Raw genomic sequence first — 45,248 nt, 5'->3', positions numbered from 1 at the left:
AAGTAAAGTATAAATGTAATGGATTCATTTGTGAATCGCTCATTGCCAAGGTGGCGGAGCGGCTACGCAATCGCCTGCAGAGCGATTCCATTCCGGTTCGAATCCGGACCTTGGCTTTACTTTCATCAATATTCATTTGAGTGAGTTTGGCGGCCATAGCGGCAGGGCAATTCCTGTACCCATACCGAACACAGAAGATAAGCCTGCCAGCGTTCCTTACTGTACTGAAGTACGAGAGTCTTCGGGAACTCTGGATCGCTGCCATCTCACTCATTTAACCTTATCTATCCTTTTTCTAATTACAACTTTTAATATCAAAAGCTTTGAGTTTGTAGTTTTGTTATTATTGACATAATAAATATGATTTTTCTATACTGATTTTTATAATAATTGCTATTGTTTTTATTTATGATTATTATATTATATGATTTCTATACTCAAAAGCACCTATATATCATAACCACTTTTCAATAACTGTTTCTCTCTTGTTCAATAAAGGGCTCAACAGCCCTTGTTTATTTTTTGCATTCACATTCGCTGTGTATGTTCAAATCACTTTAAATTAGATGGTCTGTTCTTCCCACAATTATCAATTTTAAAATGCATGCATTAATTATAACAGTTTTAAGTCTCTAATAATCCTGATATATGAGAATGTGGGGAATCAAATGAAAGAATATGATCTTATCGTTATTGGCTCTGGCTCCGGGATGAACTACATAGGTGCAATACTTGATGCTGACCCTGAGATAAAAGTTGCATTGATCGACAAAGATGAACCCGGTGGCATATGTCTTACAAGAGGCTGTATCCCTTCAAAGATGCTCCTTTATCCTGCAGAACTTGTCAGGGAAATAGAAAAAGCTGGTAACTTTGGTATCAAAGCATCAATAGAGAGTATTGATTTTAAGGCAGTAATGGATAGGATGCGAACTTCAATCTCAGAGGATATTGAAGGTATCAGGCATGGATATACTCATCTTCACAGGATGGATTTCTACAATGAGGCCGCAGAGTTCGTTTCTCCTTATACTATGAAGGTCGGGGAAGAGACCATAACTGCTAAGATGATCTTCCTTTGTACAGGCTCAAAACCAGCCATACCTCCGGTAAAAGGACTGGATGAGGTGGATCATCTCACAAGTGACGATGTACTTCAACTGACTGAAATGCCGGAGAGCCTTGCTATCATAGGAGGTGGCTACATTGCTGCTGAATATGGACATTTCTTTTCATCTATGGGTTCAAAGGTCACCATCATCGGCAGAAATCCAAGGATAATTCCAGAAGAAGAACCTGAAGTATCCACTCTTGCAAAGAAGATGATGTCGGAGTACATGGATATTCTCACCAACTGTGAAGTCCTTGAAGTAAGATCCTCATCAGAGGGCAAGACCGTGGTTGCAAAGGACCGTGATACCGGTGAAGAGAAAGAGATCACTGCTTCTGCAATACTTGTTGCCACAGGAAGAAGCCCGAATTCCGATATTCTCAAACCTGAACTTGGAGGTATAGAGACCGATGAGCGTGGCTGGATAAAGGTGAACGAGCACCTTGAAACAACTTCAAAGAACGTGTGGGCTTTCGGTGATGCCAACGGGAAATACCTTTTCAAACATGTTGCTAACCATGAATCAAGTGTCGTTTATTATAATGCCATACTGAAAAAGGAGATCAAGGCCGATTATCATGCAGTCCCATATGCCGTATTCTCACATCCTGAAATAGCTGGTGTGGGAATGACGGAAAGACAGGCTGTGGAGGAATACGGTGAAGATAACATCATTATAGGCTTCTATCGTTTCCAGGAAACAGCAAAAGGTATGGTCATGTCACTTGGTGATGAGTTCGTGAAGGTTATCTTTGAGACTGAGTCACAGAAGATCCTTGGTGCTCATATAATAGGTCCGCAGGCTTCAGTACTTATGCATCAGATCATTCCTCTGATGTACACTGAAGGCCAGGATGCCAGTCCGGTAATGTATGCAATGGATATCCACCCATCACTAAGCGAGGTCATCAAAAGAGCATTCTATTCAAGGATGCCTCTAAATGAATATCATATGATAATGCAGGCGTATGGATTGGAAGAAGCAGAATGATAATTAAAAAAGAATAAAATAAAAGATGAAAAGAGAGAACTTTAGTTCTCTCCGATCCATTCACTTACTTTTTCTGGATTTGCATCTACCCATTTCTGAGCAGCTTCTTCTTCTGACATGCCAGCTGCAAGGTCTGACATAACAGACTGAATATCATCGTGGGTCCACTGGAACCTTCCGATAATTCCGTAGAGTTCAGGATCATCTTCTGCGAGTCCTACTCTTGCGAGGGTCTCAACGTGGTCTGCTTCACCGTAGATACCATTTGGATCTTCAAGATATTTCAGGTCAAAGCTGTTGAATGCCCAGTGAGGTGACCAGAGTGTCACAACTACCCATTCCTCATCTGCAATGGAACTCTTAAGTTCTGCTGTCATACCTGCACTGCTGCTTGCAACAAGATCGTAATCAAGGCTATAGTTCTCAATTGCGGTTTCAGTTGTGGACATGATACCAGCTCCTGGATCGATACCAATGATCTCTCCTTCGAACTGCTCCTTGTTGTCATTGAGCTCTTCAATTGAGTCGATGGTCACATATGTTGGAACAACAAGACCAATGCGGCAGTCTTCAAGGTTCACTGCAACGCTGTCAATATCTTCCCCATATGTCTCCCAGTAGTTCTTCTGGGTCTGTGGGAGCCATGCTGAAGTTGTAAAGTCGAACTGGCTGTCTGCAAGTCCCTGATAGAGTGCACCTGCATCTACAGCAATGATCTCAACATCATAACCTGCTTCTTCAAGTACAAGTTTCATGACATTTGTACTGGCTATCTCTCCATCCCAGAGGACATAACCAATAGTTGCTTCCTTTGTAACGGGTGCTTCTTCTTCTGTACCTGTAGCTTCTGTTGTACCCTGATCAGCACATCCACTTACCATGACCAGCATGGCAAGCATAATTAGCACTGAAAGGACTTTTAATTGCCTTTTCATTTTATCACGACATAGTATGTATTTAAATAAGACCAATTGGTCTGTAATCGTTATATTTCTCTATAATTCTGTATTCAGAAGGTCACTTCTTAGGAGTGAGGTTCTGGGTAAGTCTGTCAAGTACGATCGCAATGATCACAATTGCAAGACCCGCTTCAAATCCCTGGCCGATATCAACTCTCTGGATACCCACAAGTACCTGATATCCAAGTCCGCGTGCACCGATCATAGCTGCAATAACGACCATGGAAAGAGAGAGCATTATACACTGGTTGACTCCAGCCATGATAGTTGGCAGTGCAACCGGTAATTCCACTTTGATCAGCTTCTGCAGTGGGGTGGTACCAAACGCAGTAGCAACCTCCTCCAATTCCACTGGAACCTGTCTGATACCAAGATTTGTAAGACGGATAGCCGGTGGCATTGCAAATACAATAGTTGCAACAAGTCCCGGGACATTGCCAAGTCCAAAGAATATGACCGCTGGAATAAGATATACAAAAGAGGGCATAGTCTGCATGAAGTCAAGGATCGGCTTGGTGATGTGGAATGCTGTTTCATTCTTTGCAGCAAGGATCCCGGTGGGGATGGCTATCAACAAAGCCACTAAAGCAGATGATAATACCAGAGCTATGGTCTCCATGGAAAGTTTCCACAGGCCCATACTATCTATAAGCAAGAAACCGATCGCAGTTCCAATTGCAAGTTTTGTGTTCTTTTTTGAGATCAGATACACAAATATTGTAATAAGTGCGATGAATACAATAGGTGGCAGGAACAATAGCATATCCTTGAATCCGGATATGAGCATATCGATGATATCACTGAAGATATCCATCAAAAATCCTAAATTGTCATTAAGCCAGTAAACACCTGATTCAACTGTTTCTCCTATAGGGAGTTCAGGCAGTACCATTTTAATCCTCCTCCTTTATTGCCAGTGCACTAAGTATGCTACCTCTAACGATGACTCCAAGGAGTTTTTTGTTCTCATTGACCACAGCTATCGGTAGAGCATCTTCTGCCATTATCGGTATGATCTCCTTGATCGGTATATCGGGAGCTATTATGCTGATGTCTGTTTTCATGACATCTTTTATCTCTTTCTTCTCCTTGGATGCCGGAGCAGCTGCATCAACACATAGAATTCCTTTTACCACTTTATCGGGATCGACCACGAATATTGATGACATTCCATGTTTCTTCATCAGTTGAAGTGCCACAGTAAGTCCTGCATTTATTGATACGACAGGATCTGGCCGTTTCATGATGTTCTCAGCGGTCAGTATCTTTGTTCTGTCAACACCCGCAACAAACTCTGATACGTAATCATCAGCAGGGTTTGTCAGTATCTCTTCTGCAGTTCCTATCTGGGCGATAACTCCATCCTTCATGATCGCTATCCTGTCTCCGAGCTTCAGGGCTTCATCAAGGTCATGGGATACAAAAACAATTGTTTTCTTCAATTTGTCCTGAAGTGCGATCAATTCATCCTGCATCTCTGATCTTATAAGCGGGTCAAGTGCGCTGAAAGCTTCATCCATCAGCAATACATCAGGGTCAGTTGCAAGTGCTCTTGCAAGCCCTACTCTCTGCTGCATTCCACCGCTTAGCTGTGATGTTTTGCTGGATTCGTAACCTTTAAGTCCGACTTTGGCAATGGCCTCTTCAGCCTTCACATATCTCTCTTCCTTTGATATGCCCTGTATCTCAAGGCCAAAGGCCACGTTGTCGATCACAGTCCGGTGGGGAAGAAGCGCAAAACCCTGGAAGACCATACTCATTTTCTTTCTTCTGGCTTCCCTGAGCTCTTTATCGTCCATTGTAGCAATATCGTCTCCATCGACGAGAATATGTCCATCACTTGGGTCAATAAGTCGGTTCAAACAGCGTAAAAGAGTGGATTTTCCTGAACCTGACAGTCCCATAAGCACAAAGGTCTCACCTTCGTAAACATCAAAATTCACTTTGTAGAGACCAACAGTCTGTTTTGTTCTTTCAAAGATCTCCTGTTTTGAGACTCCCTGCTCGATCAAAGAAACTGCTTTTTGTGTATTTTTACCAAATATTTTGACAAGATTGCGTACTTCTATTTTCTTTTTTCTATGAATTGTAATACCTCAATTTGAAAGAAGATCGTTAAAATTATGTGCCTTTATTTTGACTGGATAACCCTATATTAATGTATCGTTTATTTCCAGTGGAAAAGAGCTTTATTTTGTTTTATTTTTAAAAAAGGAACTCAAATATGATCTTTCAATCTATTAATATATAATATGCGGTCAAGACCGATCGACAATATCTTCCGTCTTGTGTAACCACTTAGGAATAAATAGAGGAAGTAATGTGAGGTGGTTTAATTCTCCTTCGATATGTCCGGTATCTCAAATATAAATGTAGATCCTTCTCCCACCTTGCTTTCGACCCAGATCTTGCCACCATGGAGTTCAACGAAATTCTTTACGAGTGCAAGTCCCAATCCGGTTCCTTCATACCGGCGTTCTATCCTGTGATCGATCTGTTTGAAGGGTTCGAATAGTAGATGCATATCCTCTTCAGAAACACCAATACCAGTATCTGCAACCTCAATACGTATCAAGTCTTCATATGCCTTGATAAGCACCCTGACAGAACCACCTTCAGGTGTGAACTTGACTGCATTGCTCATCAGATTGTAGATTATCTGCTTGAACCTGAGCTTGTCAGCATTGATAATGATCATAGGGTCTGTGTTCTCAACCTTTAGCTCGACTTTCTTTTTAGTGGCGATCGGGCTCATGACCCCCAGTACTTCATTTATAACAGCATCCACTTTGAACTGGTCAGGTTCAAGTTCCATCTTTCCTGCTTCACTTTTAGAAAGGTCAAGTATATTGTTGATAAGTTCCAGAAGGTGCTTCCCGCTGACAGCTATGTTCTTCAGGTATTTTTCCTGTTGGTCACTAACATTCCCTGCCATTCCGCTGAGCATAACATCAGAAAAACCGATTATAGAGTTAAGAGGAGTTCTCAGTTCATGGCTCATGGTAGCCAGGAACTCACTTTTGGTATTGCTGGCAGTCTCTGCCTTTATCCTTGCCTTGTTCAGCTCTTCTATTTCCTTATAATTGGTGACATCTCTGCTGATCCCAACAAGTCCCAGATAGGTTCCTTCCGAATCATATAATGGAGCTTTGATGGTCTCATAGTACCTTTTGTCACCGCATGCTTCACTGGACACTTCATATTTCATGACCTTGCCGGAACTTATGACCTCTGTATCCTGCTGATACAGCTCATCTGCTTTTTCTTTTGGGAAAATATCATGTATGCTCTTGCCTACAATGTGTTCTGAAGGATAATTGATAAAATCAGAAAAAGAAGGATTACAACCAAGGTATTTTCCTTCCATATCCTTGAAGAATACCATGTCAGGGATGGAATTCAAAAGCCCGGTGAGCTTTGATGTTTTCTTGTTAAGTTCTTCCTGAGTATCACGGCGCTCCTTCACCTCATTCTCAAGAACGTTAATACTTGCTATAGTGGGCATCCATGTGATCACTCCATATGCTATCAGCACAAAACTGATGATCTCACCGAACAGGTTTTCCAGTACTTCCTCCACTATTGTACTTTCAACATATGTCTCTATGAACCATATATCATCAAGAGCATCTACTATGTGACCAATTGTCAGGAATACAAAACCTGCAAGTATCATCTGTAATCCGTTATTGGATATTTCCTTGTTCTTCCTTCCTGTGTTCCATAGGTAGAAAGTTGTGATAAGCAGTACCATTGCGACAATGGACTCTTTGATAAGGTCTCCCATAGACTTTCACTGATAGAGGGATGTTTGTTTTTAAACGTAAGATCTCTAAAATCTATTAGTATTAATATCTTGTTAAATCGTATTTCCGCACACGTTAACATATATTCTGTAAATGCCAGGAGCATGTCAGATAAAAAAGCAGGTAATAAAAACAGAAAAGGGATAATATCCCTTTTACGATAGCTTATTTCTTCATATTCTCCTTTTTAGTTTGCTTCTCTTTCAGAGCATCAACCGCGTCCTGTGGGATGAATATCTTTCCGTTTCCATCATCAGCTTTTGGAGCGTAGACAACCACACCTTCAAGGTCGATCTCTTCTCCATCGTCAATGGTCATTACATCCTTGTTCACAGGAAGCTCAGCAACCTTCTCCTCGTATGTGATCACAAGCACAGGGTTTGCTGCATCTGTGGTGTCAATTTCCCACATTCCCGGGAATGCCTCTTCAACGTCTACAAAGAGCTCATCACTTACATCATCAAGCTCAAAGCCAAATGCATCAGCAACATATGTTGCCATTTCAGTGTTGTCGAAAAGACCTATAGGTCTGTTCGGGCCGTATGACCAGAGAGGTACGTCCCCGCCTGTATGGCCGCCTGAGGTCCAGCCGATCTCACCACTTTCATCAAGTGTTTCAAGGAGTTCTTCTACTGTGAGATCTGTGTAGCCCTGTCCATTGGTTCCGATCGTCATACCCCCGGTGTTGTGGTCAGGGAATACAAGTACGAGCGTGTGTCCGTCCTCTTCTGCGAAATCAACAGCAGCTTCTACAGCTTCATCGAATGCAAGGAAATCGGTTACCATGTATGTAGCGTTGTTAGCATGCCCTGCCCAGTCAACCTGACTACCTTCAACCATAAGGAAGAATCCTTCCTGATCCTGTGAGAGGATCTCAATAGCTTTTGAGGTCATATCTGCGATAGATGGTTCTTCTGTATCCTCGCGGTCCATTTCAGGTGACATTGATGTTTCTGCAAACATTCCCCATACTTTACCTGATCCAAGGTCCATCATCTCATCTTCTGTTTCGACGAACTGGTATCCCTTTTCATCAAGTGCTGCAATAAGGTCTTCTCCGTCTGCGCGCCATGATTCACTGAGGAAGGTTTTACCTCCGGCAAAGACTACATCTACATCATTGTATACCATCTGTTCAATGATATCGTGATAGTTTCCTCTGTCATCTACGTGAGCAGCAAAAACAGCAGGTGTAGCATGTGATATTTCAGATGTTGCTACAAGACCTGTAGCTTTTCCTTCGAGTTTTGCACCTTCAAGAACAGTTGCAAGTGGAACATATGGCTCAGCCATATCCTCTGCATCAAGTGTTGTAAGCAGATCGTCGGTCCTTGGTCCTACGCTAACAAATCTTACAGTGGTCTTTTCACCGGTAGCAAAAGCGGTTCCTGCAGCTGCAGAACCGGTAATGACCGAGTTTGCCATATATGTGGATACCATTCCGGTATACATGCTGTCAAGCTGGAGTTCTTCTCCGCTGTACCAGCGTGCAAGGGTCTGGATATCCTGATCACATCCGTCAGGTACCATTACAATAACGTTCTTAATCTCTTTATTAGAATATGCGTTACCTGTATTCTTGTTCTCATCATCATTCCATTTGTTGTCCGTGTTCTTGCCAGCAACAGCAGAAGCTGCGCTTCCGAATACCAGCAATCCTACAACAATAAAAGCAAACAAAAAGTTCATTCTCTTATCCATATTATCAACCAACCTCTTTCAAGGTCATTGGCTGGTTTTAGGCTCAGAGCATTTGTATTTTGTACCAATAAACTATGTAGGCAAATGTGCAATACAACTTATCAATAGGCTATATATCCGGCATAGATCTGCCCACTCTATATATTTCTATAACCCTTTCGATATAAAAAAAAGAAACCAGAAAAGGCTCTATGCCTTTCTTATATTGCTGTAGTACATGCACTCATCCCTGCTGAACAACGGCATGTCTATATCCTCATCCACTACCTGGACCGGTGCACCTCTTACAAGCACAGCAGGAACGCTCTCACCTGCTTCACCCATGAGCAACTGGGCTGCAGACACAAGGTTGTCAGCCATTGCTTTACGTGTGATCACCATTTCCTTTCCAAAAAGGTCAAGTGTACCTCTGGCATCTTCAACCGGTACTATGCCTGAGGTTCCAAGGGCGATACCGACACATCCAAGCCTCAGAGGCTGTGTACGGCTGTCACCAACTATCACGCCGATCTTACACTTGCAATGTTCCATGATCTCCCTGCGGATCCTTCCTGCACTTTCCTGAGCATTCTCCGGCAGAAGTACAACGTGTCCTTCTGGTGCGTTGGAACCATCGATGCCTGCATTTGGAGCAAGTGTACCTTTTGTTATCGTGAGTGCAGCTCCGGGAACTCCTCCGAATATCTCATCACATTCCTGAAGGATGAGTTCCATTTCCCTTGCATCAAGCTTGTATTCTTCTGCAAGTTCCATGGCCTTTTCGCACGGTTCTATCTTTTCAAGATCTACCAGACGCCCTTCTGCAGTTGCAAGTGGTGATTCTGCAATTATGAGTACATCATCTTCCTGGAATTGCATTCCCTGTTCCTCAAGGGAATCGATAATGATCTTGGCAATATTGTCGCCGGGTTCTATGAGTGGTGTTCTGATACCGAACATCTGCAAGGATGGTGGTTTTTCCTGCATCATTCCTCTCCTGTCAGATAACTTTTCATGATCTTGATAGCACAATAATCTCCACACATGGAACATGGTCCCTCTTCAGGACACATCTCCGTCGGTCTGTCAGGGTCTATGGCAACCTCTGCCTGTCCTTTCCAGTCAAAGGAAGCTCTTCTTGTTGCCAGCATAAGGTCGCTTTCACTTAATCCGTATTTCATTGAATCGCCGACATGGGCAGCGATCCTGAATGCGATAAGTCCTTCCTTCACTTGCTGTGGATCTGGTAATGAGAGGTGTTCTGCTGGTGTGATATAACATAGATAATCAGCACCTGCTCCGCTTGCCATACTTGCACCTATTGCACCTGCAATATGGTCATAACCAACACCTATGTCCGTTGGAAGTGGACCGGCCACAAAGAGCGGGAAGTCTGCTGTATCCTTGTAGAGTTTCACGGAAGTCGGGATGTCAGATGCCTGTATGTGTCCTCCCATTCCGTTGATGATGACCTGTACACCCATCTCGTTAGCTCTCTTTGCAAGTGCAGCATTGGTCTCGATCTCCATTAACTGAGCACCGTCCTTCAGGTCATGTACACAACCGCTTCTCATTGTATTTCCAAGAGAAAGGACAACGTCATTCTCACGGAGTATCTGCATGATCTCATCGAAGTGTTCTATGAATGGATTCTCACAGTCATTGAGAAGCATGAAACTGCTGGTAAATGAACCTCCTTTTGATACCATTCCCATGACCCTGCCTGAGCCTTTCAATGTCTCAAGCATTTTCCTTTCGACACAGTGGATGAGTACTGAGCTTACTCCCTCTTCAACATGCTTTTTGAGGTATCCAAGTATGTCGTCCACGGTGACATTATCCATTCCACACTCGACGATCGTCTGGTAGATGGGGACGGTTGTAACAGGAAGTTCTGTGTTCTCAAAGACCATCTTCCTGATGGCTGAGATATCTCCTCCCATGGAAAGGTCGGTGATGGTAGCAGCACCATATTTCTGTGCTATCTTCACTTTCTCCATCTCGGAATCAGGGTCAATTGCCGCAGAGGATGTTCCGAGATTAACGTTGATCTTGGTACTCGCACCCTTGCCGATAGCAATTGGCGGACATCCTTTACGTGTCATTATCACGAGGCTGCCATTTGCAACTCTTTCCATGACGAGTTCTTCATCTATTCCTTCTTTTTTTGCAACTTCAAGCATCTCAGGTGTGAGGGTGCCACTTTTTGCATGATCTATCTGCGTTTTTATCATTGGTCGTTCTTCCTGATACCGGCCATTTCGAGTATTATGGGAGTATTGTCGTGTTTGCCAATAGGCATAAAGTGGATCCCACGGCAGAGTTTCTTTAGTTCAGATATTGCTTCTGAACAAATGGACATGCCCTGTTCTATTGGATCATCGGACCTTTCCATTGTATCTATTATGTCATCGGGTACATTGATACCGGGAATATTCTTATTCATATACCGTGCCATTTTTGCGGATTTGAGTGGGATAACACCTGCAATAATAGGGATGTCGATGTCACCGTTAGCTTCCATAAATGCTTCAAATTTAGAAATATCATAGACAGCTTGCGTCTGAATAAAATCAATTCCTGTCTTTGCTTTTTTCCGCAGCTTCATCATCTGTGCTGCTTTTGATGGGTCGGTGTTTGTAACTGCACCAACGACAAATTCAGGTGGTTCGTCGATCTTGTTCCCTGCAAGGTCATATCCTTCTTTCATCTTTTTTATGATGGTAAGAAGCTGCACAGAGTCAAGGTCATAGACCGGTTTTGTTTTTGGATGGTCACCTTTTGTGGTGTGGTCACCTGTCATGATGCAGATGTTCCTGACACCCATTGCATATGCACCCAGCAGGTCCGACTGGAGTGCAAGCCTGTTCCTGTCCCTGCATGTGAGCTGCATGATAACCTCATGTCCTGCATCAAGGAGCGCCCTGCTAACTGCAAGGGGACTCATGCGCATAACCGCTTTCTGGTTGTCGGTGACATTGAGTGCATCGACCCAGCCTCTTGTGACCTCTGCATCAGAAATAGCTTCGCTGAGGTCTGTTCCTTTAGGAGGGCTGATCTCTGCTGTAATTAGAAAATTGTCAGATAGGAGTTTGTCTTTGAAGGTACCGGACATCTGGGAATTATATGTAGGTCTGGTTTTTAAGATCATCGTAAGAGGCGATCGATCCTCTCTTTCAGGAGCTTCCCAAGTTAATTGTATTTACCTGATAGGTAAGGCTTTTTTCAAATTCTTCAGGTCTGTCAGGATAGAACACGAATTTTCCATTTTCTGTTCTAGCTTCGACACAGGTGGAATGTTTCATCCTTCTTTCGGCTCTGGATAGGATCGCTGCATAGAAATAAACAGCTAATGTTATTTTTGAGATAACTAGGCCGGCCGTTGCTTCCAGTGGAGCATGAAGAGTTTGATACGTTTGAATTGATCGGAGCACATCATTACCATAGTATCCTATCACTCCTATTATGCACAGGTATACCACAACACGGAGCATGGGATTGATATTCCTGGTTCTGACATTCCTTATCTCTTTTATATCCAGGCTCACATGATCAAAAAATCGTCGGCGGATAATTATCTTACCGTTTGTGACATTTAGAGTGGTGCGGTCTTGCAGAATTAATATTACAATAGACAGGTACCATAGGAGATAAGCCAGTATTTCAAAGGTTGGGCTGAAAATACCTGCAATTAGGAAGAAGTACACAATTATCATTGGAATTATCAGAATCATCAGCAGGCTTTGGTCTTTGGGTATATCCACTCGAATGATCTCCTGACCATCATTTTTCATGCTTGTTCACCGTGGATCTCTTCAAGCCGTTCCTTTAAGAGTATGTATTTCTCATGATCTTCCGGGTAGAGTGTGATATCTCCTGGGTCCATATCGATCTTGATGGTCTTTGGATAACGGGACAAGGTATGATTTCTGTATAATATGACCATAGCCAATGATACCGGGAACAGACTTGTGAATATGTTAGTGGCACCTTCAAATCCATATGTTATTATTAACCTGTAGCTATTTTCCAATGGTATTATCATCAGTATCAGTATCGAGAATACAATAATTCCAAAATTCAGCTTTTTGTGTCTGTATATGCTATTGTCGGAACTGATGACATCAATTATTTTATCAGCATGTATCCTTGTTTTTCCGAAGAACGGTTTTTTTAAAGATATTATGTTGTTAGTGATCGAGATCTCATACCGTGTCTGCAAATATATGATTGTCAATATCATAGCATTGATCAGGAATACACTGGAATAGGTCCAGGTATTCCTGTACAAATGGTCGATAGTGGATACGATGAGAAAAACAACTATCATAGCTACCATTACGATCATTAATTGAAAGTCGACCATATGCAAGGGCACTTTCATCCTGAAAATATCATCTTTCTGATCCATTGCTATTTACCTGTGTATCTTTGTTCACCATTGTTCTGAACTCTTCAGGGTCCGGTGTGTAGATGTTATACTTTCTGTCGTTTGTACTGATCTCTAATACATCTGGAGTTCTGGATCTTTTATCCATAATGTAAAAAATAGTGCCAAGCAAAACAATTATCAATGTTCTGGACAGGAATAAAGTGACCATTGCTTCCGTTGTGTGATCATTTAGTATGGCTCTATGAATTCCACTATATGCATTATTTATGCTGTAGATCAGTAAAATGATCATGAGAATGTATGCTGGATATCTAATGGTGTGAAAAAAATTCTTTTTTACTTCAGTATGAATTATGTCTTTTTTACTTATTACCCGGGGACCAAAAAAAGCCCTGTTAATTATCATTTCGTTTTGTGTCAGCCCTATGTTAGTTCGATCCTGAAGTATCAACGCTATGTAGCTCAGATAAAAGACTGCATACTTCAATAACTCACAGGCAAAGCAGCGAGAACTTAAAGGAACCAGTATGAACAGTGCAATGTAGGGAAATAGAAAAATAATAGTCATACTCCAGTCTTTAGGTATATCCACCCGAATTAATTTGCCATTGCTCAGTTCTGTATCCATATTATGCAGACTCCTGTGATCTTCACATAAGCAGATCTCTTAATTCGGCTGGTTTGTGAGTATAGAACCTGAATTTATCTTTGCTGGTTCTTATCTCAAGAAATCCAGGATACCTGAATCTCTTTTCTGCATTGAAGAAGAAAATGGACCAAAAAAAGACTATAATGGAATGTGAAAGAACTGAAAATATCGTTTCTTCCATTGATATGTTTCTCAGCAGATCTCTCTGGATACCATTGTATGCAAAATAAAAATTAAGAGCCAAGCCAGCCAGCATGAAGGCATTGATGAAAATATAGTACTTTCGTGGGATATTGTCCCTGCCTTTTATTGTGTTAATATCTTCTTTCTCTATGACCATAGGTTTGAAAAGATATCTATGAACTATTATCGTTCTCTTGTCCACTTCAACGTTGGTAATATCCTGTAGAACGATCGCAAGCAGGCATAGATACCAGACGGATATGTAAGCTATGTCAAATATCAGTGTATCAACACCAAGAACCATCAGAGCGAACATCGAGATAAACGGAAGGATGATTGTCTGAGATCACCGATGATATCCACACTCATTTTTGCTTTGAAGCTCTCATTTTGGTGCATATTATCCATGTTGAACCATATCCTGTGCCTCGACTCTCTTTCTGAATTCTTCCGTTTCTTTCGGGTAGAAAAAGAAGTACTGTTTGTCAGTATCTATCCTCAGCACAGTAGAGTGTGGAAGTTTTTTCCACATACCAATGAAGACGACTATTATCAGAAAAACGAATATGGATCCTGACAGGATAACAAGTATCTCTCCTGTGAGAGTTCTTCCCTGTATTCCTTGCAGAATATCATGGAAGGAATTGTAAGCTAGGTACCCGGTCAATATCAATGAAAGTGAGTACAGTAGCCATCTGAAAGGATAGTTCGTGTTCTTTCTGATCTGCATATCATTTATGCTCTGCTTATCTATTATGAGAGGATGGAAAAGGGGTCTGTGAATGATTATCATGTAAGGTGTGACCTCTACTATGGTACGCTCTTTCAGCAGGAGGATAATAAAACCTGCATACCAGGTCAGATAGATAAGTATCTTGCATTCAGGTGAGCGGAAGCACAGGGCATACAGTATCAGGGTTGCCACTATCATGGCTACCATTACTTTCAGCATGGCAGTATCAAAGGAAACATCAACATGTATCTTTTGTTTGATATCGGGTCCGCTCTCTGTATCATCTGCTCTTTCCATATTCATCTGCATGTATTTGGTCTGGAAATTGGATAGGGGTGCAAGGCCATGTTCACTCTGATCACAAAGGGGGATGCTCATGACCTTGCTGTTGGTACATTGGGTTCCCACAAGACTCTCTATATTTATGCGGGGTTAATTACTAAATATTTATCAACTTATTAAGGATTTATGGCCAAAAGTTCCAACTGTTAGGTTGGCTGGAGAGTGGGTATCATAATACTATGGTCCCTCATAGGATCCCACTCTCCGTTGTCCCCACTCGACATCGTAAAAATATGAAAGACCTTATTTATTCATTATGGCCACCGATCTAACTATGTTCTTCCTTCAAAAAGGTCTGCAAATATCATCCCTACTCTTTGTACGTCACCGAATAGACATTGCATCGGTTCAAGCTTCCAGTTCCTCCTCTGCCTCCGTAGTGTTGATGAGAGTGACATTTTCACAAAAACTGCTGGAATTCCCACGAAGAGCAATTATACACTCTTTTCCATCTCTCACAATGGTTCCGATAAATCCTCCATGATTATCTTCTAAGAATTGTCCTTGTAGTACATATTCACCATTTTCATCCTGCACATTTACATAAGTTGTATATTTCCTAGTTGCACCTTCGTATCGTGTTAAAGTTGTAGTGCCCACTTTCTTCTCGATAGGTTTTGCACCATCAGGTACATTCCATCCACTGAACACTTTTCCTGCATTCCCTGACAACCTGACAGTTTCATTCTCTCCACCTATGGTGATAATTCCTTCAAGAATGACTGAATTGTTCTTGTCGACCGTACCTGAGAAATAAGCAGTTGCCGGGATCTCTGTGACATTCTCCGGATCAAATGGCTTATATATGCTCACTGTCTTCCCTTCTATGGGTACCATCAGGATACCGTCGTCAAGGACTGCAGTGACCTGTTTTTCATCTATGGCTGATGCTGGTGCATCTGTCCGGACACATCCTGATGGTGCTATGATAATCAGAATTAGTAGAATAATGACTGGAATATTATTGTTTCTCAACCTGATCCCTTCTCTTGAAACTCTGCTTTTGTATAGCTTATACAGCAATTACTTAGCAATTTATTAAGGAGTTATGGTCAGAAATTCCAACTGTATTGTCAGTATACTTTGTAAGAACCGATCGAACAATGAGATCAAAAAAGATAATTGGTACTATACGATCCCAAATATCAGTTACCGAATAGATACAGATAAAGTAAATTACCGGTCAACCACAAGGATGGAAAAACAAGAGCATTTTCAGGTGTTTTGTTCAAGTCACCTAACATTATCCACAAACCTCTGTATCTATGTGGTTTGTATTTCCTGAGATAAAATGGATAGAGTGCCAGAAATGTTAACGTGAAGGTGCTAAACAATACTGGTCCTATATCCATTATTTTGCCTGCCTTTTTCCTATTACTTTCATTCCGATGACAATCCCGATCCCTACGAGAATTCCAGTGCGTATGCCATTCATCAGATCATGATGCAGGTATCCCAGAAATGTACATACGATTAGAGCTGTTATTAAAAATAATAACTGTTCATTCTTCATGATTTTCTCCATCTTTCAGATTTTGAAGAGCAGATCTATTCTTTCATTCCGGTTGCATTGAGGTATGCATCTTCCAGTGAAAGTGAATTCTCAATGAGTTTGAAAACCTGTCCGCCATTTTCTACTATCAATTTGTTAAGTTCCGGTTTAACATCGACCTCAGAATTAACATAGATCTCCAGAATATTATTCTCTTTTATTTTTGTCTTCACGACATAATCCATGTTCTCTACCAGATCTACTATTTCAGGGGATATATTGTAGATCCCAACTGTGATTACTCCATTTGATTCAAGCCGTCGGATCTCCTCGATCGTACCCTCGGTGATAAGCTTTCCATTCTTCAGGATCCCTATATGGGTGCAGATCTCCTGCACTTCAAGAAGGTTATGGGATGAGACCAGTATTGTGATCCCATTCTCGTTGCACTCCTGGATGATCTGTTTGACCTGACGCACTCCAACAGGGTCAAGACCGTTCGTGGGTTCATCGAGAATGAGTATTTTCGGGTCGTTCAATAGTGCCTGTGCAATGCTTAATCTCTTTTTCATACCATGGGAAAATGAACCGACCTTCTTTGTCATCTCACTTTGAAGACCTACTCGTTCCAGTAAAAGATTTGATACTTCCTGTGCTTCGCTTTTGCTAAGACCTTTGAGACTGGCAAAATAATTCATCTGGCTGAGGGCAGTCCGTTCATCATAGAATTCAGAGTCCTGTGGGACCAGACCAAGGATATTTTTGATATTATCAGCTTCTGCGGACAGATCCATATTGTCAATAATTATCTGGCCTTCGTCTGGGATCGAAAGTCCTGACAGTATCTTTATGGTAGTTGTTTTCCCTGCACCATTCTGTCCCAGAAATCCGTAGATACTTCCTTTTTCCACATCAAAGGACAGATTATCCAGTACGTATCTGGGGCCGTATTTCTTGTACAGACCCTTTATGGAGATAGCAGCCGCCATTATAGGTCCCTCCTTTTGAATGTTAGTATATCGATGGATAAGGTTGCAACTATAAAGAGCAACATTGAGACCAGGTTCCTGATCATGTTAAAATAGTCAATTTCTCCGGTGGTATTTTTCATAGTTCCTGAGACTGCAAAAGCATAATATGGAGGAGTTAAATACCTCAAATACTCGTTGCCACCCTGCATAAAGAAGTATATGGTAATTCCCAGCAGTATTGCAGACATTGTGAATGCTATCTTGTTATTTTTCGACAGGGTCGAGACAAAGATGAAGATACTGATAAAACATCCAAGATACAGACTTGAGAATAACCAGAAAAGGATCATTCTTTCCAGATCAAAGGCATTTCCTGAGCTGTAAGTATATACCTGTCCCATGATAGCAACAATAAAAGTAAGGACTGCGAATATCAGGAACAAAGAACAGAATTTTCCAAGCATAAAAGATGCTCTGTCAATTTTTGAGATAATATATCTGACAGTTCCTTTCTCAACCTCGTTACTGATGCTGTCAAATGCTGTTACAAGTATGAAAAAAGGGCCGATGATCAGTATTATCATGAAAGAAATATAGGTGAAAGGAATTTTACCCGAATCTGAAAACAAGAATGCTAAAGATGTGCTGTAGTGCATTGCCAGAATACAAATGAATGCCAATGCACTGCTGAAAAACCATACATGCTTACTTTTTACCCCTCTTAATATCTCGTCCAGGGCAACAATTCTTATTTTTGATATATTCATGTTATCAGTCCGTTCTATTGTCACTGATGTTGCATGTGACAAATGCTGCAAATGATCCAACTATGGCATTGAATAAAAAATTCATAATTGCAAACCCAGTTAAAAGTGATGTGGCTGCAATACCTGCTTCTAATAAAAATTTTCCGTCTTTAGTGAATAATAACATCAAGACCCATGCAATTATGCTATATGTAAACACTGCTAAAAAAGTGTATTTTTGCGGGTCTTTATCTATTTTTATTCCCAGCACCATTCCTGTTATGATAGCAAGTAATATACCTGCCATCATTACACTTTTATTCAAGATGCTGGCAATTTCAAAAAATGCAAGTCCTGCGAATATCACTATTAGAAATATATGGTTATTTTTCATGCTTTTTTGTTGTCATTGATTTTGCTGTTACGCAATCTTAATTTCAAAGTTTATGTAGTGCTTTTCATTGATCTCACCTTTTGCTTTGTAAGCACTGCTAACTATAACTTTGTCTTATGTACTCTTGAGTTAGCATAACTTCCGACTTTTATATGAATTAAATATACATATTATGATGAAGTAGTCGTTTAGTTTTTTATTTAACTATTATGGCCAGAGTTCAAACTAAAAAAACTATAGTTCAATTTTTGATGCAAAAATAAGCGAAAAAGAAAATAGAAGGCTGATAGTCAATATCAGCCGATTTCATAAGATGCTACGAGCACTTCTCCTGTATTTGCATCAATACCAACAAGTCCCGGAAGACTTTCATCAAGCCCAAGGTTTGGATCTGTAAACTGCATCCACCATACCAGAAGGATTTCATCATTTTCATTAGATTTCCAGCTAAGTTTAGATTCAATTACTTCTGTAGTGCTTGAAACCTTCCCATCATATACTTGTTCTCCTATGAACTCTTTTAAGTAATCAATGGCTTCTTCCTCAGTTAGAATTGATTCATTGTCTACTGTGTACTTATTTTCGTTTAATACTTCCCAGTGTTCCCTATAACTTGAAACCTCGCCAGTTTCTGAATTTACGCTTATTGTCGCACCATCTGATATGAGAGGAACACCGTTAATTATCCTGATATATTTTATGTGGTAGAATCCCGGAAGGTCATCTGCATTTTCCCGATAATTAACATATTCCAGCATAATTTTATCTAACTGTTCATCTGTGAGCTTAGTTTCCATATATTTTTCAGCAATTTCAACAGCTTCATCTTCACTCACTTCACCATCAGAAAATGTCTCTTTTGAACCATCATAGACGAAGACCAAATTTCCATCATAAGCATCTATCCCAGCAAGTACGCTCCTATCATTGATGGCTTTTGATGTCAGTTGCCATATTATTTCAAAATCGTCATCATTAATAAGCTGTGCATTGATAGAATCAGCTTTCAGGGCTGGGTTTTCAGCTATCAATATATTTTTAGCCTCTTCCAAACTTACATTTACTTCCGTAGTGTTAGGATCAAGATATTTGGGATTTACTCTGTCCCCTCTTGTAGTAACTGTACATAGCAGAATTCCATCATAAGGGTCAATCGATGCTACAATACTTCCATTATAGATAGTTCTAGATGTCAATTGCCATATTATTCCAAATTCGCTATCGTTAATTAGTTCTCCATTTATGGAGTCATTATCTACTTCTGGATCTGCAGATATCAGTATCTCTTTTGCTTCTTCAAAAGTTATATTTACTTTTGTTGTATCAGGATAATTTGAATGGCTTGATCGTTCTTCTTTTGTTGTAACTATCCATTCATGTTCGGAAGCTATTAATCCTATAATTATCAGTGCAATTAGTAGTAAGGCTGCTATAAGAATGTGTTTACGATATGTATGCTTCATATTGAATATCCTTCTTCAATCCCTTTCATAAACAAATAATATAATCTCTCCAGAATGTGCATCTATCCATGTTGCTGCAGGAGAATCTTCGTTTGCAAATGTTGAATCTTTAAACCGTATCCACCATGCAAGGTGTATTGTTTGGTTATCGTCAAATTTCCAGACAAGAGAAGAAGAATTAATTTTAACGGTATCTGCTTTATCTTTCCCGATGAAAGGTTCATTTGCCATGTATTCTTTGAGTATTTCAGAAGCTTCATCTGATGAGATATCAGGCTCCGTGGAAACAACTACCACTTCATTTTCATCCATTGACCAGGTTTTACGGTAAGTTCTAACTTCACCTGTTCCTGAATTCACTCTCAGAAGGATTCCGTCTGAAAGAGAGGGGATTCCTTTTATTATTCGCACATAGCTTACGTAAAAAGTATTCGAGTCTGATTTTTTAATCTCTTCAAGTTCCAATTCATTTATACTATCTACTGAATTTCTTGTTGCTACATACTCATTTGCTATTTCTAAAGCATCATCATCATTTAAGTCAAGACTGCCTTTACCATCTTTAGAACTATCGTATAATTTTATGATGTCCCCACTTATAGCATCAATTGAAATGACAACAGCTTTTCCATTGGTTGTTATTCCATTAAGTTCCCATTCTAATCCATTCAAACTACCGGTTATTGAGTCGTCAACGATGTTCTCATTTTCATTTTTTAATATTTTTTTTGCTTCTTCCAAAGTTACATTTACCTCTGCTGTATTAGGATCAAAGTTATTTTTCTCACTTATTTCTCCTTTTGTAATCTCTATCCATAGCAGAGTTCCATCACCAGAGTCAATAACTCCTAGAACACTTCCATTATCACTGGTTTTTGATGTAAGTTGCCATATTATCCCATACTGACTGTCATTAATAAGCTCTCCATTTATGGAGTCACTATTTATTTCTGAATTTGAAGATATTAGTATCTCTTTTGCTTTTTCAAAAGTTACATTTACTTTTGTTGTGTCAGGATTAAGATAATTTGAATAGCTTGATTGTTCTTCTTTTGTTGAAACTATCCATTCATGTTCTGAAGCTATTGATCCTATAATTGTCAGTGCAACTAGTATTAAAACTGCTATGAGAATGTGTTTATGATTAACATGATTCATATTGAATATCACTTTTCAGTCTCTTGAATAAGCAAATAATAAAATATCGTCTCTGATCTATTATTATTCTTATTCTGCAGTTTCAACCATAAAAGGCTGATCAGAAACGCCTGTAATGTGTATGTAATCATGATACTCTGAATAAAGGTCTCCAATATATGTATTATTAGTATTATTATCCAAAGTTACTTCTATTCTATATGCACCCTCTTCCTTTTTGAGTCGAGCAGGATATATTTCATCACCAGGAGCCACTATATATGTTTCTTTGAATACGGACGTGTTGGTTGAATCAAAGATTTCGACTAAGACCTCATGTTTGATTTCGTCGTCGTTATGCAAAGAAAAACTGACATGATTTTCTATTACGTATTCATGGTCGGAGTAAATAGCATAAACGATTGTTCCCGCCATAATCAGCAAAATTAATCCGATTATAAGTTTTTTATTACTTGATATCATGTTTGATCCCCATAGCTGAAATTAAAGAGGAAGTAAAGTTACTTCCTCTGTTATCGAGCCACATCTATCATCTATTCTTATCTCAATTCGCTAATGCTCCTACTCAAATGCTGCTACTATGTTTTTTACCTCACGTATTGATCTTGCATTATCGTGGTCTGCATCACCATTGCCAGTAGATGTATTGGTGGAAAATTCGAATTGCATCCCTCCTAAATAACCAATTCCTTGGAATTGACTGTACATAATAGAATATCTATCCCATACCTGCAAGTAGGTCCATTGGGTGGCCTTCGCATAAATAGGAGTTTCATTATAGTCTTCATGATGTGCGTTGAATACATGACCGATTTCATGTGCTACTACCATAGATCTATCATCTAAATCTGCAGTATATGTTGAGTTACCAGGTGTCATCTGTGCTAATGCATATGCTTTATTAGGTGTAGTATCATATTTATACGCTTTTCCTATTACATTATCGTCAATTTCTTTTCCAGTGTATAAGAAAGCTATGTCACAGTTGTAATATTCTTTTACAAAATCATCCCTGTCCCTGAATTCGTTTAATAGGGCAGTCCCATTTGTCTCATCCAACCCTGTATCGCGAACCACGTGTGTAATATCCAAGTTAACACCAATATCAGATGAAGAATATACTTCATTCACAGTCTCCATCATGTCATATATTTCATTGCAACAGTCATCATAGTTTCCAAAGATATCTCTAAACTCTCCATCATATATTGCTAATAAATCTACAGTAGTAGCTGATTTAGTACTTTGTGTAGATATCATGCTACTTGCAATAGCTTGCGTGGATAATTCACCACTTGTAAAAGTATCACTTGTTTCAGTACTATCATAAACTAGGTCATCTGAACTAGGAAGAGTTCCACTAGGGGATACATCTACATTACTGTACACAACATTAACTGCTGTTTTTTTTCCATCTCTTTCGATATACCCTGCTCGTTCAATTATGTATTTTATGTCACCGATTTCCACCCTACCAACAAGTCCTGTGTCCGACACGGTAAAACGAGTCTTGCTTTCAGGATAGCCGACAACTTTTCCATTGTAGGTATATATTTCTGGCATTTCAATTTCATATAGGCCGGTTTCATTATGAATGGCGAGTGTATCTCCTTCATTAATATATATAGCAGGTTCTAACTCTAATTTGAAATCTTTCCCTGCTATCTCTATCGTAATTTCACCTGAATTCGCATCCTTTTGAAAAGCTATAGGGTCAACGGTTATAAAATCATATTTCTTTATTGAATCAAAGCTGCGTAAATTAAGTCTATCACTTTTATCAACACTAATTTTTTCGAAGTGTTCATTCAGTGTATCAGATTCTACAGATGCCTGTAAATTATCATTTGACGCTTCTACTGCTTCAGCACTTGCAGCCATCGAACAAATGATTGCTATTACAAAGCAAATAGCTATAGTTTGTTTATTTCTCATTGATTTCACCTTTTGTTTAGTCCCAAAAGGCAAGATCACGCAAACTTTGAGCATTACCAAAGTCAACCAGAACCTTGCCTTAGGGCGTTCCGGGGTACAAGCCGACTCTGCAAGTTTAGTTTGGACCCCACTCCACATTATTACTATGTGACATTGCAAAATTACTTGCTATTTTATTTAACAATTGTGGCCATCGTTAAAACGGAGTATGTAGAAAATATAATTTATGAGTAGATATTTAATACATACCTAATTTGTTTATTTCATAATTAGGCCCATAGATTACGTTTCTCACTTTGAATCTCTGTGTAAAATAACAGAGTGTGTTTCGTGACGTAGTATTTAAAAATTAGTTGGAATGATTGACCATAATCTATATATCGCATATTTACCTCTTTCAAAAAGAAGTTTATTATAATGTATTTGTAAATTATGTGATGGAAAGAATTCCATAGATTGTTATTCAGGTTAAGAAACTCTTTGAAAATAGTATGTATTATTTTTTGATTATATACCTTTGCTTTATTGTAAGTTCTGAAACTCATGCGACTCTTTAAGCTGGAAAGAGATATTCCTTCCAGAAAAGTGCATAATAAAAGTTCAGATGGAATACTTACTGTTTGAGATCTCCTCTTAAACTCGAATTCATATGGGTGAGTTGTACTATCTGTTTTATCATGATTTCAATCGATAAATTCATACGCTGTTAATGGGAAAAGCATCACGCAATAAAGATGAAAAGAACAGAATCGGATTATTTATCATTTATCTGATTTAGTTCACAGACTGTTTTTGTGGAAAGAAAAAGAGCAATGTTTGTGTCACTCAGATTAACAGAAATTCTACAAAGCCGAAATTTTAGCAAATCTTTTAACACAAACTCTTTAGGAACAACTATCAATATATCTTCCCTCATTAGATCATGCTTCTTCAATAATCTTGAGGAACAATTTTTGCAGAGTTAATTCCTGTTCTTCTAATAAAGATATAGTGCCTCCTGTCTTCGCTAATGCTTTTGCAATTTCAGCTCCATTTTTAAAATTAGAATGCACTTTCAGTGTAGGATATTGTATCTCAACCTCTTCTACACCGTCTACATCCTTTACAATTTCTACAGCTTCTGAAGGTATGATATCCTGAACTTCAAGTAGATAATGTACTCCTTCCTTTTCCCTTACCACACTTCTCAAATCTTCAACTGAGCCAACTGCCAGCAATTTACCTTTAGCAATAATTGCAATTCTGTCACAGATTTCTTCAACTTCTTCCATTGAGTGTGAACTCAAAAATACTGTCACACTTTTACTTTTATTTAGATTTTTTATTAGATTCCTCATCATTTGAGCACCAAGAGGATCGATCCCACTTGTAGGTTCATCAAGGAAAAGTACTGTTGGCTCATTGATTAGGGCTTGAGCAAGCCCAAAACGCTTTCGCATTCCCGTGGAAAAACCTCCTATCTTTTGGTCGATTGCACGCGACAGGCCAACTGTTTCAAGTAAGTTCTCGATTCTTTTCTCTCTTTCATTAGAATCTATATCATATAGCTTTGCATAAAAGCGTAAATTTTGTCTTGCAGTTAGGTAATCATAAAATCCAGCAGGTTCAGGTAAGACTCCTGTTTCTTCTCTGATGTTGATTATTTCATGCAATATGTCGTATTTTGCCACTTTTCCACTTCCAGATGTAGGTTCCAGTAAGCCTATAAGCATTTTCATAGTTGTTGTCTTACCTGCCCCGTTTGGTCCGACAAAACCAAAAACTTCACCTTTTTTTACTTTCAGATTCAGATTATCTACGGCGTGTATTTTCTTCTCTTTTCCGAATGATTTACTTAGATTGATGGTTTCTATAGCTAATTCCTTGGTTCTTTCCATAATTTGGCTTTGTTCCTGTTCTCTACTAATTATTTCCATGTTTATCGCCTTCCAAACTTACGTACAATTACTATTAACAAAAGTATAGAAACCACGACCATCCCTATCCCAATAAATCCTCCACTGTCTGACTTTTCCACTATTATCTCTACTCTTCCGTCTTGGCTTTGAGCGTCATCGCTAACAGCCCTCATTAGAAGGTCTTTAGTACCAGGACTTGCGTCCGCACGCGCGGTAATCTCTATTGAAGTATCCCACGACTCTCCTGGTTCAAGTTCATCAATTGTACCAAAGCTTCTTACTTCAGCGGTAATTCCTGTAACATCCTGTACTTTTAGATCAATATTTGTAAGTGTCTCATCACCATTATTCCTTAAAGTAACATAGATCTCCTTCGAAGAACCAGGATTGAGAACTAGACTGGATGTACTTTGTGATATGGTCAGCATTTCCTCAGTTTCTAAATTGTTATTGATTATCAGATTCAAATTCAGTGAAACGCCATTTCCTCCATTTTCCGGTACCGCTTGGACCTTGAATGAATATGTTCCATCTGTTAGATTTATAGATGGCTTCACTCCCATAAGAATATCATACTGAGAGTTTGCAGCTAATGACAGCGTTTTAAGTCTGAATTCTTCATCATCGATCTCCTGCAGGAATTCAACGCTCAAATTTTCCGATTTACCAATAGTATCCAGATTAACTGTTATCCTATGATCATACTTGTTTTCCAAGGTAAGGAGATATTTTACCGGATCATTTGATCGTGTTTCTATTCCAGGAGTACTTGAGTATATCTCAATGTTAGGTTCAGCTTTGGTATCTACAGTAATCGCAAATTCTCTAGAAATGATATCGCCATCATCTGGTTTGATATCTACCCATATGGAATAAATTCCATCTGATACGTTTTGAGGTGTTTTCACCTTCAAAACAACATCTACAGGGTCACTTTCATCCTCAGGAAAGAAGATGTTAGTTATCTGGTCATTATCTTCATAAAATCCAGCAGTCCACCCCTCAGGCTTACTTTTTACTAGCATGGTGCACCACGAATCATCAGTGCCATTGTACCCTTTCTCTATGGTTATAGGAAACTCAACAATATCTCCGGGGTAGACCACTTTCCCAGTGATTTGGTTTTTTACGCATACTGATGACCAGTCTGCACTTGCATATGAAGATGCTAATATAAGACAAAAAGTAACCCCAATAATCATATGTTTTATAGAAATCATGTTATCATTTTAAAGTGTAATATCTTTCCGCAGAAATGTAATGAAAGTTGCAACAAGAAGGATTATTGGAGTTATTATTAGTATTACAATATTTACCCAGAATTCGTTGAATATTTGAGTGAGTGTATACCGGGTATCAAAAAATCCATAAATGGCAGCTTTTGCATTAACTCCTCCAAAACCATAGTCTGCAGAGCCACCAATTGCTTGGGCATAATGGTGTATTGGTGACAGATTCAAAAGTTGCATTATCAGTACACTATCAACCGATGTCTGCTCAGTCAGTATAAAAACAGTAGTTTTAAGCAGTGAACCAAATAATACGCAAGTTGCAAGCCAGATTATTATGTTGTATATTAAAGCTTCTGAAGATGTTTTAACATTGATTGAAATAAAAACAGATATAAATAAATATATACAAGCATAAAGAAATGTAAATATAGTTAATATAAATATGCGTTCCAATTCCATATATTCAACTGCCCTCCCATAAAAAATGATTACTGCACCAGTAGATACTAAAACTGAAAATACGATTATGAAAGCTAACACCAGGATTGTTCCAACTATTTTTCCTGTAATGATGTTGTCCCTATACACTGGATGGGTCAGCAAGACGTTCAATGATCCTGATATTCTTTCCTTTACTACTGTATTAAAACCAAGAGCTATACCAATTAATGGAATAAACTGTGATATCATTTTAACATTTATACTGCTCAAAACTGTTGTTGCGGTTGTCATGGAGGCTGGGATGTATGTAGAAGCGAATATTATCACTGTACATATTGAAAGTATTATTAAGAAACCACTGTCATGAAGGTAGTCATTAGCTTCCTTTTTAGCAATCACGAATATGTTTTTGTTGTTCATTTAATTACCCCACATTACTCAAATCCTTACGCAAAAATACTATATATGTTATTATTGTCAAAAAAACAGGGCTAATTATCAATATTATAACATTCACTCCAAGTTCGTTCCACCACTGATGAAGGGTGTGTTTTGTATCAAATATACCATCTACCTCTGGTCTACCACTTGAAACTCCTGACCACCCAGGACTGGGGTTACCGGATACAGCCATTAAATAATGGTGAGAAGGAGATAATTGTTGCAAATTTGCATTCATAATCAAAAAATTATTATTGTCACTCAAGTCCAGAGGTTTTTCATCTGTTACAAAAGAAGCAGCTGTTGCCGCAATCATTCCAAAAGCAATACACAGTATTAGCCATGTTGCTATATTGTAAATTAGTGCATTTGTAGAATTATTTGTTATTATTGAACTGAACATCGCAAAGGAAATGAATATGGATAAATAAAAGTATGTAAGAATTGAAAAAATAAGCAGTCTACTAATGGCTAATGAATTTAATTCTAATCCTGAAGAAATCAATCTTGCTCCAATTACAGTGATAGTTGATATAAAAACAATAAGCGCCAATGTACCCATTGCACCTAGTGTTTTTCCTGCTACAATTGTATCCCTGTACACAGGATGTGTTAAAAGTACATTAAGAGCTCCACTATCCTTCTCCTTGCTTATTGCATCAAACCCAAGAACAACTCCTACGAGTGGAAGAAAAAGAGATATTATTTTTGCAACATCAAGAAACCCTCCCAATAAATCAGAATTTTGTGTTATTCCTGAAAGGTAAGTTCTGGAGAATATTGAGGATGTAATTATAACTATCAATGCCAATAATTTAGGACTCCATATATTATCTGCAAATTCTTTTTCTGAAATCACAAACACACTTTGCATTGTATTCATTCTGATCTCCCTATCTTTTTATATATTTATTAAAAGTAAGCTTGATTATAATCCATGAAAATATGATTGCAATGCCTATAATTAAAAAACAAGTATTGCGACTGAAGCCTGTGCTTTTTTTTTCAGCAGTTGTTTTTGTTGGGTCTGGTTCATTTTCTGGATTTTTTATTATAACTTCTGGGGTCGAGCTAATATTCATATTGTAATCTGTATGATCTTCTTGTTTTTGAAATCCCATAATTGTACTGCCCAAAAAAATGAAATCCCCGCTTGGAGATAAGCGAATGGTCTCAAATTCTTTTGTCACTATAGGTGTTTCCAATATCTGTTCACTATCCGGTTCAAAAATCTTCATTTTACCTTCTGAAACAAATAGTAAATTGTCATCTTTCCATGTGTAATATGTGATATTTTCAAAACAAAATTCTTTTAAATCATTAAACAAAAATAAGTCGTATGCATGGAAGTGGTTTTCAATTCGATTAAGAGTTGGATTCGAATTGGTGGCCAGAATATAATCATTGGGTCCAATACTTGCATAAAGATGCTGATTGCATGTAAATAGTTCTTTTGTGCTTCCACTATCTGATAACGAATCTAATTTATATGAATTCGAGTCCGGATTATGATGCATTAATAACAAATTTTCACTATCTGGATACCATTGAAATATTGCTGATGAAGGGGATTTATAAGATATAACTTTTAATGGACTCTTAGTATATTCTTCCATCACGTATATGTCATACAGGAGCGTACCTTCTTTTTCGGACCCTGTTATGGCATAAAAAAATAATTTTTTACTATCAGGACTCCATTGTTTACCATTTACCATGCCAGCAGTACTGGTCGAATAAATTGTATTAAGTCCTTTTTTTTCAATGTCTAATATAATAATTTCGTTTTGATCTTTTGTAAAGCTAATCTTGCTTCCATCAGGGGACCATGCTCCGTCGTCTAAGTATGTGTAATCATCATGTAAATCAAAACGAAGGCTACAATTATCATTAACATCATAAATACTTAGATTAGTACTCTGTTCAATAAAACTTATTTTATCTTCTTTAGGAGACCATTTGTTTTTCCATTTTTTAATTTTCTCTGGATCACAGTTTATTTTTCGAATAATGTCTAGATTTTCTGACATAACATAAAGTGTAGAAGAACTTTGTGTTGAACTCACTTTTGCTGTATTTGTTATTTCCAAATATGAAAAATAATCACCAGAGAAACTCCATTCAGGAGATGATATTGTGCTCCCATCAGCAGACGTGTATTCTTTCCAATTAACTCGTGTAATTTCAGAACAATTGACGTTTGTTATGTAGAGCGCATAAATACCGCTACCCCTAAAGGCTCCCTTGCTTTTTTGATGTGCACTCATATATACGTAAATCAACATATGCTTTTCATCAAGACTCCATAATGTGGTAAACAATGGGGCATTGTCAATAATAAGACCATTAGAATCTACTAAACTCATAACATCTTTTCCGATTGTTTGATTTAAATCAGCAATGGCAGTGATGTTTATTTCCAATTCCTCATTTGCAGCAGTAGATTGGGACATGCTACATAATGTAATTAATATCAATGTTGAAATTACGAGCTTATTCATTCGATCCTCTATCTAAAAGTCAATTCACCATTATAAAAAAAGTAGGAAAGATTCTGCATTTTAATCCTTCCATCCAAATTTTATTCTTAGAATAGCGGACTATTCCTTGCAACCAAGTATTTATAAGAAAACTGTGTTCCTGCTTCAACATAAATACGAGGCAGTGGGTCTGATGTAACACTTGTTTCTTGGTCATCATTAGAATTAGGCAGATGTATCTCTATATCTCCCTGACCGTCGTCATGCAAGTCCAAGAAACCACCTGCATCTGTAAATGATTCTTGTATGTCAACATAAATTGTATCACCATTGCCAACTTCCTCAAAAACATACCAGTCATCTGCACTGTAAGTACCTCGAATCATTTCAAAATCTCCGTCTGCAACCTCTATTTCTTCTGCGGTCGCATACGATCCCCCTCCTGATGCAGATGCTGTTCCAACGGCTATCAACATTACTAACATCGAAATTCCTATCTTTGCAATTATGCTAGTTTTCATTTTGTTCTTACCTCATTTCGAATTACTCCTGAGGCAAGATCACGCAAACCTTAAACACTATCAAAGCCAACTATAACCTTGCCTTAGGGCGTTTCGGGGTTCAAGCCGACTCTGCAAGTTTAGTTTGGACCCCACTCCACATTATTTCAATGCGTCATCATAAAATTATTTTGATAACTATTTAAGTATTATGGCCTTTGATTTAACTGTGTACTTATATTATCATAATAATTGTTATAAAAATAATACTGGTACTTTCATCTTATTAATTAATAGTGTCGTATGATGCCGGTTGTAGACATTTGTGATATTTTAGTGTTTTATATTAATATTTTAGGGCGTAGCCACGATCTTTCAGTTGGAACATTGGCCATAACTCATAAATACAATATTTAGAATCATCAATCTATAGACTAGTCTAAATGTAGTACGTTTATACATGTCTGGATGAAATATCAATTGATATCTATCCGGTGTTCAGGGGGGTCACGAATACTTGGCACGAAGTACAAACAATATACTGAAAGCAGTATGCACCTTGCTTATACTTTTATGCTTATGCTTTACGGCTAGTGCTGAGTATGTGATAGTTCCCTATTCAGAAGACCTGGATATTCCTGAAGAGCTTATCAATAGTGATGGGTGTGATTCCAATCTTACATTCTGGGAACTGCCTTTGTACTTCAAAATGCTAACATTAGGAGCTCTCTTTTCTTTCTGGTCCTTGAGCCTTGTAAAGTTCCTCCCTCTTCTGCTGGGAAAGATACATCTCAGCAAAGGAGGGGATGATAACAGGCAGAAGATCCTCTCTTATGTTTCTGAAAACCCGGGATGTTCGGAGGGCGATGTTCTTGAGGCTCTGAATATGAAAAGAGGTACATTCAGGTACCATGTGGGAAAACTGGAATTAGCTAACATGGTATCTCCTTTGAGGAATGGAAGATACACCAGATATTTCAGATATGACCTGTCAAAGGATCACAGGAACATATTCCTTGATATCAATATGAAGAACGACACACGTAAGAACGTTCTTGAGACCATCTTTGAGGAACCGGGAGTTACAGGTAAGGACCTGTCTTCAAAGCTTGGTGTTGACAAAAGTACCATTCACTGGCATGTTAACAGGCTGGACGAAGAGAACGTCATTCGCACAGAACGACACGGAAAGTTCAAGAGATACTATCCGGAAACAAATTCAAGAACAGGATATGATAGCAATATTGCAGTATTCTCTGAATGATCATTCAGTTAGTTCTTCCACTGTCCACACCTTTTCCAGCAGGTCAAGTCTGCCGGTCCTTTCAAGTTTACAGTAGATAAGCTCCCAGACGCAGTCCTTTTCAGGGTCAACCTCACACTTCCCATCAATAGCTCCTCCACATGGACCGTTCAGAAGTTGTTTCGGACATTGTCCTTTCGGGCAGATCCCGCCAAAATAGTAGACCGTACAATCCCCGCACATGGCACAGAGCTCAGGGACAACCTCTCCCTGTGATCTTCCTCCCAGGGACTCGGTGTTGTTAGATGGGTATACAGGCAGGTCGGCCACACTGGACACAATAGATACACCACTGCCACATGCCATTACAAGAACGGTCTTTGCATCCTTGATAGCAGGGTTCTTTTCAATAAGTGAATCAAAGGATACCACACTACATGCAGCACTTGGGATAACCCAGCCAACGACATGTTTCCCTGCCTCTTCAAGACGTTCGCACATCTCTATTACTTCGGGCTCGCCACCAAGGTGCTGTTTTGCAGCACATGCATTACATCCTACAACGAAGATATCATCTTCATCTTTCAATAGTTCAAGTATCTCTTCAAAGGGCTTTGCAGATGAGATTATCATAGTTCCCTCAGGTAGCCATGCTCCACATCCATGTCATTCTCAAGGGCTTCTGCTATCATCTCTGCGATAAGAGGAAGGTTGCGGGCCTGGAATGAGAGCTTGTATACCAGTTTCTCAAATTGTAGTACAGTACCTATAATGAGCACATCGGTCTTCTCTGTTTCGTGGGATACTGCATCACGTTCAAGGGCTGCATCTCCACCCCTAGCCAGTATCTCCTGCTTGATTATCAGAGCCTCAGTAGTTGTGATATTGTTCACACGCACTACTTTGCTAACGGTCTTGTTCTTCATGACCTTTGCACCTGTGCCGGTCACGCCCATGCTCTTCATAAGATACTCTGCATCATCAGGGTGAACTATGTCAGTTACAGTAACTTCAAAATCTCCATCCTTTACAAATGGTTGTCTTCTTCTCATGGCAGCTGCCACTTCAACGACATCCTTTGTCTCAGGGATATCATGGGTCCTTATCATGTGTGCACCCTTGTGAACCACAATAGCGGTTGCAGCAAGGCTTCCATAAAGCCTTTCACTTGCAGGTTTATGCAGGACTGCATCGATACATGATTTTCTTGATACGGCAGCAAGTATAGGTTTCTCGAAAACTCTGAGGCTCTCGAACTGGTCGATGGTCTCAAAATCAAAGATAGGGTCCTTTTCAGCTATCCATTTACCGATCGCCGGATCGAGGATGAGTTTGTCAGTGTCTATTCCCTTAGCATCGGCCTTGCTGATTATGTCTGCAAGTGATCGCATGATGGCGTCCATGCCTAAGGGGTCACCTGGAACTTCTTCCGATGCCATTACAACTGCAGGACAATCATAGTCAGCCACGATATCGATCATCTCAGGGTTGGTTGTAAAACCCGATACGTCGTTTATGATATCTGCACCATGCTTCAGGGATTCTTTTGCAACACTGGAATAAACAGTATCCACAGAGATGAGTGCATCCACATTGTCCTTCAGTATGTCAAGTGCAGGGATCATGCGGTTTCGTTCTTCTTCCTCACCAATGACCGGACTTGCAAGGGGCCATGTGGAACGTGCTCCTATGTCAAGTATGGTCGCACCATCATCCACCATCTTTTGTGCTACATTGAGAAGAGAATCGTTACTAACAACAGAACCTTTGTAAAAGGATTCTTTGCTCAGGTTGATAACACCCATTAATCTTACGGGGTGCTCGTCGCCAACCTTCAAACCGCATATATCAACATCAACAACCATTATTCAACCTGGTAGTATTAATTCAGGGTTAGATACGTTCAAATGAACAGGAACGTCAAACAAAATAGTATTTGGTTAATAAAATATAAATGTGCTTATCAGCTATTCTTAGCTGCCATAAGCACGTGTTCCATAAGGATGGCAATGGTCATCGGACCTACGCCTCCGGGAACGGGGGTTATGAGTGAAGCCTTCTTCACAACATTATCGTAATCAACATCACCGTATATCTTGCCGTCTTCTTCGGAGATACCAACGTCAAAGATAACCGCACCTTCCTTCACCATATCTGCTTTGATAAGGTGTTTGACACCTGTTCCGACAACAATGATGTCAGCTTCAAGGGTGAATTTTGTCAGGTCATCGGTGAAAACGTGACATACGGAAACAGTCGCATTCCTGTTTATGAGCATTGCAGCCATGGGTTTTCCAACAACATTGCTGTGTCCAACAATAACTGCGTGCTTGCCCTGAACACTTACCTCGTACTCTTCAAGTGCTCTGATAACACCTTTTGGGGTACATGGTACAAGACCTTCCTCACCGATCAGGAGCTTACCCATGTTGTACGGGTGGAATCCATCAGCATCTTTTGCAGGGTCGATGGCAAGCATTGCGGACTTATCATCAAGGTGTCCCGGAAGAGGTAACTGGAGGAGGATACCATGTATGTCCTCTCTCGCATTCAATTCCCGGATACGCTGCATGAGCTCTTCCTGTGTGGTGGTCTCAGGCATATTGTGGTCCTCTGCATGTATGCCGACCCTTTCGCATGCCTTATGCTTGAGGCGTACATACATCTTTGATGCAGGGTCCTCACCGACAAGTATGGTTGCAAGTCCGGGAGTTATTCCTTTCTCTGCCTTAAGCTCATCGATCTCCTGCTTAACCTGCTCTTCCACTTTCTTTGACAGGCTCCTGCCGTCTATCTTCCTGGAATCGTAGTTCTCTTCTGCCATTGTTCAAACACCCTGTGCTACTTCACTATACAGGATAGTTCCGGTTATTTATTTGTATATCGGGAATCCGCTGCAAAGCTGTTCTACATCGGAGTTGATGCCATGGAGCACTGTATCATCGTTGAGGTTGTTGACTACCTCTGCAATGTATCCAGCGATCTCTTTCATCTGGGCTTCCTTCATTCCTCTGGTAGTTGCAGCAGGAGTACCGATCCTTATTCCGCTTGTGATGAACGGACTTCTTGTTTCGAATGGGATGGTGTTCTTGTTAAGGACAATACCTGACTTGCTCATTCCAGCTTCAGCTTCCTTTCCTGTGATGTCGAACTTGTTAAGGTTCAGGAGCATTACGTGGTTGTCGGTTCCACCGGATACGATATCAAAGCCATTGTTCTCAAGTTCGCTTGCAAGAGCAGCTGCGTTCTTTACGGTCTGGAACTGGTCTGCCTTGAACTCCTCGCTCAATGCTTCCTTGAATGCAACAGCCTTTGCTGCTATTATGTGCATGAGAGGTCCGCCCTGTATTCCAGGGAACACTGCCTTGTTCAGTTCCTTTGCGTACTCTTCCTTGCACATTACCATTCCACCCCTTGGACCTCTGAGGGTCTTGTGGGTTGTGGTTGTGACAAAATCAGCGTATGGCACAGGACTTGGATGTGCACCTGCAGCTACAAGACCTGCAATGTGTGCGATATCTGCAAGAAGGTATGCTCCTACTTCATCAGCGATGTCCTTGAATGCCTTGAAATCGAGTGTCTTTGAGTATGCTGAAGCACCGCAGACGATCATCTGTGGCTTGTTCTCCTTTGCCATTTTCATAAGTGTATCGTAGTCAAGAGCTTCTGTCTCTTTGTCGACACCATATGGTACTATATTATAGAGCTGTCCTGCAAAGTTAACAGGGCTTCCGTGTGAAAGGTGTCCTCCGTGTGAGAGGTCCATTGACATAATGGTGTCCCCTGGCTTGAGAACTGAGAAATAACATGCCATGTTTGATCCGGAACCTGAGTGTGGCTGGACGTTCACATGTTCTGCACCGAAGATCTCCTTTGCTCTCTCAATGGCAAGGTCCTCTGCGATATCCACGAATTCGCAGCCACCATAGTAGCGCTTTCCTGAATATCCTTCAGCGTATTTGTTTGTCATGACAGAGCCCTGTGCTTCCATTACGGCACGGCTTGCATAGTTCTCTGATGCGATCAGGTTCAACTTGTAATCCTGGCGGTTTGCTTCCAGCCTGAGGGCCTCTGCAATATCCGGGTCAATTTCTGAGATGTAAGACATTGTTATCAACCGTTAGATTCGATATCGATATGTTTTTGGATTCCTGGATATCCAGGAGGTTATACTGGTTAATGTAAGTTAATTTATGTGTGTACTACAATTCGACCATCCACTTTAAGTTTACCCTCAACGAACAGCTTGACCGCTTCAGGGTATATCTTATGCTCCTGTTCCAGTATACGTGCTGAAAGGTCATCAGCGGTATCATTGTCAAGTACAGGTACGCATTTCTGGATAATTATAGGTCCTGTATCCATTCCTTCATCAACGAAGTGAACGGTACATCCGCTGACCTTAACACCATAATCAAAAGCCTGCTGTTGTGCATGAAGGCCTTTAAAAGAAGGGAGCAGTGCAGGATGGATATTTATTATCCTGTTGCGGTATGCTGAGATAAGGTCCTTTCCTACAAGACGCATGTAGCCTGCAAGGAGTACAAGGTCTGTACTGTTGTCTTTAAGTACCTCAAGGATCTCTTTCTCGAATTCCTGTTTATTGGAATAGTCGGAAGGGTCGATGAATACATCGGTAATGCCGTGATCCCTTGCACGTTCAAGCGCATAGGCATCCTCAACATCGCTTATTACAACGGATATATTTGCATTCTCTATGTATCCGTTCTCTATATTGTCAATTATAGACTGAAGATTTGATCCTCTTCCTGAAACAAGTACTGCGATGTTGGTGGTCATTGCTAGTTCTAAAAGGGATCTCTATATATTAGCGTTTTGGATCTGCCATGTCTTTCAACAGCATAAAAGGACGCCTGACTCTGAAAAAAGGGAGAATTGATATTGGGCACTGTTGTGATCATATCTCTATATTGTGTTTCTTTGTCCTCTCATCGATAAGCTCTGCCAGCTCTTCGGTACCAGCCAGCTTGTCAAGTTCGGACTTTTCGATAAGGACCGTGTTCTCCACGGTCTCTGATTTGATCTGACCGTTTATGATAAAGACAGATTTTGTCCTTGTGACACATGATATACTGCTCATGAGATCTGCACGCTTGATCATTGCACTACTATATGTACTGACCCCTGTGAGGAGTGTATCGGATGTATCCTTGGATATAGCTTTGAAAGGTGCCTGACTTGTGGACATCACCTGATATCCAAGTGCATAGAGCATGCCAAGTATACCGTCATCAGGTTGTGCCTCTATTGGCGTCTCCTTTTGTATCTCTACCTTGGCCTTTTTCTCAAAACAGCGAAGTATGTCTATGGACTTTGCCAGAGCCACGTCCAGCAGTTCCTCTAGCTGGAGGACCACGTCTATGGATGCATCCATCCCACCTTCCTCATATTTACTGATGGTCCTTCTTGATACTCCAAGTTCTGTTGCCAGTGCTCCTAATGACATGGCGGTTCTCTTGCGTGCTTCCTTGAGCACATCTCCGTCAATGGAGACATAAAGCCCACCAGGGGCCGCTGAAACAAGAGGTGGAACCTCCTCTACGAAATAGTCATAGAGGGTCTCGACATTAACTGCCGGGATATCATATCGCATATAGACGACGCTATCCTCAAGCATCTGGTCACGTGTCTTTGCACCTATAAGGATCGCAGTGCCACCAAGATACCTTGCAAGGCTTTTCATTTCTCTTGCGGTTTCCTCGTTAAGCCCGTCTATATTGAACAGGACTTTGCAAAAAAGGAGGGTTTCACCTTTCCTTGCTGCAAGATCAAAGCTCCTTGGTCGAATATTACATCTCTTTGATACAATGAAGCCTGCTTGCTGTAATACATCAATTATCTGATGTATAAGGATCTCTTTCGTCATGAGTAAATAGGCATTGTTTGCACATCTATATAAATATATCTTTTATATATGTAGCTTTTTTGTTAGGTGTGCTTTATTTCCAGTGTTCTGTCAACCATTAGTCTAGAAAATTATTTATTTGATGTGTTGAAATCTTAGTGTATATACAAAACCGCTTGTTTTTCTAAACATAGTTCGGAATGAATGTTTGTTGGTAGCATGGGTAAAAAGGTTCAGGATAAGGATGTACGGAAAAAGGGATTTTTAGCTTCCCTGTTGGAGTCTATCTCCATTAATGGCAGGATGGACCCTGAGAGAAAACATTCTCTGTTTTCTTCAAAGCTACTCCCTATGTCCAGTTATGCCAGTATCTCAGCTCAGCAGGTGAATACCGAACATCAGACCTATGATGCATTCAAGGGGATTTCGATAACTGATGGGAATATCAGTCCTTTGAATAGTTTCATGGAGGAACTTGAGGAAAGTGAGATCTTCTTCGGAAAGGTGGTAGAACACTCTCCTATATCCCTTGTTCTGCTTGATGTGGACAACAGTCCGGTATATTTGAACCGTAAGTTCACGGAAACATTTGGCTATACCATGGATGACCTCTCTTCAATGAAAGAACTGTGGGAACATGCCTTTTCCAGTTTAGACAATGGACCGGATGTTGTCTATACAAATGAATTGAAAATGCCATGCAAGAATGGTTCTATAAAGGATGTTGAGGTGAACACCACAAAACTCACCGATGACCGAATGATCCTTCTTTTCAAGGACCTTACTCAGATAAAAGCTGCAGAAAAAGCTCTTTTCCTTGATGAGCTCAGACTGGAAGCCCTGGTGGAACTTAACCAGCTTACAGGTTCAAAGACCCGCGATATCCTGAGCTTTTCCCTTGAAAAAGCAGTAGAACTAACAGAAAGCCAGATCGGATATATTGGATTTGTGAATGAGGACGATTCCACTGTTAACATGTATGCCTGGTCAAAGAGCTCCATGGACCTCTGTGACATTGAGAATGAGAGTAATGTCTACCACTTTAAGGAAACTGGTCTTTGGTGCGCTCCTATCCTGCAACGTATGCCCGTATTAACAAACAGCAATAAGGAAAATAACGCAGATGCGGGTTCCATTCCTGGCATCAGTGTGAATATCCGAGATCATCTGGGAATTCCGGTATTCGATGATGGCAAAGTGGTCATGATAGCAGGCGTGGGCAACAAGGACGGGGATTATAATAGTTCCGACATAAGGCAGATGACGCTTCTAATGGAGGGTACATGGAAACTCATACAGAGGAAGCAGAGTGAGGATAAGATCAAAGCATATTTGGATCAACTTGCAAGGAACAACAAAGAGCTTGAATCACTTGACAGGATGAAGGACGAGTTCATGGCGAACATAACACATGAACTAAAAACTCCCCTTATCCCGATAAAAGGATACAGTGAATTACTTTTAGAGGGTCATCTGGGTGCTCTTGATGGGGAACAGATGAAAGGTGTGGGGATGATCTTGCAGAATACCAACAGGTTACAGAAACTCATCGATTCCCTGCTATACATGCAGAATATCCACTCCGGTAATATCCAGTATCATCTTGATTCCATAGATATCATCGTTCTTCTTGACAAAGTTACCACTGACATTTCATCATTGAAAAATGATAACTCTCCGGCCCTGTACAAGGAATATCCTTCTTCCGTTCCATTTATAAGTGGCAATTCCACCTATCTCGAACAGGTATTCTCACACATACTTGAGAATGCTTTCAAATTCACTTTTCATGATGGTTCTATAACTGTAAAGGTATCCACTGAAGGTAATGATCTTCATGTTATTGTGAAGGATACGGGAATTGGGATCCCTAAAGAGGAAATGCCTCATATATTCAAAAGGTTCTATCAGGCAGATGGTTCTCTCACAAGGCGTTATGGTGGTAATGGACTTGGATTATATCTCTGCAAAAGCATCGTTGAAGCACATGGTGGTTCTATCCGGGCTGAAAGTGAAGAAGGCAAGGGAACAGAGATACATGTATTTCTCCCTCTGATCGAAAAGGATTAGAGGTCCTTTATGTTCCAGAGAATCATTTAACAATGATCGGTCATATCTGCTAATTGTCCCATGAGCGATAAGAACATAAGAATGATCATAGGCATGGATGATACTGATTCCAGAGAGGGTATGTGTACAACTTACCTTTGTGCTCTTTTAAGGGATGAGCTCTCATCTTTTGCTGATATCGTAGCAGAACCCATACTTGTCCGGCTCAATCCCACTATTCCCTACAAGACCCGTGGGAATGCATCTGTGGCATTGCTTGTAGAATGTAATGATCCGGAAAGGATAGTTGAACATGTAACCGCTAAGGTTGCTTCCATGGCCTGCATGAACAATGAGAACACCAATCCTGGTATTGTTTTCATTACAGATGATAAGTTCGAAGCTGTAAAACATGAGCTCAGTACTTTCTTCAGGCGGGCAGTAAAGGAAGTTATCACAATAGATGAAGCAAAGGAACTGGCTTCTGAACTTGAACTTCGTTTTAAGTTCTTTAAGAACGGCCGTGGGCTGATCGGCGCTCTTTCAGCATGTGGTGCGATGCTCGATCTTGAGTGGGATCACACTTATGAATATCTGGCCTACAGAGAAAAAGATGTATGGGGAAATCTTCGAACTGTGGATGAGACATCTCTCTTTGAAGCGGACAGGCAGACATATCCTGATACATGGGATACTGTGGACCTTGTCAACAAAATGGCAGTATGTGTACCTCATTCGGGTGATCCCGTACTTTTCGGTATAAGGGGCAAAGATTCCTCTTCTGTGGAAAAGGCTGCTTCCTTTGTGATATCCGAACCTGTAGAACGTATCTGCACGTATCGTACTAATCAGGGTACTGATATGCATCTGATCCCTGTTTCAGGTGTAGAAGGTATCGATGAGATGCATTCATATATACTGGAAGGTGAGGTTGTATCAGATCCGGAGACCATCAGGGGCGGACATACGATATTCTCATTGGTGGATAATCAGGGTGAAACAATTGATTGTGCAGCTTTCGAGCCTACGAAGAACTTCAGGGAACTTGTCAGAAAGCTGATACCCGGTGACAGGATCGTTGTCTATGGTAGTGTTACAGAAAGGACAATGAATATCGAGAAGATGAAGATACTCAAGCTTGCCCTGAAATATGAGGTCTCTAACCCGGCATGTCCATCCTGTGGCAAGAGAATGAAATCAGCAGGTTCCGGGCAGGGTTATCGATGCAGGAAATGTGGTACCAGTTCCATGGATACAGAAAGGTCTGAAGTAAAAAGGGATATTCAGGCTGGCTTCTATGAAGTGCCTCCCTGTGCCAGAAGACATCTTGCAAAGCAACTTATAAGGTTTGAAAAAGATGATCTGCCCGTTTTCCCGGGCAGGTAGTTGTTATTTGTTTTAATTTACCATCGACAGCTTTTATCTGAGCGATCTTAGCTCAGCTATAGCTGCAGATCTCTGCTTGTGAAGGTTCACATTGATCCTTTTGACAACAGAATCCCTCTGCTCACTTGAGAGTCCCAGTGTGTTCTGTGCGACCTGTGGTGTTTCTCCTTCCAGTAAGAGTGCGAGGAACCTGTCCACCAGTTCGTATGTAATGCCAAGCTCATCCTCATCGGTCTGGTCTGCCCACAATCTTGCAGATGGTGCTTTTGTGATGATCTCCTCAGGGATCCCTACGAGTTTTGACATTTCCCTTACTTCTGTTTTGTAAAGGTCGCCTATTGGTTCTATGTCAACTCCACCATCACCGTATTTTGTGAAATATCCCAGAAGTATCTCGGTCTTGTTGCCTGTTCCCATGACCATTCTTGACATCATGTTAGCATAATAGTAAAGAGTGCACATGCGTATCCTGGCCTTGAGGTTGCCATTGGCATGTGAATTTGTTTCAGAGCTCTCAGGTATGGTGTTCATAAATCCGGAAAGTATCTCTGAGATATCAATGGTCTTGAACTCTATCCCAAGTCTTTCTGCTACTTCGGTTGCATCCAGGACGTCTTCCGCAGGTGTTAGGTTAAGTTCCGGCATATGTATCCCAAGGACATTCTCCTTGCCGAGTGCTTCAACTGTAAGGTAGGCTGTAAGAGCAGAGTCAATTCCTCCACTGATGCCTACAACGGCACCTTTTACTCCAGCTTCTCTAGTCTTTTCCTTGATGAACTCAACTATGATATCTTTAGCTTTTTCAATGTCCATATTATCAGGCCTGCCAGAGCTATAATTGGGACTGTTCTCAATTATACTTATCTGTTTGTCTTTGGCTGGAGAAGTTTGATCCCTTCTCCTGTTATGGTGTAATTGATAAGTTCAAGGGATATCTCCGTTTCTCTCATTTTTGGGATGGACATGAATCTTTCCATCTTACCTGTATATGGATTCTCCTTTGTCATCAAACGGATGGTCCCGTAAGTGGAATACTCAGCTATTCTATGAGTTAGCTCATGTGCCGTTGCATCCATTATAATAAGTGATGTCTTTTTTTCCTCAGAGAAGGTGTAAACAAGGGTCTCAAGTTTATCCTTGAACAATTTAAGTTCCATGCCAATTGCAAAGGCTCCGAGGTTATCAAGGACAATGACCTCGACATCTTCCGGAATGATGTATTTGAAGTTGTTCAGGTCCGATACGTTCATCGAGACATTCCCGTATTTGTCCTCTACATTGCTGACCCTTTTTTCAAGCAATCTCAGCATTGTAAGCTGTTTGCTCTCTACAAATGGTTCCATATCAAGACCGATCGATCTCCCATGATCGATTATCTTTTCAGGTGTTTCCTCTGTTGCTATCATTGCACATTTATGTCCCTCTTTACATGCGTTGTAAAGAAAATGGATAGCAAATATCGTTTTTCCTGTACCTGGTTCTCCTGTGATAAGAATCGCTTCACCTTCTGGAAAACCTCCCTGTATCTTTTTATCGACATCAGGTATTCCACTGGATAGTCTGATCAAGATATCCCTCCCATTTAAACGTATATCTATAATGTGATATAATTATTTGGAGTGTGTTATTGGTCCACTGTTGTAAAAAATATGAAGAAAAAGATGCCTGTCGGACATAAATTCTTCAGTATGTGGGCTGTGCATTCAATTATATCGGGACCATCAATAGCATTCATCCTTTTTAGACATGCAAATATTGATAGTTGCTATCACTTATTGCTTTTTGATGATAGGAGCTTGATCCCTTCTTCAGTAATGTCATAATTAATAAGTTCAAGAGTGACCTTTGTCCCTCTCATCTTGGGCATATACATGTATCTTTCCATTTTACCTGTATATGGGTTCTCTTTTGTGGTCAGTTTGATGGTACCATAGGTCGAGTATTCTGTGATCCTGTGGGTCAGCTCATGTGCTGTTGCATCCATCATAATAAGTGATGTCCTGTTCTGTTTTGACAGCAGATATGCCAGTGCATCTACTTTGTCCCTGAACTCCTTCAGGTCAACACCTATGGAAAAAGTGCCCATGTTATCGAGAACTATAACATCGATATCTTCTTGCATCATATGAAGAAGGTTGTTGATATCATCGATCTCTATATATTTTTGATTTGTTCCCTCTCCGATGTCAAAAGCCCTTATCTCCAGAAAACGTACCATAGAGAGTTGATTAGTATTCACGAAAGGTTCAAGGTCGAACCCAAGTGCTTTCCCGTGAATGATAATTTTCTCGGGTGTTTCTTCAGTAGCTATCAGGGCACATCTTTTTCCTTCTTTACATGCATTGTAAAGGAACTGTATGCCAATTATTGTCTTGCCTGTTCCTGGTTCTCCTGTGATGAGAATACATTCTCCTTCAGGGAACCCTCCTTGTAGTTTTTTGTCAAGGTCTGTTATTCCGGTAGATATCCTTGTCAATATTTATCACCCATTCGATCCGTGATATTATATCTGTTCTTAAAGTATATATCTACTGTTCCGGGGCTGAACGTCCTGTCAATTTGTTAATATTATTTTTCTCCATTTTGTTCCTGGATATGTCAAAGATCTAATCTATATTCAGGAAGTATCTGCTATTATTATGGAATACTACATTGCAGACTCTGCTGTTTTTATTATGGGGGCAGGGCTAGAACCTCACAGGATGATAACCATTCCTTCGGTGGTCAATGAACTCAAAAGCAATGAGGCATCCATGCGTTTTGAGCTCGCTCGCGAGAGTGGGGCACGTGTGGAAATGCCGGGTGAGGACTTCCGTGAAGCTGTGCTGAAGATCGCAAAAGAGACAAGGGACTGTGAGGAACTTTCTGCGACAGATGTTGATATACTTGCCAAGGCATTGGAGTATAAAGATAATTCTGTGCTTCTTACAGATGATTATGCTGTTCAGAACGTTGCCAGGGTGATGGGCATAGAAGTAAAGCCTGTAGCTCAGAAGAAGATAAAAGATGTTCTGGTATGGCAAAAACAATGCGCAGGTTGTAGAAGGTATTTTGATAGCGGTGATGTTTGTCCTGTTTGTGGTTCAGCACTCAGGAAAAGGCGTAAAAGAAAAATATAACATCTCTGTTGGTATATAACAAATTATAGGTTAAACATGGATATGCGGGATTCATATGAAGAATATTGATAAATTGATCCAGAAAGCTCTTGAATTACAGGCCAATGGTCTTGTAACAAGGCAGATCGCAGATGAACTTAATGTTTCCAGTGAAACTGTCACATGGCTTTTGACCAGGGCGAAGAAGGAAGATGTATCCTCAGCACCGAAAGATATATCGGTTAACTGGAGCAGCATCGGAAAGAGCGCATACAGGACCCGACATATTGGGATCGCTATGTGTGATATGGTGCTTGATACTGTAGTAGCTACAGAAAGCGATATTGACCTTGTCGTTGGTATCGGTCTTAGTGGTGTTCCACTTGCAACTCTCATAGCAGAGGAGCTTGGAACTGAACTATCTGTGTATCATGCTTACAATGAACAGGAGGGTGGTACATTGAAGGGCGCTTTTAGCAGGAACTTTGCAGGCATCAAGGGAAAGAGATGTGTCATAGTTGATGATGTCATTACAACTGGTACCACAATGAACGATGTTGTCACTCAACTCAGAAGTTCAGGTGCAAAGCCTGTAGCTATCGCTGTTCTTGTAGATAAGAGCGGTTCAGAAACACTTTCAGAGGTTCCGGTCCAGGCACTTGTAAGTATAGTGCGTGTTGATTGAACCAGTTCAAAAAGTAATACTAAAATAAAAAAGAGTTCAGAAATGAACCTGTAGGAGTTATTCTACTCCTACTGATCCTATTTTCTCTACTAATTTCGAAAGCACTTCTGAGCGCATGCCTTCTACGAACTTGATACTGCCTACTACAAGGTGTCCTCCACCGTTGACCCCGCCGCCTTTTACTTCTTCGTGGAGTTCCCTGACCATCTGTGGTATGTTCATCAGAACACCCCTTGAGCGTATGACCGCAAAGTCAGGTCCATATCCTATAGTTACGACAGGTTTGTCTTCGTATCTCTTACACAACTTGTCGTGGACCTCACCTGATGTCTTTCCGGGTGGTGGGAATGTGAACTTGTGAGCATGGTTCTCAACATCCAGCACATTCAGGATAGCTCCATTTGGAAGGTCCTGCGCTTTCACATGAGACATACATACATCTATTTGCTCAGCGATCATTTCATTTGCCTGTTCGCAAAGCACGTTGACCAGATTCTTGTGTATAGTATGGTCACCAAAGTCCAGTATATCATCAATAATACCTTTTCCAGGACTGAACTTAAGCCAGTATGCTGCAAAGTCAAGAGCAAGTGCCATATCTCTCAGGTGTTGCTCGGTATACTTGTCAGATACAAGTTCTATGTATCTCCTTGCCTCTTCAGCTTCTGAGCGGTCACCAAGGGCAGCTACTGCGGGGAGGTGGTTGATCTCGTTCTCAACCTTGACATTTATCATGCGTGCTACCTCGGTACAGAGCATACCTGCTGTCATACCGAAATCTCCTCCTACATGTGCCGGGTTAACATGGGTCAATAGGTATTCATCGACCACATCATCAGGTTGGTGGTGGTCCATGACTATCATCTGCATGCCGTATACCTGCGCCTGCTTCATTGCAGCCACGTTCTCGTTGGATGATCCGT

At 40.3% G+C, this 45,248-nt stretch carries 44 protein-coding genes, 1 tRNA gene and 1 rRNA gene (1 of these 46 cut by a window edge); 8 read left to right on the top strand and 38 right to left on the bottom strand.

Annotation, left to right across the window (positions count from 1 at the left end; all coding sequences use genetic code 11):
- Positions 1-44: 44 nt before the first annotated feature.
- From BM008_RS07555 to BM008_RS07545, 3 genes are all read left to right on the top strand, one after another.
- Positions 45-116: transfer RNA gene (locus BM008_RS07555), tRNA-Cys, on the top strand.
- A 29-nt stretch (positions 117-145) separates the two neighbouring features.
- Positions 146-267 (top strand): 5S ribosomal RNA (rrf, locus tag BM008_RS07550).
- 401 nt (positions 268-668) lie between these two features.
- Positions 669-2,102, top strand: coding sequence for a dihydrolipoyl dehydrogenase (locus BM008_RS07545; RefSeq protein ID WP_091935560.1), 1,434 nt, complete (start codon positions 669-671; stop codon positions 2,100-2,102).
- 41 nt (positions 2,103-2,143) lie between these two features.
- On the opposite strand, the gene BM008_RS07540 is transcribed toward BM008_RS07545, so the two are convergent.
- From BM008_RS07540 to BM008_RS07400, 28 genes are all read right to left on the bottom strand, one after another.
- Positions 2,144-3,037 (bottom strand): glycine betaine ABC transporter substrate-binding protein, encoded by an 894-nt coding sequence (locus BM008_RS07540; RefSeq protein ID WP_091935558.1) that lies wholly within the window; start codon positions 3,035-3,037, stop codon positions 2,144-2,146.
- An 82-nt stretch (positions 3,038-3,119) separates the two neighbouring features.
- The gene (locus BM008_RS07535) at positions 3,120-3,953 is read right to left on the bottom strand and encodes an ABC transporter permease (RefSeq protein ID WP_091935556.1); all 834 of its coding nucleotides are present in this window, start codon (positions 3,951-3,953) and stop codon (positions 3,120-3,122) included.
- 1 nt (position 3,954) lies between these two features.
- Positions 3,955-5,073: a quaternary amine ABC transporter ATP-binding protein gene (locus tag BM008_RS07530; protein ID WP_245747963.1), complete on the bottom strand. Its 1,119-nt coding sequence runs from the start codon at positions 5,071-5,073 to the stop codon at positions 3,955-3,957.
- Between the two features lie 320 nt (positions 5,074-5,393).
- Complete coding sequence (locus tag BM008_RS07525) at positions 5,394-6,848, bottom strand: PAS domain-containing sensor histidine kinase (RefSeq protein ID WP_091935551.1); 1,455 nt, start codon at positions 6,846-6,848, stop codon at positions 5,394-5,396.
- Positions 6,849-7,032: 184 nt separating this feature from the next.
- Positions 7,033-8,568 carry an alkaline phosphatase gene (locus BM008_RS07520; protein ID WP_091935548.1) on the bottom strand — a complete coding sequence of 512 codons (1,536 nt, stop codon included), beginning with the start codon at positions 8,566-8,568 and terminating at the stop codon, positions 7,033-7,035.
- Positions 8,569-8,757: 189 nt separating this feature from the next.
- Positions 8,758-9,534 carry a coenzyme F420-0:L-glutamate ligase gene (gene cofE / locus BM008_RS07515; RefSeq protein WP_091935691.1) on the bottom strand — a complete coding sequence of 259 codons (777 nt, stop codon included), beginning with the start codon at positions 9,532-9,534 and terminating at the stop codon, positions 8,758-8,760.
- Positions 9,534-10,781: a phosphomethylpyrimidine synthase ThiC gene (gene thiC, locus BM008_RS07510; RefSeq protein WP_091935546.1), complete on the bottom strand. Its 1,248-nt coding sequence runs from the start codon at positions 10,779-10,781 to the stop codon at positions 9,534-9,536. Before thiC ends, cofE begins: the two co-directional genes overlap by 1 nt.
- Entirely contained in the window at positions 10,778-11,698 is a 921-nt protein-coding gene (locus BM008_RS07505; protein WP_394328919.1) for a methylenetetrahydrofolate reductase, read from the bottom strand. The genes thiC and BM008_RS07505 overlap by 4 nt, the downstream gene beginning before the upstream one ends.
- A gap of 25 nt (positions 11,699-11,723) precedes the next feature.
- Positions 11,724-12,341 carry a hypothetical protein gene (locus tag BM008_RS07500; RefSeq protein ID WP_091935543.1) on the bottom strand — a complete coding sequence of 206 codons (618 nt, stop codon included), beginning with the start codon at positions 12,339-12,341 and terminating at the stop codon, positions 11,724-11,726.
- On the bottom strand, positions 12,338-12,958 hold the full coding sequence (locus BM008_RS07495; RefSeq protein ID WP_091935540.1) for a hypothetical protein: 621 nt from the start codon (positions 12,956-12,958) through the stop codon (positions 12,338-12,340). The genes BM008_RS07500 and BM008_RS07495 overlap by 4 nt, the downstream gene beginning before the upstream one ends.
- On the bottom strand, positions 12,942-13,568 hold the full coding sequence (locus BM008_RS07490; protein ID WP_091935538.1) for a hypothetical protein: 627 nt from the start codon (positions 13,566-13,568) through the stop codon (positions 12,942-12,944). Before BM008_RS07490 ends, BM008_RS07495 begins: the two co-directional genes overlap by 17 nt.
- 22 nt (positions 13,569-13,590) lie before the next feature.
- Positions 13,591-14,088 (bottom strand): hypothetical protein, encoded by a 498-nt coding sequence (locus tag BM008_RS07485; protein ID WP_091935535.1) that lies wholly within the window; start codon positions 14,086-14,088, stop codon positions 13,591-13,593.
- 84 nt (positions 14,089-14,172) lie between these two features.
- A complete protein-coding gene (locus BM008_RS07480) occupies positions 14,173-14,913 on the bottom strand; it encodes a hypothetical protein (protein ID WP_143072308.1) in 741 nt (246 codons plus the stop codon).
- A 282-nt stretch (positions 14,914-15,195) separates the two neighbouring features.
- On the bottom strand, positions 15,196-15,822 hold the full coding sequence (locus BM008_RS07475) for a hypothetical protein (protein WP_091935529.1): 627 nt from the start codon (positions 15,820-15,822) through the stop codon (positions 15,196-15,198).
- 376 nt (positions 15,823-16,198) lie between these two features.
- Positions 16,199-16,360 (bottom strand): hypothetical protein, encoded by a 162-nt coding sequence (locus tag BM008_RS14890; protein WP_177188007.1) that lies wholly within the window; start codon positions 16,358-16,360, stop codon positions 16,199-16,201.
- 35 nt (positions 16,361-16,395) lie between these two features.
- Entirely contained in the window at positions 16,396-17,328 is a 933-nt protein-coding gene (locus BM008_RS07465) for an ABC transporter ATP-binding protein (RefSeq protein ID WP_091935524.1), read from the bottom strand.
- Complete coding sequence (locus BM008_RS07460) at positions 17,328-18,077, bottom strand: ABC transporter permease (RefSeq protein WP_091935522.1); 750 nt, start codon at positions 18,075-18,077, stop codon at positions 17,328-17,330. Before BM008_RS07460 ends, BM008_RS07465 begins: the two co-directional genes overlap by 1 nt.
- A 4-nt stretch (positions 18,078-18,081) precedes the next feature.
- A complete protein-coding gene (locus BM008_RS07455; RefSeq protein ID WP_091935520.1) occupies positions 18,082-18,450 on the bottom strand; it encodes a hypothetical protein in 369 nt (122 codons plus the stop codon).
- Between the two features lie 296 nt (positions 18,451-18,746).
- Complete coding sequence (locus BM008_RS07450) at positions 18,747-19,913, bottom strand: YcdB/YcdC domain-containing protein (RefSeq protein ID WP_091935517.1); 1,167 nt, start codon at positions 19,911-19,913, stop codon at positions 18,747-18,749.
- 15 nt (positions 19,914-19,928) lie between these two features.
- Positions 19,929-21,071, bottom strand: a complete 1,143-nt coding sequence (locus tag BM008_RS07445; protein WP_245747960.1) for a YcdB/YcdC domain-containing protein — start codon at positions 21,069-21,071, stop codon at positions 19,929-19,931.
- Positions 21,072-21,140: 69 nt separating this feature from the next.
- Positions 21,141-21,533 (bottom strand): hypothetical protein, encoded by a 393-nt coding sequence (locus tag BM008_RS07440; protein ID WP_091935514.1) that lies wholly within the window; start codon positions 21,531-21,533, stop codon positions 21,141-21,143.
- 99 nt (positions 21,534-21,632) lie between these two features.
- Positions 21,633-23,006, bottom strand: coding sequence for a M12 family metallo-peptidase (locus BM008_RS07435; RefSeq protein ID WP_177188006.1), 1,374 nt, complete (start codon positions 23,004-23,006; stop codon positions 21,633-21,635).
- A gap of 920 nt (positions 23,007-23,926) precedes the next feature.
- The gene (locus BM008_RS07425) at positions 23,927-24,922 is read right to left on the bottom strand and encodes an ABC transporter ATP-binding protein (RefSeq protein WP_023845101.1); all 996 of its coding nucleotides are present in this window, start codon (positions 24,920-24,922) and stop codon (positions 23,927-23,929) included.
- Between the two features lie 2 nt (positions 24,923-24,924).
- Positions 24,925-26,124, bottom strand: coding sequence for a COG1470 family protein (locus BM008_RS07420; RefSeq protein ID WP_091935506.1), 1,200 nt, complete (start codon positions 26,122-26,124; stop codon positions 24,925-24,927).
- Between the two features lie 9 nt (positions 26,125-26,133).
- Entirely contained in the window at positions 26,134-26,997 is an 864-nt protein-coding gene (locus tag BM008_RS07415; RefSeq protein WP_091935503.1) for an ABC transporter permease, read from the bottom strand.
- 4 nt (positions 26,998-27,001) lie between these two features.
- Entirely contained in the window at positions 27,002-27,901 is a 900-nt protein-coding gene (locus BM008_RS07410) for an ABC transporter permease (protein ID WP_023845098.1), read from the bottom strand.
- Positions 27,902-27,911: 10 nt separating this feature from the next.
- Positions 27,912-29,519 carry a TolB family protein gene (locus BM008_RS07405; RefSeq protein ID WP_091935500.1) on the bottom strand — a complete coding sequence of 536 codons (1,608 nt, stop codon included), beginning with the start codon at positions 29,517-29,519 and terminating at the stop codon, positions 27,912-27,914.
- An 86-nt stretch (positions 29,520-29,605) separates the two neighbouring features.
- A complete protein-coding gene (locus tag BM008_RS07400) occupies positions 29,606-30,019 on the bottom strand; it encodes a hypothetical protein (RefSeq protein ID WP_023845096.1) in 414 nt (137 codons plus the stop codon).
- Positions 30,020-30,515: 496 nt separating this feature from the next.
- Here BM008_RS07400 and BM008_RS07395 point away from each other — a divergent pair, with 496 nt between their 5' ends.
- Positions 30,516-31,262, top strand: a complete 747-nt coding sequence (locus BM008_RS07395) for a winged helix-turn-helix transcriptional regulator (RefSeq protein ID WP_143072307.1) — start codon at positions 30,516-30,518, stop codon at positions 31,260-31,262.
- Here the strand turns inward: BM008_RS07395 and BM008_RS07390 are convergent, their stop codons facing one another.
- From BM008_RS07390 to BM008_RS07365, 6 genes are all read right to left on the bottom strand, one after another.
- Positions 31,263-31,874 carry a methylenetetrahydrofolate reductase C-terminal domain-containing protein gene (locus BM008_RS07390; protein WP_091935495.1) on the bottom strand — a complete coding sequence of 204 codons (612 nt, stop codon included), beginning with the start codon at positions 31,872-31,874 and terminating at the stop codon, positions 31,263-31,265.
- The gene (gene folP, locus BM008_RS07385; RefSeq protein WP_091935492.1) at positions 31,871-33,106 is read right to left on the bottom strand and encodes a dihydropteroate synthase; all 1,236 of its coding nucleotides are present in this window, start codon (positions 33,104-33,106) and stop codon (positions 31,871-31,873) included. Before folP ends, BM008_RS07390 begins: the two co-directional genes overlap by 4 nt.
- 98 nt (positions 33,107-33,204) lie before the next feature.
- Positions 33,205-34,065, bottom strand: a complete 861-nt coding sequence (folD, locus tag BM008_RS07380; RefSeq protein WP_091935489.1) for a bifunctional methylenetetrahydrofolate dehydrogenase/methenyltetrahydrofolate cyclohydrolase FolD — start codon at positions 34,063-34,065, stop codon at positions 33,205-33,207.
- 48 nt (positions 34,066-34,113) lie between these two features.
- A complete protein-coding gene (glyA, locus tag BM008_RS07375; RefSeq protein ID WP_091935487.1) occupies positions 34,114-35,349 on the bottom strand; it encodes a serine hydroxymethyltransferase in 1,236 nt (411 codons plus the stop codon).
- 83 nt (positions 35,350-35,432) lie between these two features.
- Positions 35,433-36,041 (bottom strand): phosphoribosylglycinamide formyltransferase, encoded by a 609-nt coding sequence (gene purN, locus BM008_RS07370; protein ID WP_091935484.1) that lies wholly within the window; start codon positions 36,039-36,041, stop codon positions 35,433-35,435.
- A gap of 118 nt (positions 36,042-36,159) precedes the next feature.
- On the bottom strand, positions 36,160-37,128 hold the full coding sequence (locus BM008_RS07365; RefSeq protein WP_091935481.1) for a transcriptional regulator: 969 nt from the start codon (positions 37,126-37,128) through the stop codon (positions 36,160-36,162).
- A 198-nt stretch (positions 37,129-37,326) separates the two neighbouring features.
- Between BM008_RS07365 and BM008_RS07360 the strand changes: the two genes are divergently transcribed.
- Together BM008_RS07360 and BM008_RS07355 are read left to right on the top strand one after the other, a co-directional pair.
- Positions 37,327-39,177, top strand: coding sequence for an ATP-binding protein (locus tag BM008_RS07360; protein ID WP_177188005.1), 1,851 nt, complete (start codon positions 37,327-37,329; stop codon positions 39,175-39,177).
- Positions 39,178-39,237: 60 nt separating this feature from the next.
- Positions 39,238-40,542 carry a tRNA(Ile)(2)-agmatinylcytidine synthase gene (locus BM008_RS07355; protein ID WP_245747958.1) on the top strand — a complete coding sequence of 435 codons (1,305 nt, stop codon included), beginning with the start codon at positions 39,238-39,240 and terminating at the stop codon, positions 40,540-40,542.
- Between the two features lie 33 nt (positions 40,543-40,575).
- On the opposite strand, the gene BM008_RS07350 is transcribed toward BM008_RS07355, so the two are convergent.
- The 3 genes from BM008_RS07350 to BM008_RS07340 all read right to left on the bottom strand — a co-directional run bounded on the left by BM008_RS07350 (position 40,576) and on the right by BM008_RS07340 (position 43,018).
- Positions 40,576-41,355, bottom strand: a complete 780-nt coding sequence (locus BM008_RS07350) for an NAD+ synthase (RefSeq protein ID WP_091935473.1) — start codon at positions 41,353-41,355, stop codon at positions 40,576-40,578.
- Between the two features lie 47 nt (positions 41,356-41,402).
- The gene (locus tag BM008_RS07345) at positions 41,403-42,110 is read right to left on the bottom strand and encodes an RAD55 family ATPase (protein ID WP_177188004.1); all 708 of its coding nucleotides are present in this window, start codon (positions 42,108-42,110) and stop codon (positions 41,403-41,405) included.
- A 200-nt stretch (positions 42,111-42,310) separates the two neighbouring features.
- Positions 42,311-43,018 carry an RAD55 family ATPase gene (locus BM008_RS07340; RefSeq protein WP_091935468.1) on the bottom strand — a complete coding sequence of 236 codons (708 nt, stop codon included), beginning with the start codon at positions 43,016-43,018 and terminating at the stop codon, positions 42,311-42,313.
- A 163-nt stretch (positions 43,019-43,181) separates the two neighbouring features.
- On the opposite strand from BM008_RS07340, the gene BM008_RS07335 reads away from it, so the two are divergent.
- Positions 43,182-43,661 carry an NOB1 family endonuclease gene (locus BM008_RS07335; protein WP_091935465.1) on the top strand — a complete coding sequence of 160 codons (480 nt, stop codon included), beginning with the start codon at positions 43,182-43,184 and terminating at the stop codon, positions 43,659-43,661.
- A 55-nt stretch (positions 43,662-43,716) separates the two neighbouring features.
- Complete coding sequence (locus tag BM008_RS07330) at positions 43,717-44,325, top strand: orotate phosphoribosyltransferase-like protein (protein ID WP_091935462.1); 609 nt, start codon at positions 43,717-43,719, stop codon at positions 44,323-44,325.
- 57 nt (positions 44,326-44,382) lie between these two features.
- On the opposite strand, the gene BM008_RS07325 is transcribed toward BM008_RS07330, so the two are convergent.
- Positions 44,383-45,248, bottom strand: partial view of a DHH family phosphoesterase gene (locus BM008_RS07325; RefSeq protein ID WP_091935459.1) — the 3' end only. It continues 1,258 nt past the right edge of the window; 866 of the gene's 2,124 nt are visible here — the last part of the coding sequence; the start codon falls outside the window, past its right edge — the gene reads right to left on this strand; its stop codon occupies positions 44,383-44,385.

Source organism: Methanolobus profundi (assembly GCF_900114835.1).
Lineage (GTDB): Archaea > Halobacteriota > Methanosarcinia > Methanosarcinales > Methanosarcinaceae > Methanolobus > Methanolobus profundi.
The sequence above is the reverse complement of the archived record's forward strand: the minus strand, read 5'-3'. Positions and strand labels throughout refer to the sequence as shown.

Excerpts from the sequence above, each read along its gene's own strand:
- BM008_RS07545 (WP_091935560.1), top strand. The coding sequence starts at position 669 with ATGAAAGAATATGATCTTATCGTTATTGGCTCTGGCTCCGGGATGAAC.
- BM008_RS07540 (WP_091935558.1), bottom strand. The coding sequence starts at position 3,037 with ATGAAAAGGCAATTAAAAGTCCTTTCAGTGCTAATTATGCTTGCCATG.
- BM008_RS07535 (WP_091935556.1), bottom strand. The coding sequence starts at position 3,953 with ATGGTACTGCCTGAACTCCCTATAGGAGAAACAGTTGAATCAGGTGTT.
- BM008_RS07525 (WP_091935551.1), bottom strand. The coding sequence starts at position 6,848 with ATGGGAGACCTTATCAAAGAGTCCATTGTCGCAATGGTACTGCTTATC.
- BM008_RS07520 (WP_091935548.1), bottom strand. The coding sequence starts at position 8,568 with ATGGATAAGAGAATGAACTTTTTGTTTGCTTTTATTGTTGTAGGATTG.
- cofE (WP_091935691.1), bottom strand. The coding sequence starts at position 9,534 with ATGCAGGAAAAACCACCATCCTTGCAGATGTTCGGTATCAGAACACCA.
- thiC (WP_091935546.1), bottom strand. The coding sequence starts at position 10,781 with ATGATAAAAACGCAGATAGATCATGCAAAAAGTGGCACCCTCACACCT.
- BM008_RS07505 (WP_394328919.1), bottom strand. The coding sequence starts at position 11,698 with ATGATCTTAAAAACCAGACCTACATATAATTCCCAGATGTCCGGTACC.
- BM008_RS07500 (WP_091935543.1), bottom strand. The coding sequence starts at position 12,341 with ATGAAAAATGATGGTCAGGAGATCATTCGAGTGGATATACCCAAAGAC.
- BM008_RS07495 (WP_091935540.1), bottom strand. The coding sequence starts at position 12,958 with ATGGATCAGAAAGATGATATTTTCAGGATGAAAGTGCCCTTGCATATG.
- BM008_RS07490 (WP_091935538.1), bottom strand. The coding sequence starts at position 13,568 with ATGGATACAGAACTGAGCAATGGCAAATTAATTCGGGTGGATATACCT.
- BM008_RS07485 (WP_091935535.1), bottom strand. The coding sequence starts at position 14,088 with ATGTTCGCTCTGATGGTTCTTGGTGTTGATACACTGATATTTGACATA.
- BM008_RS14890 (WP_177188007.1), bottom strand. The coding sequence starts at position 16,360 with ATGAAGAATGAACAGTTATTATTTTTAATAACAGCTCTAATCGTATGT.
- BM008_RS07465 (WP_091935524.1), bottom strand. The coding sequence starts at position 17,328 with ATGGCGGCTGCTATCTCCATAAAGGGTCTGTACAAGAAATACGGCCCC.
- BM008_RS07460 (WP_091935522.1), bottom strand. The coding sequence starts at position 18,077 with ATGAATATATCAAAAATAAGAATTGTTGCCCTGGACGAGATATTAAGA.
- BM008_RS07455 (WP_091935520.1), bottom strand. The coding sequence starts at position 18,450 with ATGAAAAATAACCATATATTTCTAATAGTGATATTCGCAGGACTTGCA.
- BM008_RS07450 (WP_091935517.1), bottom strand. The coding sequence starts at position 19,913 with ATGAAGCATACATATCGTAAACACATTCTTATAGCAGCCTTACTACTA.
- BM008_RS07445 (WP_245747960.1), bottom strand. The coding sequence starts at position 21,071 with ATGAATCATGTTAATCATAAACACATTCTCATAGCAGTTTTAATACTA.
- BM008_RS07440 (WP_091935514.1), bottom strand. The coding sequence starts at position 21,533 with ATGATATCAAGTAATAAAAAACTTATAATCGGATTAATTTTGCTGATT.
- BM008_RS07435 (WP_177188006.1), bottom strand. The coding sequence starts at position 23,006 with ATGAGAAATAAACAAACTATAGCTATTTGCTTTGTAATAGCAATCATT.
- BM008_RS07425 (WP_023845101.1), bottom strand. The coding sequence starts at position 24,922 with ATGGAAATAATTAGTAGAGAACAGGAACAAAGCCAAATTATGGAAAGA.
- BM008_RS07420 (WP_091935506.1), bottom strand. The coding sequence starts at position 26,124 with ATGATTTCTATAAAACATATGATTATTGGGGTTACTTTTTGTCTTATA.
- BM008_RS07415 (WP_091935503.1), bottom strand. The coding sequence starts at position 26,997 with ATGAACAACAAAAACATATTCGTGATTGCTAAAAAGGAAGCTAATGAC.
- BM008_RS07410 (WP_023845098.1), bottom strand. The coding sequence starts at position 27,901 with ATGAATACAATGCAAAGTGTGTTTGTGATTTCAGAAAAAGAATTTGCA.
- BM008_RS07405 (WP_091935500.1), bottom strand. The coding sequence starts at position 29,519 with ATGAATAAGCTCGTAATTTCAACATTGATATTAATTACATTATGTAGC.
- BM008_RS07400 (WP_023845096.1), bottom strand. The coding sequence starts at position 30,019 with ATGAAAACTAGCATAATTGCAAAGATAGGAATTTCGATGTTAGTAATG.
- BM008_RS07390 (WP_091935495.1), bottom strand. The coding sequence starts at position 31,874 with ATGATAATCTCATCTGCAAAGCCCTTTGAAGAGATACTTGAACTATTG.
- folP (WP_091935492.1), bottom strand. The coding sequence starts at position 33,106 with ATGGTTGTTGATGTTGATATATGCGGTTTGAAGGTTGGCGACGAGCAC.
- folD (WP_091935489.1), bottom strand. The coding sequence starts at position 34,065 with ATGGCAGAAGAGAACTACGATTCCAGGAAGATAGACGGCAGGAGCCTG.
- glyA (WP_091935487.1), bottom strand. The coding sequence starts at position 35,349 with ATGTCTTACATCTCAGAAATTGACCCGGATATTGCAGAGGCCCTCAGG.
- purN (WP_091935484.1), bottom strand. The coding sequence starts at position 36,041 with ATGACCACCAACATCGCAGTACTTGTTTCAGGAAGAGGATCAAATCTT.
- BM008_RS07365 (WP_091935481.1), bottom strand. The coding sequence starts at position 37,128 with ATGACGAAAGAGATCCTTATACATCAGATAATTGATGTATTACAGCAA.
- BM008_RS07360 (WP_177188005.1), top strand. The coding sequence starts at position 37,327 with ATGGGTAAAAAGGTTCAGGATAAGGATGTACGGAAAAAGGGATTTTTA.
- BM008_RS07355 (WP_245747958.1), top strand. The coding sequence starts at position 39,238 with ATGAGCGATAAGAACATAAGAATGATCATAGGCATGGATGATACTGAT.
- BM008_RS07350 (WP_091935473.1), bottom strand. The coding sequence starts at position 41,355 with ATGGACATTGAAAAAGCTAAAGATATCATAGTTGAGTTCATCAAGGAA.
- BM008_RS07335 (WP_091935465.1), top strand. The coding sequence starts at position 43,182 with ATGGAATACTACATTGCAGACTCTGCTGTTTTTATTATGGGGGCAGGG.
- BM008_RS07330 (WP_091935462.1), top strand. The coding sequence starts at position 43,717 with ATGAAGAATATTGATAAATTGATCCAGAAAGCTCTTGAATTACAGGCC.